Here is a 56507-nt window from a genome sequence, read left to right on the forward strand (position 1 = left end):
CCTTTGCTGTGGGGGGTGTTGTTAACTATAACAGATACCATACTGTTGCTTTTTTTAATGAACAAAGGCATGCGTAAACTGGAGGCGTTCATTGTATCAATGATATTCATTGTCGGCCTTTCGTTTTTAACCGAAATGTTTATTGTAAAGCCTGATGTGGTTGAGGTTGTTAAAGGCTTTACGCCGGGCAATCTTTCGGGCAGCGCGTTATACATCGCTATTGGTATTATTGGCGCAACCGTAATGCCGCATAACCTGTACCTGCACTCGGCATTGGTACAAACCCGTAAAATCAACCGCAGCGATGAGGGCATCAAATCATCCATCAAGTACAATTTTATTGATACGGTTATAGCGCTAAACCTGGCGTTTTTGGTAAATGCAGCGATATTGATACTGGCGGCAGGCGCCTTTTTCAGTAACGGGTATTTTGAGGTAGCCGAAATACAAGATGCCTACAAACTGCTTGAGAATATTTTTGGCAAAACAGCGCCCGTGCTGTTCGCGGTGGCGCTGATAGCATCGGGCCAAAGCTCAACCATAACAGGCACGCTCGCGGGGCAAATTATTATGGAAGGTCATATTAATCTGCGCATTGAGCCATGGATGCGCAGGCTGCTGACACGCCTGCTGGCCATACTGCCCGCGGTTTTTACCATTTTATATTTTGGCGAAAACGCCCTTGGCGATCTGCTGATATTAAGCCAGGTGGTGCTAAGCCTGCAATTGGGTTTTGCGGTAATCCCCCTGATACACTTTACGTCTGACAAGGCTAAAATGGGGAAATTTGCCATAGGGCCCGTAATAAAGATATTGGCCTGGATAAGCGCGATTATTATTGTTGGCCTGAATGTTAAGCTGGTAATAGAGCAAATATTAGGCTGGATAAATGACTATCCCAACGCGCGTATTGAGATATATACAATTGTGCTACCATTGGTAACCGGCGTGGGCCTGCTGCTATTATACGTAGTGTTGAAACCATTACTGTTTAACCGCCGCGAGCGCCCCAACCGCGTGCCCCATGGCGAGGCCACGGATATAGGCGGCATTGACCAGGTAGCCTACAAACATATTGGCATCACGCTCGACTTTTCAAAAAACGATCGCGACTCAATACGCCACGGCATTATGCAGGGTGGTAAAGTTGCGCGGTATACTCTTATACACGTGGTTGAAACGGCGGGGGCGCGCTATCATGGCACCGATGTGATGGATAGCGAAACGCAAAGCGATGTTAAAAACCTTGATAAATACGCCGCCGACCTGGTTAGTATGGGCTACCAGGTAACAGCTCGCATTGGCTATGGCTTGCCTGCCAATGCCATAGCTAAAATAGTGGCCCATGATAAAATTGATTTTTTGGTTATGGGCTCGCACGGGCATAAGGCGCTTAAGGATCTGATATTCGGCACCACTGTAAACAGCGTGCGGCATATGGTGAGTATACCGGTGCTGGTGGTTAAACCGCAATCAAAATAATTTGCATATTTGCAGCTCACCTATAATCCCACCAGCATGGCAACATGCCCGGCTTGCTGCGCTACGGGTAAAACAAAGGCAGCATGGTTGAGTTTATAGTGTTTTAGTACTAATGAGCCAGCAAGACATCTACATAAAAAATAAAAAAGCATATTTTGAATACCATATGCTTGAGGAGTATACCGCGGGCATTAAACTGCTGGGTACCGAAATTAAATCGATACGTGAAGGTAAGGCGAATATAAACGATGCGTTTTGCACATTTATAGACGGGCAATTATACGTGCGCAACCTGCATATAGCAGAGTACAGCATGGGATCATTTTACAACCATGAAGCCAAGCGCGACAGGGTATTGTTGCTCAATAAAAAAGAACTGAAAAAACTGCTGGTAAAAGGCGAAGAACGTGGGCTTACTATTATCCCGCTGGCCCTGTTTATCAGCGAGCGCGGCTTTGCCAAGCTAAAGATTGCGCTTGCACAGGGTAAAAAAACCTACGATAAACGCGAAACGCTGAAAGAGCGTGACGTAAAAGTGGAAATGGACCGGGCGATGAAACGCTAACCCCCAACTGCCAAGGCAGCCGTTAAACTCTTTTAATTGGCCTCACCCTACCCTCTCCAAAGGAGAGGGTTCTCTTTTGTTTTTCCAATCCTTTCCTTTAATCACCAGGCCTTATCACCTACCAAGGGCACAAACCTGAAAGTATCCAACACAACTTTCTCATAATCATGCTCGCCTACCTTTAGTACGGTAACCATTTTTTGCGTGTTTTCATCTCCCACGGGAATAACCAGTAAGCCGCCAATTTTCAGCTGTTGTAACAATACCTCGGGTACCGTTGGTGCGCCGGCAGTCACAATAATTTTATGGTATGGGCCGTGTTCCGCTACACCCTTTGAGCCATCGCCTAAAAAAAAACGGGCCTTGTAACCCATGTGCGGCAGCACCTTAATGGTACGCTCGTATAATTTTTGCTGACGCTCAATAGTATAAACTTTGGCGCCCAGTTCAAGCAATATACAGGTTTGGTAACCGCTTCCGGTACCTATCTCCAGCACTTTATCACCTTTTTTAATATGGAGCAGCTGTGTTTGGTAAGCAACGGTATAGGGTTGTGATATGGTTTGCCCCTCGCCTATCGGAAAAGCGATGTCGCGGTAGGCCTGTGTCCAGAAGGTTTCATCAAAAAAGAAATGGCGCGGCACTTTACTAATCGCCTCCAGCACATGCTCATCCTCAATTCCCTTTTTCCTTAACACTTCAACCAACTGTTTACGGGCACCTCTCTCGCGGTAATTATCAATAAACTTATAAGCCATTTGCTTACAAAGTTATTATAAAAATGCCTTCTCAGGGGTTCAAATTACCAACACCGGCTGTAAAATCAGTAACTACCTGGCAACAAATACACCGTAGAGGTACGTGCCAAGTACTGCACCCATTGCTACAATAAGCATACTTATATAGCCGTAACCAATATTTACAAAAATTGGCCCGGGGCAGGCGCCGGTTAGCGCCCAGCCCAAACCGAATATGAGCCCGCCGAAGAGGTAGTTTTTCCAGCTGCCGGTCTTGTCCGCAAAAACAATCGGCCTGCCGCTGCTATCATTAAGCCTTAGTTTTTTTATGGCAAAAACAATGATAATGCCTGACAGCACTGCAGTGCCTATGATGCCGTACATGTGAAAAGACTGAAAACGGAACATCTCCTGTATACGGTACCACGATACGGCTTCTGATTTAACCATCACAATGCCAAACAGCACACCGGCCAGTATGTATTTAATCGCTCTCATCCTGTCAAAATAAAAAAGGGAAAATAAGCCAGGTCATAACCAGTCCACCAATAAAAAAACCAACGACGGCTATTAACGATGGCAATTGTAATGCAGACAATCCCGAAATGGCGTGACCTGAAGTACAGCCCCCCGCATAGCGCGAGCCAAAACCAACCAACAAGCCGCCAACAAGTAACAGCAGGATATTTTTAAAATCAAGAGCCCCGGTGCCAAATAAACTCTCCGGATTTAACTGGCCATCAAACGGGATATTAAGCTTTTGCAGGTCATTTATAGTGGCCGGTGATAATGACAGCGGCTCATCATTTTTAAAAAAAACTGAACAGATAAAACCTCCTGCTATAGCACCGACCATAAATAACAGGTTCCAACGCTGCCGTTTCCAATTGTAATTAAAAAATGAAGTATGCTTGCCCGCACCGGCTATGGCGCAAATGGTGCGCAGGTTAGATGAAAACCCAAATGATTTGCCAAAATAAAGCAACAGGGCCATAACAAACGCTATGGCCAAGCCTGATGTATACCACGGCCAGGGTTGCTTAAATATCTCGGGCATGCGCTATTTTCTTTTCAATGCAGCTAAAGCCAGCATAGTAACAGTGGTTATTCTTCGTTATCGCCATCGTAACGGTGCTTGCGTATGAACGCCGCAATATCCTCCACCTGCTTGTGAGTAAGTTCGCCATAACCGTCGTATTCCCAGTCGTCTGTTTCCAGGTCAAACACTACCTGGCCCATGCCCACGTTACCTTCATGAATTTTGTAAATACCAGTTGAGTAGTAATCGCCGCTTGGCAGTAGTTCGTTAACCGGGGTTATGGTTAAATGACGTACAAAATCATCTATCAGTACGTTATAATTAAGTAGTCTGTGCATAACATCTTTTTACAGGTAGCCTGCAACTTTGAGGCCATTTGCCTAATTTGCTTGCTATCTGCCGCTAATATATTAAAACAGCTGCAATGTAAAAGCGTTACCTTTGTACAAATGAACTATTTTAACTTCTATAACATACCCGAATCCTTCCACCCTGATGAAGCTGCGCTAAAAAAGCAATTTTATGCGCTGAGCAAACAATATCACCCCGATTTTTACGCTACTGAGAGCGACGAAAAGCAGCAGGAAATACTGGAACTATCAACGCTTAACAATAAGGCTTATCAAACCCTTTCAGACCCCAATAAGCGGCTGGAGTACATTTTACGCGAGCATGAGTTATTGCAGGAAGGCGCAAAACCGCAGCTTCCGGCGGATTTTTTAATGGAGATGATGGATATTAATGAGCGTTTGATGGAAATAGAAAACACCGACCAACTGGCTGACATTACCGCCGAAACACTTGCTATTGAGGGTGATATAAACGAAGAACTTTCGCGGCTTACTACAGACTATGCCGACCTTGACGATATGGCAAAAGAAAGCCGCCTGAATGAAATACTGGACATTTATTACAGGCAAAAATATTTGTTGCGTATTAAAGAGAGTTTAAATACATTTGCAGCCCGGTTCTGAGCGATTAACAGTCGCCAAGACATCAAATAAATGCCCGGATGGCGGTCCCGATAACTATCGGGACGGTAGACGCTGGACTAACTAAATGCCCAGATGGCGGAATCGGTAGACGCGCTGGTCTCAAACACCTGTGGCTGCAAGGCCGTGCCGGTTCGACCCCGGCTCTGGGTACAAAGCCCGATACGAAAGTGTCGGGCTTTGTTGGTTAATGACGAAACTTAATCAAACTTGTTTATTTTAGATTATGGCATCGGTGTACATCCTGCATTCTAAAAAACTTAACAGATATTATACTGGAAGTTGCAAAGACCTGTCCTGCAGAATTGCACAACATCTAAATAAAGAATTTGAAAAAAGTTTTACAGCCAAGGCCGATGATTGGGAATTATACTTCTTTATCGACGACCTTTCGTATGAGCAATCACGATTAATCGAGGCGCATATAAAAAGGATGAAGAGTAAAAGTTATATCCACCATCTTAAAAAATATCCGGAAATGATTGAAAAACTGAAGGCCAGTTATTCGTAAATGGCGGCCCCGATAGCTATCGGGGCGGTAGACGCGCTGGTCTCAAACACCTGTGGCTGCAAGGCCGTGTCGGTTCGACCCCGGCTCTGGGTACAAAGCCCGATACGAAAGTGTCGGGCTTGTTGGTTAATGCCCTCTCCTCTTCTGCAAGCCGAGCAGCCTTCATGTTGCATGCAAACCTCGCGTTCGCAGATCCAGCTACATCTCGCTCATTACTTGCTTTGGGCGACTTGACCATTTGATCAGATTGTAAACGTAATTATTTACACAGTTTACATTTTTATTTACAATCTAAATTCTTCAGGCTGAAAGCTGCCAGGGTAATTTTGCTGAATCAAATTGAATAATTATGAAAAAGAACATTTATGCGCTGATATTACCACTGGTTGTGGTGAGCGGATTGGTATTTGCTAATCATGAAAATAAAAATGACGACCCTAAAAAGCCATCGCAAAAGTCGCTGACAGCTACCGAAAAGAGTGCCGGAAGGCGAAAGTGGGAAGCCAGCCCCGATGGCATAGCGTTCAATAAATGGAAAGCATCTCCCGAAGGGCAGAAAGTGTATGCCGGTGCTGCTAAAATAAAGAAGCATATTGCTGCTTTTACAAAGATGGAGGCTGTTGTAACGTCTACTTCTCTCCCGCCAGGATCAAGATTAGGTTTTGGGGTGATGGTCAGGATTAAAGATGACGATTATATCTTAACATTTGACGTGGAAAACCATCAACCGGACCACTTGCTTTTGAAATTTGACGCTGAGAACCATCTGCTTGACAACTTGCACAGCCTGAAAGTGAACGACGAATTAACTATAAAGAGCCGCAGCGTATCGTACGCGCCAAAGTATTCATATCCAATAGTATCAGCGGATTATGTGGAGCGGGACAATAAATTAATTTATAAGCGCATCCCTCGCAAAGGTGGTTGTTAATTGAACCGTGTAGATGTGTAATAATAGCTTGTTCCAGGTCCTTTTCTAATAAGAAGCCTCTCTGTGTAACCCTAAAAACTCAAGATAAATCGGATCTTTGATAATTTCTTTAGCATCAGACGGTTGTTTTTCGTTACGAGCTACAGCCAATACACTGTCTTTGTCATTACTCATCAACAATCTTTCCCACAAACTGCTATGGATTTGACGCTCCAATTGGCGTACCGTCCAATTATTTTTGACCGTTTCGGCTATATAAAAGTCACGTTTATCAGGGCTATCAAGCCTGATGATAACTTTATACTGGCTCCAACTCAATTGCGAATACACCGTATTCGCAATTGGAAACGTACGATAAAACTGACGAAATAGTTCTATTTGCCGTTTTGAAAACCCACTGCCATACTCCGGCTCTAATTGATCTGCAATAAATTTAGTAGATAATTGCCATAATCTGCCCGGTCTATTCCTTGCTGCTCTTCTTCAAATATGCGTTGTCCAATTCGCCAATACATCAAAGTCCGCTCATAATCAACCAGTCTGATCGCTTTTTCTTTAGCATTATGAATGATAGCTTGAATGCCAGAAATAATGGATTGGCTTACAAGCATGATAAAGGTTATAATTAAGCAACAAATTTACAGAATACAACTTGCATAAAAAGCACTTTTGTCCAACTTCATATTCTCAATCCCCGACCTCCAGCCTATACCCTTTCCCACGTACCACAACAATATTAATAGTCGAACTCATCTCCAGCTTTTTGCGGAGCTTGGAGATAAACATATCCAAACTGCGGCCTACAATTACACCTTCATCCTCCCATATTTCTTTTTGCAGGCGGCTGCGGGCAATGGTTTGATTAGGCGATAAGGCAAATATCCGCAGTAAACGGGTTTCGGTCCCGGTGAGATCTATTGTTTGGTTTTCTAACATTAACTGGCGTTGCCCTGCATCAAATAACACCGTGCCCAGGCTAAATTTATTAGTGGCACGGCTGTCGTTTACAACCGGTTGTGGTTTAACCGCCTTAAAAAGCATAAAGCCAACAAATGCTAAAAAGGGCAGGCCGCCCAAAATATATCCGGTTGTTGCCAAATCAACGCCTTTTGGCTTAAACTTAACGTTGACGATGTAGCACGCCTTAGGTTGTATCCTGCCCTTACAGGTTACAATATCATCTTTCCGGTTTCCGGCTATGGCGTAGCCATAAGCTACCGAGGCGTTGCTACAGTTTAACACGTTAACAACATAATCCTGCGTAAAGGCGTCCTTAGCCAACAAACGCCGCGTAATTTTTACCAACGACTCGGGTTTGAAAGCAAATTCATGCTCAAATCGCACCTGGTATTCATCGTCATCAATCTTTTCTACCGGTAGTGTTCGCGATGTACTGTCGCCCGCATGTAAGAGTAATTCGTGCCCTATCCTGCGAAGTAAAACCTCCCTCCTGGCCTTATCATACTCACCGGTATCCGTAATGCCGAAAGCCAGGCATATTACAGCAACAGGCAAAAGCAACAATACCAACAGGTATTTGCGTTTACCGCCTAATATATCTGTAACATACCGCATATGGCTGAATTTTATATACAAAGTTTACATTTTAAATTTACAATATAAGCTACTGAGGTTCAAATATTTTAAAGTGGTTGGCTATAACGGTGCACACGCTCACTTTAACTATAACGCCTATGGCTTGTTACCCCTGCTTTTTGGCACAAACTCCCCGCCTGCTATTTAACTTCACCAGTTATCTTTGATGATATCACTAAAAGCCAATAATATGAGGACGGTAACATTCGGCATAAACATTACACTGGACGGGTATTGCGACCATACGCTAATGAACCCTGCCGAAGAACTTATGGACTACTATACAGCGATGATGGACGATGTGGACCTGCTCTTTTTCGGCAGGGTAATGTACCAGCTGATGTTTCCATACTGGGCCGACGTAGCAAGAGAACAATCGGGCACGGACGGCGAAAACAGGTTTGCCGAAAGGATGGCGTCTATTGACAGGGTAGTTATATCAGGATCATTAAATACCGCTGATGAAAAAACCCGGATTGTACGTACTGATCCGGCAGGAGAATTGTTGCGGCTGAAACAGCTACCCGGTAAAAAAATAATGGTTGATACGGTAAGCATGTTGCCTGAATTAATAAAAGCCGGCCTTATAGACGAGTTAAAGCTGGTGGTGCATCCGGTTATTGCCGGGCAAGGCAGGCCGTTACTGCAAGCGGGCAGTATTAAAGACAAGCTTAACCTTAAATTGGTTGACACCATACGGTTTCCCTCCGGGTGTATGGCACTGCATTACGTAAAGTAGAAAAATACCCGGAAGTCGGTTATACAGTACTTACTCCACCCGGATGAGTTAGGGCGGAGTAAGTAAGTATCGGCATTAAAATAACATTTCTTCGGGCGGTTTTACACCTTTGAGGCGAAGGTACATAGTGGCCTGGCCGCGGTGATGCGTTTGGTGCTCAAAGGCTTTGGCCAACGCAAGCCCCTTGGTGGTTTTCATATTAAAAAATGTAATTTCATCTCTTAACTGGCTTTCAGGCAGTTCCTTTGCAACGTTAATGGCATAATCATAGCTATCCATAACGGCCTTGGTTACCGCTTCTTTTGTAGGGGCTACTGTTTTTTCGGCGTTCGCCTCAGCCGGGGCTGCCTTGCCTGCAGCAGCCGATGCAAACATGTAATTGCCACCGGCAGTATGCAGCATTTGCTGCGCAAATGTGCGCACATCCGGCGTGGCCTTAAAGCTGTAAGCGTCGGCAGGCATGGCGTCTAAGTAAGCTTTGGTGTAGGCTTTGGCTCGGGTCCAGTCGGCTACACATTGTTCTTTGGTTAGCTGCGCAAAAGCCGTTGTGCAGGCTATTGACAGTAAGGTGAATAACAGTGTTAACTTTTTCATGATGATTTGTTGGTTAGTGCTAGGTAAAAATAGTTAAAAACCGGATATCAATACACTCAACAATATCGCTTTTAGCAGTTACCTGCCAAAGCGATACATCAAATTGAAAACTAACCATCGGGCTGTGCCAATAGGCTTAAGCGTTAGTTTTTGATGATCTTGTATGATGACACCGTCTTACCCCGCGTAAGCGTTAATATATAAATACCATTGTCCTGCCCGGCCATATCTACACTGATTACGCCGCTGCCGGCAGCATATTCGCGCGTAAACACTGTACCGCCATTTAAACGTGTTATTGTTACTTCTGCACCACCGGCAATACCGGCTGTCTCCGGCAAACTGATGTTAACCTTATCGGCAAATGGGTTGGGATATACACTGACTACCTCACCATTAGCGGCAGTGCCCGGTGCCGTAGGAACGTGTTTGTTATTGCCTGCATTTTTGGGTGCTTGTATAATCACCGTTAAGCTCGCCGATTTTTTGATGTTTAATTGCTGATGCGTTTCAATCACCTGTATTACGGCCGTGTCCGGCTGGGCCCAAATTACCGTAAACTTGTTACCGTCTGCAGCTGTGTTGTTGTTCCCGGGCAGTGTCCAGTGATATTTATTACCGTTGTCCGGGGTGTAATACTCGCTTTTACTAAAGCTTTCAACAACCGCCGGGCCGGTAATTTGCGGCGCGGGTAAACTTTCAACCGTTACTTCAATGGTGCGGCTCTTTCCTAGTCCGCAGTTAGTGTATGGCGTTGCTTCAACGGTGTATTTACCCGCCTTTTTCCATGCCACGGTAACGCTGTTTGTGCCATATTGTACAAACGGATTTCCGCTAATGGTCCATTTGTAGTATGTGTTATATTCAACAGGCATATGGTAATCGGTTTTCTGGTTAACCTCAACATAAGTTTCGCCTTTTATGTAGCCTGCATTGGCGGGCGTTATTTTTGTACCGTCCTCATATATAACGCCGTTATTGTCTGTAAAGTAAACCTTGCCCGGGTTGATACTTACAGATAAAACTGATTCGGCCAGGAAAAAATCCTTCCAGGTATTGCCGCCATCAAATGTTTCATACATGCGGTCGGCCACCATGTAACCGTGCAATCTATCTAAAAATTTAAGGTCCCTAATGTTTTGCGAATAAAGCTGCGTTTCAACCAAATTCCAGGTACGCCCGCCATCCTTTGTCTTTAACAATTTACCATCGTTGCCACCTACCAGGCCGTTTAGTTCGTCAAAAAAATGTATCGCGTTTAAATAATAAGATGTACCCTTTGATTCCCAGGTAAGTCCCTTATCCTTTGTTTTATAAACCGTACCCGAGCCGGCAACGAAAAAGCCGGTTTTGTCATTTATAAATGAAAAGGCAAGCGTGTTTCCCATACCACCAATACCCCGGAGCTTTTCCCATGATTTACCACCATCAGCCGTGCGATACAGATAACTGTCGCTTTTAAAAAACCCTGTTTGTGCATCTATGAAATGTAATCCGGCAGGGTTATTGGCACCGGATAGCTTATGTAATGCCCAGTTTTGGCCACCATCCGCGGTAACGTGTACACCTTTATTACTACTCACTACGCCGTTGTCTTTATCGAAAAAGAAACTACCTGTAATGTTGAACGGGTTTGATTGATTGGGGATCAGCACCTGCTGCCAGGTGAGGCCACCATCAATTGTTTTGTAGCTGCTGGTACCAAACCGGTACCAATTGTTATCGTCAATAAAGTTTGATGACACGAAACCATTGCCGGAGTAATACTGTGAGCGGTGTAGCCATGGCCCGCTAACCCCCTTCTTTAAAAAAATATCCTGCGACATTGCCCTGTAAGCACTGATGCCACTTACTAAACAAAATTTATTTCTGGTTGCGTTTATAGCAAAACCGTTAGCCGGGCGCCCATCATTCTGCATGTTCCAGGTAAAACCACCATCCGTGGTTAAATACATACCCCCATTTTCTATTAGTATAACGCCATAATTTTTGTCAATAAAATATAAACGCTTTACACTGCTTTGCATCTCGCTTATTTTTCCCCACGTTGTGCCGCCATCTGTGGTTCGGTATATACCACGGTTAGTGGCTACAAAGCCAAGTGATTTACTTACAAATGTAATAGCAGATACGCTTACACCATAGCTATAGTCATCAAAGCCCGGCAAAACAATGTTCTGCCATGTTTTACCGCCATCTTTCGTTCGTAATAGCTTGCCATTGCTGCCACCTACAAAACCATCGTTCTCGTCAGAAAAGTAGGCGCAGTAGAGCGTAAAAGAACTATTTACATAAGCGCTGTAGAATTGCCAGTTAACACCGCCATCGGTTGTTTTATAAAACCCATAGTCGCCCAGCAGGTAGCCAATGGAAGCATTGTAAAAATACATCCTGGTAAAATTCTGGCCCGATGTTGGCTGCGGCACCTCAACCGGGAACCATGTTGCTGCGCCATCCTCAGTTTTCAACATTCTGCCTGCCGCGTACATGTAAGCTATCTTACTGTCAATGGCCTGTATTGCGGCGTAAGAGTTGTTCACGTTGGTTTTTTGCCACGTGTTGCCATCATCGTCAGAAAAAACAATGGTATTGTTGTCGCCAACTGCAACTAAACGCCGGCCAACATAGGCCACGTCAAGTAAAGCATTTGTAGCTCGACGATAAGGGTAGCTACAATCAGCCGGCGCAGTATTTTCCTGCGCATCTGTAACGGTGATCACAAATGACTTTTGCAGCGACGCGGCTGAGTTGCTCCCCTGTACACGTATGGTATAAACACTTTTATTTTCGAAATCAAAAATTGCATTGGTTTTAAGCTGACCGTTTTCAATTTTGAAACTATTGTTATCACTATCACCTGATCCGGCAATCATTTCAAACTTGTATTTGTCGGCCGCGCTGGTTGAGGGAAATGAGCCAACCACTGTTCCTACAGGCATGTTCTCATTAACGGCCTTGTTGCTCAGCTTAAACAACGGAATATCCTCGGTAAAATTGATGATTTTCAGCAAATCACCAGCCGGCAGATGCATTCCTTTTTGTGCTACACCGGCGGCGTTACCTACCAGGTTAACAGTTATATTAGCATTAGGGTTATTAATTGATTTTATATTAAATGTGCCTTTAGTTTGCCCTACCCTCCCTGTTAAGTAGGCCAGCCTGAGTGATGTTTGATTGCCCGGCGCTAACACCTGGTCTGGCTGCCCCCCCAGGTAAAATGGCGCCCCTGAAACCGATATCTCGTGCAGTTTTAGCTCGTTTTTGCCGCGATTTTTAATGGTTACCTGCATTAAAGCAACACTATCAGCCAATGAGTTAAAATTTACAACTGTGCCGGTGTTTGCCATGGTATAGCCTACTGTTAACTCAATAAGCGGCGAAGGTGTGTTTGCCCACAACTCGTAGTAGCGGTAATATTGATCTCTTTTTTGTGATGTTACGTAAACAATGCCGTTTGCTTCAAACATTTTATCAGGATTATCAGGCATATCAATATCAACGGCCGGATCAGAACTGCCGTCATAACTGTACAGCCTGGCCGGGTTGTAGTAGTAAGCCTGTGCGGCTATCATGTACATTTTATTACCAACTACTACAGGTTTTTGACCGGGACGCAAAAAGACATTACCAATTTTTGCCGTGCCGGTTTCAGTGCCATCAGTCCCCCAAAACTCATAATTACGGGCCGCCGAAAAATACATTTTATTGTTATACCAGGTAAAATTTTGGGAGTTAGAATTGCTCGTGTACCGGTCCCAGCTAAACGTTTTTACCTGTTGTGTACCGGCTGTTGTGCCATCACTTTTCCATATTGCATCCGTTCCGGTATAATTTCCGTCGTAAGATTGCATAGCAAAATAAAAGTTATCGCCGGCAGCAGTAAAATTGTTAATGTACAGCTGGCCATAGTTTGCCGCTTTATACTCTTTTAACAGTACCGCAGTTGTACTGCCAGGCGAAAGCGCATATATTTTTATATTTTGCTGCGACGTCCAGTCGCCCCCGTCACAACTCACAAACACCAGCTTGCCATTCCAACTTAATAAATTGGTTATGTAATAGTTGTTATCATTGGTGAGCTTAATGGTTTTGGTGCCGGCCGACGTACCATCAGTACGCTGTAGCACATGGTTTTCGTATAATATGTACAAGTAGTTACCTGCAACAATTAATTTATTTATAGCGCCATTGTTGGCTGGTGACACTTTTATTGTGCCCGCGCTGGTTCCATCTGTTTTCCAGATAGACGCGCTATTGCCGCCGCCTTCATATGCCGCGAAAATCAAATTCCCTTTATAAAGTGTAAAGTGCCGCGGCAAACCGCTGTTGCGCGAAAACGATTTTAGTTTTACTGTACCTGCAAAAGTGCCGTCACTTTTCCATATCACCGGCCCGGTTACGTCATCGTATCCCGGAAAGTAAACATGATCTTTAAATGTAAACATTTCTACGCCAGTGGATGAGCTGTTTATATTTAACGGTTTAACCAACGTAGTTCCCTGCGGTGTGCCATCGCTACGCCAAAGGCCTGCATTAAACTCATCGCGACTTAAAAACAGCAAATTATTACCAAGTTTTCCGGTAGAAAATGTTTCGGTGGTTAACAGGGTTTTTAATAACACCTGAGCCTGTAACACCTCCGTTTGCAACAAGCAAACCATGGCGCACAACAATATTGTTTTTTTTAACATGATAGGTTTAGATTGAGGAGCAGGTTACGTAGTTTCTGTGTACTGATTCATTGCGAAGCATAAAGTTATCCTGCTGAAATTTTTTTATAAAACTTTGCGCATAAGTATGTACTGACAGCAGCGTAATAAATGCTGCTAAAAAGAAGGTAGCTTTGTTAAGCATGATAAGGTTGAATAATAATTAAGTAATTAGTACTCAAATCTATAAAAACATCTCAACTTTTAAAGTAAGCGTTACTACAATAAATTGAACTTCACTGAAGATAACCTTAGCTGCGGGCCAATACATCATCAGGTTGAGATGAGCAACTCTTATTTATTAGCTGGAGCTAGCTTGCTTAAGATACTATTATCTACGTAAAAAGTTCCAAAAGGCACCATAGACGCTACCAGAAGCTTCCAGGTTATCTTTGTAAACTTCCAGTTTTGCGCAATAGCAACGCTTATGGTGTTAAACACGTACCATAAAAAAAGCACGCCATGTACAGGGCCTACAATTTTTACTACGGCGGGTGAGTCAAACCAATATTTCAGGGGCATCCCGGCAAACACCAGTATTATAAGAGAAGCGCCTTCAAGATATCCTAAAAGTCTTAACCGTCCAATCGGGTCTTTTATCATATTTATATTCATATCCAATATTATATCAGTTACCTGCCAATTTAATATAAACGCCCCAATGGCCGGGCTGCCAGCGGCGAAAATGGCCAGGGTATGGCAATTATAATCAGCAATAAGGCTATGCAAAACCAACGCAGCATAGTTCGGTACCTATCGCTGTCAGCGGCTTCCCGCTTTGCCTTTGCCGACCCGATGGTTATAATAATTACCGCAGTAAACATCATAGCCGCGTGGAAATACCTGAAAAAGTCCTGCTGATTAATTAACTCATTGCTAACCGGCCATTTATTTGCCATAACCAACGGGCTTTGAAAATATAGCAGCGTGCCAATCACCAGTTGAAGGTGAGCAATAGTGGCTGTCCAGTGCCTGAAGGCGTTTGCGACCCGTGTGAACGGACGGTTTTTAACCAGACCTATACACGCTATAAAAATAGACGTAGAAAGGCTAATTACAACAAGCCAGCGAAATAACGAGTGTGTCGAGAGTAGAAAATTATACATGCAAATGAATAGCAGGTACCCTACTGCGAATTGCTGCCATTAGTAAACTGCGGCTAAAACCCAGCCTGACGTAACGCAAGTGGCGAGCGGTACCCTCGCATAGTGCTTTAATAAGTTACAATTATCGTGTTACTGCCGTAATTTAGCAACATAATGGCGTCATAATACAATATTAGTCAACGGGCACAGCCGCGGGGCAATAGAGTGAAAAATTGCTAGCTAAGGTTTAGCGTAGCCTGCTCTGCCTTCCTTACAATATCAGTGATGATGTTATCCAACTCGTGTATTGATGAAACGATGTTTTTTAACAGGAAGGCGGTGTCGACCGGGTCGTTATCATGATTTTCGAGGATATCAATAAGGCCTAATACACGGGCTAACGGCGCCCTTACTATGTGCATTTGTATCCAGGCTATTTCACCGAGCCTCTTGTTCTGTTTCTCCAGCGCTTCAAGGTAAATCAATCGCTCGGTTATGTTATTGGCCAGTACCAGGTGGGCCGATTTACCTTTAAACGGGATAGTATTGCGTTTTATTTCTACTTGTATACGTTCACCGCTTTTCTTTTTGTGCGTAAATACGCCTACAAAAAAATCTTTTTGTAAGCGGCCTTTTTCATTGGCTTCGTACAATTCACCCAGTTTATCAGCGGGCCGTATGTCCTTTATCGTCATACTTAAAAATTCGTCTCTTGTGTAGCCATACTGTTGAATTGCAGCTATATTAACATCTAAAAATTGCAGCGTTTCTACATCATAAACCCACATAGGCTGCGGACTTAAGTGAAATAAGTCGCTATATCGGCTTTCTGACTGCTCTAGCTCCAAAGTTTTTCGTTCCCGTTCGTTCTCAGCCTTTTTCCTATCCGATACGTCAATGCCGATACACTGGATCTCGGCAGGCTGGCCTGCTGAATTTGTAAGGCAGATAAAATGCCAAAAGGTATACTTTATTGCCCCGTCCTTACCATACTTTTCCAACTCTGCCTCAAATACCTGGTTAGGATGAGCGATACATTTTTGGCTAACCTCAACAATGCGTTGCTGCTGGTGAGGCTGCACAAAAGCCATAGCGTTTGTACCAACAACATCAGTTCCGTTAGCAAACCCAAAATCTTCTTTGTACTTTTTATTGGCGTAACTGTAGTTGCCGTTAAAATCAATGCGTATCACATAATTTGTTTGCGACTCAACCAGGTTACGCAACCGTGTTTCGCTGGCTGCAAGTTCTTCCTGAATCCTTTTACTTTGCGTGATATCCATATAAGCGGCTATCACTTTGGACGGTTCGCCATGGTGATCCAGCTTTATACGGCCCCATGTGCGCAGATTCCTTACTTCACCATCCGGGCGTATAATCCGTTCTTCAGAAACAAAGTCTTCGTGCGTCTTAAAAAAATTGCCTATCCTGGCCATAACCATATCCTTATCTTCCGGGTGTAAAAAGTCATAGTAAAGATCGATTGTAGGCTTAACTGTTTTATCTATGCCAAATATGTTGTACAATTCATTTGACCACGTTAGCTCGCGGGTTTTAACGTCTAGCTGAACGCTGCCAAAATGTGCCAGTTCCTGACTCTGCCTCATCAAAAAGTTGGCTTCTTCCAGCAACTCCAAATCACTGCGGTTTTGCAGTATAAGCTGAATAAGGTATACCGCCCTATCAATTATTTTCAATTCATCGTTTGTAGGCCATTTTACTGATTTGTAGTACATGCCTAAGGTTGCTATTACCGTGCCGCCGGCGTTTACAATAGGCTGCGACCAGCAGGCGCGTAAGTTATTTTGTAAAGCAATTTGCTTATAATTGACCCATCGAGCGTCGTTTGCTATATCACTGGCTATTACCTTCTCATTTTTAAAAGCTGCCGTGCCGCATGACCCGGTATTGTCTGCCACCTCCAGGTTTTCTATCGCCGCTTGATAGTCTGGCGGCAATGAATTGGCAACCCAATTGTATAAATGCCCATTTTTTACTTGCATAATGGAACAAATCATCTCCGGAAAAATACTTTCAATACCTTGCAGGTAGGTTCTTAACACGGTGGTTGTTGGCTCTGTTGCCCTGGCGTTTAACTCTAGCACCTGTTTTTCTATATGCTCCAGTTCTGAAATTCTTTTTGATGCGGTTATATCCATCATCAATCCTCTGAGCCACTTCGGTGCGCCGTTTTCGCGGATCACCGACACCGATACCTTCATCCAAACCTCGGTACCGTCTTTTTTTACGACGCGATAATCGCCTGTATAATTTTCTCTTTCATGTATCTGTTTAAAGGCCTGAGACAGTATATCCGCCTTATCATCAGGATAAAGTAATTTATCAATAAAACCGGGCCGGCGGATGCACTCTGCAGGCGTGTAACCCAGCAAATCGGTAACATGACCGTTAATAAAAATAAGTTCCAGGGTTTGCGCGTCGCTTTCAAACACAATGCCATCAACTGTTTGAATAAGCGTTTCCAGTCGGTTACGCGAATCCTCTAATGCCTGCTGCGTTAATTTTTGTTTGGTAATATCATGGCCAATACCGTACATTCTTTTAAATACACCGTCAACCAATTCACCTTTACCGGTAAACCTTATCCATCGTTCATTGCCTTTTGGCGTAAGTACATTAAGTTCAACATCAAAATAATCTCCTTTTTCAACCGCTCTTTTGTACAGATCCTCAAAAATGTCCCTATCCCGCTGCCCTTTTAAAAGTGTTAGCCCAAAATCGCGCGTTATCTCGGTTCCGGGTTCCACCTCCATAATTTCATAATGAATATCGGGCCAATAAAACCGGTTATTACTATCCATTTCCCAGCTACCAATTCGTGCAACCTTTTGCGTCTCTCTTAAAAAACGCTCGTTGTCAATAAGTTTCGCATCCTTTTGCTTTTCCTTCTCGCGGGCTATAACAATGTCAGTAACGTTTTGCAGCGTACGGATAACAAAGTCTATCTGGCCTTCAGTATTTAAAATGGGCGTATTAGTCGCCTCGAAATACAGGGTTTCCACCCCACTGATTGCCGCAAGCGGTTTTAAAAATTTTTGTACCGGGGTTTTTACAGCTTGTTTTTTTAAGTATACTTCTTTTATTGATTGTTCAACGTCCGAAAGCCCCTGTGCCTCCAGGTGCATGCCAGGGTGCGGTTCTTTGATAAAAAAAGAAGTGTTAATTATTTCGTGTGAGGGGCGCCCCGTAAGGGCAATGTAACCAGCATTTGCCTGCAGCACACGTATATCGGGATAGTTACCCTGCAAAATAACAGTAGGAACAGGCGAAGCTTCAAATATGTGGTAAAAAAGGTCCCTAGTCTCCATCTTGCCATTTTAATTTCCAACAATACTCGTGTTAAAATGTTTATTTTGCACCGTAACCGGCAGCTTTTCGCTAACATTGGCATAGCCCATAGTTCTATGATAACACCGTGTATGGCGGAACTTTATTGGTAAGCATTTCGTGCCATTGCAGTATTTGGTGCAACACAATGCCATCGGCAAAACCACCCCGGCCTATGCCTAACACCGCCGCTGCCGATAAAAGCGGCACCGAAGTAGCCGGTAGCGTTCTGGTTTGGCCGAGCAGCCCTTCACGATGACGTTTTGCCGCCCGGTAAATAAGTACAGCAATGATAGCCGCCATTACGATGAAAGCCGAAAGCATGCTCGTAAATTAGGGTAAAAAGTGCTGTTGTAAATTCCGTTTTGGAGCGATTTATTACACGTAGTACATGCTAATGACGCATTTGATAACAGTATTGAAATTACAAAAGCGATCAATTTTTTCATGTTCGGCTGGCCTGTTAAACTTAAACATGATATATTCCATATCGTTTTAAAATACCGGGGATTTAATAGCTATGCCTTCGTCGGTAAGCCGTTGATTAATCAGTTGCGCAAACTCAACCGCATGTGCGCCGTCGCTATGCAAACAAATAGTTTCGGCTGTTAATGGCACAATCCTATGGTTAACAGATATAACAGACTTGTGCGTTATCATTTTTAATACCTGGTTGAGGCTTTGCCGGGCATCAGTTATTAAAGCGTTGCCTGCCGCACGCGGCGTCAATGAACCGTCGTCCTGGTATGTTCGGTCGGCAAACGCCTCTGATGCGGTGCGCAGGCCCAACCGTGCGGCAGCCGTTATCATGTGGCTGCCGGCCAGTGCATATAATACCAATTGCCCATTAAAGTCATATACAGCTTGTGCAACGGCCGCTGCAAGGGCCGCATCACGCGCGGCCATATTGTACAATGCCCCATGGGGTTTTACATGGTGCAACGCTCCGCCTGCCGCCTGCACAATGCCCTGCAGGGTTTTTATTTGTTGCTGCACAATGCCATAGGTTTCGGCGGGCGAGATAGCCATCTCACGCCGTCCAAAATTTTCCCGGTCAGGCAGGCTTGGGTGCGCGCCTATTGCTACTCCCCTGCTTAAGGCAAGGTTTACCGTTTGCCGCATCACCTCCGGACCACCGGCATGAAAACCGCATGCTATATTGGCCGATGAGATATAATTCATTAGTATGGCATCGTTTGGCAAGGGCTCAACACCCGGCGCCTCACCCATATCACAATTCAAGTCAATGGCTGTCATTAGTAAAACCTGCTTTTTACCGTTACGGCAAGTTTATATAATTGTTGTTCAAGTTCGATATATAATTTTTGCGCTTCGCGGGCGGTTATGTCCTTAAAATAAATGCTATCGTCGGGGTTTAACTGACTGCATAAATGCAAATCGACAGCTGCCACCTGGGCTATGCGCGGATAACCGCCTGTGGTTTGGCAATCCGTCATTAACAGCACCAGCCTGCCGTTGCCTGTTACCTGTATGGTACCCGGCGCAACGGCAGTTGATAGCATTTCGCCCGGTATTAACCGTTCAATAGTCGCGCCATCAAAATTACAGCCCATGCGGTTGCTGCTCACATTTAAGGTATATGGCGTAGTTAAGAAATCAATAACTGATCGACTGTCAAACCAATTGAACTCATGGGCGGGCACCACTCTCACCCGGCTTGTATCAGCAGGTTGCAGCAAGTGTGCAGCCACACTCCAGCCTGTAAATGATATGGTGCTGCCCTGCAGCGAATTTAATATAGACCGCGTTGTAAATGTAATTTCAGCACCGCTATCCAACACATCGCCTTTTTGCAGGGCTCGCCCCTGCAGGCCGCCAAAACCGGCGGTTATACAGGTGCTGCGGCTACCTAAAATCACCGGCACATTAAAACCGCCCGCTACGGCAAGATAGGTGCGGCACCCCTGCGGCCGACTAATACATTGCACTTGTGTGCCGGCAGACAGGTAAACCGGCCTGTTAGCCGGCAAGGTTGTATCACCTGCAACTAATGCCATACCACCGCCCGCGTAAGCGATAAGCATACTCGTTTCGGCAATAAACAGGGCGCCTGCATAGGTAAATTCAATAACCGCGTCATCCTCATTATTACCCAAAGCAATGTTGGCTAACCGGGCCGATAGCGTGTCCATAGCGCCTGATAAAGGCACGCCATGTGATAAGTACAGGCGACGCCCCGTGTCCTGCACGGTGCTTAACAAACCGGGTTTAATTATACGCAGCCGCATTGCCGGTTATAAGGTAGTTATTAAATTCATCTGCACTTATGGGTTTAAACACTACGGTGTCGCCGGCCTTTAACAAAGATGGTTGTTCACTTGCGGCGTCAAAAAGCTGCAACGGTGTTTGCCCGATAAGCTGCCAGCCCCCGGGTGTCGCCAGGGGGTAAACCCCGGTTTGGTTACCGCCGATGCCTACTGCGCCGGCGGGCACGGCCACGCGCGGCTGTTGCTTTCGCGGTGTGGCAAGCAAGCTGTTCATGCCGCCCAGGTAGGCAAACCCCGGTACAAAACCTATCATGTACACGGTATAAACAGCTTCATTGTGCAGCTGTATTACCTGCTGCTCTGATAAGCCGTTTACAGCAGCTACTTCACTTAAATCAGGGCCAAACTTGCCGCCATAACAAACAGGTATGTTTACGGTAGTACCGCATGTGCTCGGCTCAGCTACATTTACATCATCAAGAGATTTTAAATACGCCGTCAGCCTGTTAATGCAATCTGCGCCAGACAATTCAGGGCTTTGCATTACTTCTACCGGGTTATAAAATATACTCAGCGTGGCATAGGCCGGTACCGCCGCATAAAATCCGGGGAAAGGATTTGCTTCAATCAATGCATGGTAACGTTTAACCCGTTGCAGTGTACCGGTGTTTATGTCGTTACCAAATTGCATAGTAACCGCCTGCTCGCTTAAATAGTAAACAGTGTACGCGGCTTTGCCCTGCCCCCCGATGTGTATAAAATTATCTCCGCTCAATCTATATACCTTTTTAGGCTCCTTAAAGCTATCAAAATATTATCGTAATTGACGTAAATCCACCCTTACATTGTCTTATTTGCACCATACCCTCCCAACCTTTCACGCGTACCTTTGCTTTATACCTTCACCAATTATTTAAAAACCGTATATGAAAAAAATAACCCCGTTTCTGTGGTTTGATGATAAGGCCGAAGAAGCTATTAACTTCTATAGTTCTATATTCAAAAATGCTAAAATAACCAGCGTTATGCCCGGTGCCGGCGAAAAGATAACCGGCGCTACGTTTGAGCTTGAAGGCCAGGAATTTTTCGCACTAAATGGTGGACCGCAGTTTAAGTTTAACGAGGCGGTATCAATGTACGTAAATTGTGAAACACAGGAAGAGATAGACGACAAATGGGAGAAACTTACTTCAGGGGGCGGAGAGGAATCACAGTGCGGCTGGCTGAAGGACAAGTATGGCCTGTGGTGGCAGATAGTACCGCCGGTGCTGCCGCAGTTGCTAAGCGATACAGACCGCGCAAAGGCCGACCGGGTAATGCAGGCTATGCTGAAAATGAAAAAGATTGACATACGGGCTTTGCAAGACGCGGCTGCCGGTAAATAAACAGTGTATGGATAAAGCAAAAAAAGCACTTACTGTAGATGAATATCTCGCGGTGTTACCTGTTGATGTAAACAGGACTTTGAGCCGGCTGCGGCAAACCATACGGGCAGCCGCCCCGCAGGCGGAAGAAGTTATGAGCTACCAGATACCCACATACAAATATAAAGGCGCCCTGCTGCACTTTGCCGCCTTTAAAAATCATTGCGGGCTGTACGTAGTGAATAAAGATATACTCACCATGTTTGCGCAGGAGTTGGATGGCTATAATACATCAGGGACTACCATACATTTTACCCCTGCGAAACCTATTCCGTTGGGCCTGGTGAAAAAAATAGTAACCATGCGCCTGGAGCAAAATGACGCGCTGTAGCGTTATGTTGTTTATTGATAAAAAATAGCAGACTTTTACCATGCATCAACATCATGGCAGAGTCTCATCGGCAATACACCAGGACGCGTATAGCGCCTACACCCAGCGGGTACCTGCACCTGGGTAACATACTGTCGTTTGCATTAAGTGCAAGCCTTGCCGGCAAGTACGGCGCAAAAGTTCTGTTACGCATTGACGACCTTGACCGGCAACGGGCCGATATACGGTATATTGAAGACATCTTTGAAACGCTTAATTTTTTAGATATACCATGGCACGAAGGCCCGCGCGATGCTGCAGGGCACGAAGAGAAGTACTCGCAATTACACCGTATGCCCTATTACCGGCAGGCATTGCAGCAGTTGGCCCAAAATAACTGTGTATTTGCCTGCACATGTTCCCGCACGCAGTTAAAAAGTGCTGCATTATGCCTTTGTGCTGCAAAAAAACTGCCACTGGACACGGAAGGGGCGAGCTGGCGCCTGCAAACAGACAATGAATTGATACTCAATATTAAAACGCTTACCGGTAACGCTCCGTTGCACCTGCCTACCGCAATGCAAAACTTCGTGGTAAAAAAAAGAGACGGGTTCCCTGCCTACCAGCTTACATCAGTTGTTGACGATTTGCATTACAGTACCGACCTGGTTATACGTGGTGAAGACCTATGGGCATCAACCCTGGCGCAGCATTACCTTGCAGCAAAACTTGGCACTGCCGCCTTCAATCAAATCGCCTTTTACCATCATCCCTTACTTATGGGGCCGGGCGGAGTAAAGCTGTCTAAATCGGCGGGCGATACGTCTGTGCAATATTTACGGCGGCAGGGCAAAACAGCCGGCGAGATTTACAGCATGCTGTCCGGGATGCTAAATTTAGGCAGCGGGGTTACCAACTGGCAGCAGCTCGCAATAAGGTTTTATAATACTTATGAATGCGACCGATAAGGCATTATATCAACACCGTCAGAAAACACCGTGTGGCGGCTTACTGGTTAAGCGCTTATTTGGCGTAACTAAACTTTATCTATCCGTATCCATTTCATGCCTGCTGCTTCGGCAGACTGCACACCCGGGTCACCATCCTCAAATACCAGGCAATCCTGCGGTGCTACACCGAGTTTTTCAGCGGCGGCTAAAAAGGGATCGGGAAAAGGCTTGCCCCTTGGTGTTTCGTTAGCACACACCAGTACATCGGCCAGGTGGCGTATAACCAACAGGTTAAGCGTTTTTTCAACCGACGCGCGCTGCCCGCCGGATACCACACCAATTTTTACTTTACCTGCGTGTGCTTTTAAATGGTTTACAACAAAATCAATAGGGAGTGTTTTTTCTATATATTCATCAAAAAATAGCTGCTGGCGCTCCTGCGCAAAGGCAACCGGGTCAAAAGTGCTGTTATAGCGTTTGTTTATTTCTTCTACCACGTTTACTACCGGCCAGCCGGCCAGTTCATCAATCATGTCGCCATCTATCGTTAAGCCTGCCTTTGATGCTATATGCACATAAGTATCACGGTGCGCGCCCATGTTATCAGCCAGTGTACCGTCACAATCATATAAAAATGCTTTAAAATCTCCCTGCGACAAATTGGTTAAGGCTTCAAGCCTGTTATCTATCGCGTTTTCCGTTGTATTCATGGTGCAAAATTTGTAAAAAATATCTTGTTCAGTTTCAAATAAATGTAAACACTGGTTATTAATAACGTACCGCATCGTCACGCGTTAGCGCGTAAGCCTTGGTAAAGTCGGTTTTTTTTGTCTGCGATGCTACAAAGGCTATCCCGTTTAGTATATGTTTTACAAAAACGGGTTCGCTGTAGTCATGTTTTGAGTGGCCCAGGGTGGTTATCCATATGGTGCCGCCGTCAAACGTTTGGTACCATACGGCCGGATATAAACTACCAAACGGCGCCGCCGGCTTTTCATGCACACCTGGTTTAAGCGTGGTTAAATCATGTGCCATCACCACGTTAATGCCCGGGTAAAGTTCCTTACCAAAGTAACATTCATCCTCCCGGTCCCATACTTTAGGCAGGCCTTGTACCGACGGATGCTTAGGTGCAATTACCTTAACGCTAAACTTTTGATAAAAATCATGCATAGCAAATGTGCAGCCTATCATTTGTTTAAACCAGGTCCATTTACGCTCAGTACCTGTTACAGAATGTATGCCAACAAACCCACCCCCTGCTTCAATATAATGCCTGAAGGCCAGGCGCTGGGCGTCGGTATCAAATACATCATTGTTGGTGCTGGGAAATATCAGCATGGTGTACTGCTTCAGGTTTGCCTGGTTAAACACAGCAGGATCAGCAGATACATCCACTTTAAATCCTTGCTCTTTCCCCAGCTTCTGTATGCACGCTACCGCAGCGGGTATATTGTCATGCACGAAGCCCTGCCCGTTTTTGGTGTAAACTAATACCCTGGCACCTTTTAGCGTACCAAGCGCGTTGGCATCAGTTGCGATTAAAGCCAGCAAACACATAAAAGCCAGTTTAACCAGGTGTGTCTTTATAATCTTCATGCTACAGCAATGCAGTGTAAGTACTGCGCCTCAAATCTGCGGGTATTTTTTTAACTTGTCAATACAAGTACAATAATAGCCGCTTTATTATTTTAACGCAACCCGTACCATCCTGTGCAATATGCCACCAGGTCGTAATATCCCCCCTACTGTGTCGCTTATACACCGCACAACATATGGTTTACGCTATTAACTTTGTAATACATTCAATTTAAAAAAACATGAAAGCGACAGAAATATTTGTAAATCTTCCGGTTAAGAACCTTGACAGGGCAGTTGAGTTCTTTACTAAATTGGGCTTTACCTTTAATCCGCAGTTTACCGATGAGAAGGCCACATGTATGATCATCGGCGAAAATATCTATGCCATGCTGCTGGTTGAGCCTTTTTTTGAAACATTTTTAAAAGGGAAGAAGACGATAGCCGATGCTGCCACTACTACCGAAGTGCTTAATGCCATTTCGTTAGAAAGCCGCGAGGCGGTAGATAAAATAGTAGAAGACGCAGTTGCCGCGGGCGGCAGCGAGTTTACCGAAGCGCAGGACCACGGCTGGATGTATAGCCGAAATTTCCAGGACCTTGACGGGCACGTATGGGAATTTTTATATGCAGACATGGCTGTACTGGGCGACACCAACGCGGCAGAAGCGTCAAAAGCATAATAGATATAAAAAGGTACCGTGATCAGCGGTACCTTTTTTTATTAACTCGCAACAACCGTATTTTTACGCTTCAGTAAAAATGCGCTTACCAGCGCTACCAAAATACCTACCGGTAATATCTCCATATAGGTATACATCACCACAAAAACCGGGTTTTTATACCTTTCGGCCTGTATAGCCATATCAGCCCTGGTTTGGGCTAACTCTGCCGCCGTAGCGCCCGACGCCTGGGTATCTTTTATTACGTGCGCAACATACTTATCCATAAAATCGGGAATAAACAGGTAGTAGGTAAACAGCCAGGTAACTACGTACATGGTTGACGCCACAAGCGCAATATAAAGCCCCATGCTAAACGCCTTCCCAAAGGTTATCTGCCCGCCGTTGTATTTATCACGATAATTTTTAACACCAACATAAATAAACGAGAAAGCAACAAACATGGATAAAAATCCTACAACCATGCTGCCGGTAAAGTCGGGGTTGTTATAGCAAGCTATTACTGCCGTTAACATCACCACCGAAACAATAAGCCCGGCTATCAGCCCAAAAACGATCACATTTTTTTTCATTGTTTTAATTTTAGATCTACAGGTGCAAAATTGGGGACCAAAATTGTTTTGGCACTCATACTTTAGGGTGATTTTGATAAAAATTTACCCGGCTAAACTACAATACCCAGCCTGCGGGCCTTATCAACAGCCTGTGTACGACGTTGCACCTGCATTTTTTCAAATATTTTCGACGAGTGTGTTTTTATGGTATTTAACGATACAAACAACCGGCCTGCTATCTGCTGGTTACTATAACCTGCCGCCATAAGCTGCAGTACCTCTAGTTCGCGGTGGCTAAGGCCAAGCGCTGCAAGTGCCGCTTCATTCAGCACAAAATTAGCTGAGGCCGGTAAGTAAACAGCTTTTTCAACCACCACGGTTTTAGGTTGCACCAATTTAAGCGCAAGCCATACCCCCAGCGCAGTAAAAATAAGGGCAACAGCTGTAATGTATAATTCAAACAAGTAAGTAGTAAACAACAACTGCGTTTCAAGCAACTTTAACAGCAGCAGCAAGGAGGCAAACGCTGCACTGTAAAACAGGATATTTTTGTTTATTGTTAAAAAGCTTGTAGCCATGCAAGCAGTATAGGGTATCGACAATCAAAAATATGATTTTTTGACAGCTATCCTATTTATTGTCTTTATACTTCATCTTTAAAATAAACATGGTTATATCCATTATTACACCAAACGCGTTGGTAATTATAATAGGTGCATCTTTTAATATGATGCCGTAGTAAGCCCACAAACCGTTGCCCGCAAACAGCACCACAAACATCCATGGCGACACCCCCTCTACCTTTTTCTCTTTGAGCGACTTTACAACCTGCGGTATAAGCGATGTTGCTGTAAGCACCCCGGCCGCAATGCCAATTACCTGTTTATCTATCATAGTAAAGCAACAACCACATCGCAAGAATTATGTTTATCAATCAGTTTAAATAGCGCTATTTTAACTACACTTGTACAAATTATAATTAATGTTAAAATTTTTAGCGATAGCCATGATACTGGTTGGTGGCGTTTTGCTGCTTTTTACCGGTGATGTTGAAATAGTAAGCGAGCAGGTTGAATCGGCCGGCAACACGGTTACCATAAATACCGAAGAAACCATAGCCTGGGAGCCTTATGTGGGTGGGGCCTTGCTGTTAGGCGGCTTTATTATAATGGCTACCCGACGAGTTAAACGCGGATCATAGTAAGTGATTTCATGGTTGATGGTGGCTGGTACGGTGGCTGCAATACGTACAAAAACAATTTACCGTCTCAATCCTTAATATCAAAAAACCTATAATTATGAACAAGGTAACCGGAATTGTATTGATAGTAATAGGCGCTGCAATGCTGATATGGACAGGCTTTACCTATACCAAAAAAGAAAAAGTGGTTGACGCAGGACCAATTGAAATATCAGCAGACAAAGAGAAAAGCGTTAGCTGGCCACCCTACTTAGGCGGCGTACTTTTAATTGGCGGTATTGTTATAGTAGCAACGGCTAAAAAGTAAGCTTTTATTTCTCCAGCGTTTTGCGGTTTGCCCAGCGCTCGTCAATCATAGCACCTGACGAACTTGCACCGCTGTGGCGCCAGTGGCCGTCTTCTAAAGCGAAATTAAAGCTGAGGCTTTTGCCAACACTCTCGGGCGTTTTAGTAAAAAACTCAATGGTCTCGGTGTATTTGCCATCGGCCGTGGTGTACGTACCCCCGCCTGTGTTAAAAAACTTTTTCGAGTCAATATCATACGCTATCCACTGAAAGCGTGTGCCTGACAGTATTTTCATGGTCCGGCGTGATTTAAACAGGCCGGGGAACTCTGAGAATTTACCGTTTTCATTACGGCCGGCAAATATCCAGGCACCGGCCAGCGCGCCGGGCTTACCCGCATCTATACGGGTAAAATTGTCTTTACCTAATACCAGACTACTGCCTTCAGATTTAACGGCTTGCTTTTTTACCGTTCCCACTTCATCAGGGTTGGCCGAACTGAACTCAATGGTTTGTATCAGCGTGTCGCCCACTATTTTCCATGCACCGCCATATGTACTCATCATCTTTTTGCCGGGCAAATCATAATGGGTTACAGCAAATGCTGTTGGCGAAATAATAAGCACCGTATGATTTTCGGGCGTCCCGTATTCCCAGGCACCGGTGAGGTTTTTGCTATCACCCTGCGTAGATGTAAGCGATGAAAATAGTACTACTATCAACAAAGCCGATAATATGCCCCCCGCGGTCTTAATTTTAGTTTTCATAGATTTACGGTTTATTGGTGTGGCTGCGGCTGATCAAGCGCGCAGCCGTTAAAACAAAGATATAACCAATTACAAAACAATAATATTTAATGAACAAAAAAGTTACGGTTAGCATTTTAGGCTGCGGCTGGTATGGGTTGGCTCTTGCCAAATCGCTTATTGCACAAGGCATACAGGTAAAAGGTTCCACCACTTCCGCCGAAAAGCTGGGCACACTTAAGGAACATGGGATAACGCCGTTTATAGTGGATACAACCGCGGATGGTATAAACTTTGACCCGGCCTTTTTTAACTGCGACATATTATGGATTGCCATCCCCCCTAAGCGCAAGGCAGGTGAAGTTGACGATTACATCAAAAAAATACAGCAAATTGTTGAAGCGGCTAAAAGATACCGTGTGAAACAAGTTATACATATCAGCTCGACAGGCATCTACGGCGACCATAACCATGAAGTAGATGAACTGACCCCGCCGGAACCAACCAGCGTATCGGGTAAGGCACTGCTTGACGTTGAAGACCTACTGCGCGCGCAAACTGCGTTTGGTGCCACCATTGTACGTTTTGGCGGTCTGTTTGGCCCGGGCCGTAACCCGGGGCGGTTTTTTGCCGGCAAAAAAAATATACCCAATGGCCAGGCGCCGGTTAACATGATTCACCTTGACGACTGCATTGGCATCAGCCACGCCATTATGGCTAAACAGGCATTCGGGCATACGTTTAACGCCTGCTCGCCCTATCATCCGCCAAAAGCGGATTTTTACACTAAAGCCGCGTCATCGTCCGGAATGGAAAAACCTGAGTTTATTGACGAGCTAAACGAGTGGAAAATAGTGAACAGTGTTTACGTAAACGAGGTATTGGGGTATACATTTAACAGCAGCAATTATCCATAAAAAAAGCGGGCTTATAGCCCGCTCCTTTTACTAAACGCTAATCACTATATAAAAATCAACCTGCTTTTTGCACAGCTGCTCCCCTGCGCTCTTTCATCTTTTCTTTACGGGCAGCCTTCATTTCTTCATAAGCCTTTTTTTGGTCGGCGTTAAACACTGCGCTTAATTGCTCGTCAGTATTTTGCCTGATGCCCTTAAAGGCTGCGTGGTTTTTTGTCCTGTCGCCCTGAGCCTTATTTGCTTTTAAACTATCCATGCGTGTAGCCTGTGCCAATAAAATGGCACTTACTTTAGCTGACTGGTCCGCACTAAGGTTTAACTTCTTTTCCAGCTTTTTTGTAACCATAGCCGCCCTTTCTTCAGGCGCTTTATGCTTGCGGTGAGCTTTAAAGCCATCTTTTATTTTTCCTTTACGCTCGGTTTTAAGTGCCGCATAAGCTTTTTGCTGCTCCGCATTAAGCACTGTACTTAGTTGCCTGTCGGTATTTTCAAAAACACTTTTAAATGCGCCGCGGTTACCCTTCTTGTCACCCTGCGGTGCTGCGGCCTTTAAGCTGTCTATACTTGCGGCCTGTGCCAGCAAAATACTGTTCACCCTGGCCGACTGGTCTGCCGTAAGTTTAAGCTTTTCGTTAAGCCTGTTGGTCATCGCTTCTGCACGCTGCTGCGGCGTTTTATGCTGACGAGTTTGTGCGCTTGCTATCGTACCTATCCCGGCCACAAAAGCTATCATTAACATCACTTTTTTCATAATTATCAATTTTTGTAAGGTATGACGGCGCAGATACTGCATGGTTTAAGAAGCAATTGTTAAAGAATGTTAAATGGGGCGGAAAATGCGGCAGGGTCCTCTTCGAGAGCCCCTGCAGGGACGGAAATATGCCTTCACCGGACTTTGTCCTACTTATTGCACACCTTCTATCAGCATCATTTTACTGCCAAATTTTTGACAGTGTCGCAGGGTGTCGCAGGTGTCGTACTCCCCCTGCGACGCGACACCTTTATTCCAGACTACGAGTAATATTCACATTACCGGGACGGAAAGATTAACGAAAAACAAAAAAAGGCCCGCAATTCATAGCGAGCCTTGTTCCAATTGACCACTTAGGAGTCTTTAATTAGCATTATAGGTATAAATGCCGTGTCCCAGATACGTTGATGGGCTAACTGTTAATGACGATAAATAAGGGAATCCATAAAAAGGCAAAGGCTCATGTTCTAATGAGTTGCTACCTTGAGGTATCGTTACAGAAAATGGATAATTTTGAGGATCAGTTCCAAAACGAATTGACCCAGACAAATTAACACCACCTGTTGGCGCTGTAACCGGTACAAAGTCATTTTCATCTACTCCATAAACAAAATACACATTACCTTCATACTGACCTGCATTTGTAGGATGCGGAGTAAACAAATACGCTAAGGCATAGTGTGCACTAAAATTATTCTTTTTAAATGTTGTATAAACTCTTGGTGGGTTATTACTAAGGTAAGTTAAGGGATATTTGGCACTTAATTTAGCGATCAACAACATATTGATTCCGGATTCCTTATCAGCTGTAAAGGAACGTGAAATTGTTGAAGAACTTGTCAAAATAAACAGTAGTGCGCTTAGCACTGCAATGAAAGTTTTTTTCATGATAAAATAGGTTTTAGTAGAATTTGTCGTTAAAAAAGTAAATTGATCATAAATTTAACTTTAATTAATTAAAAAACACAAATTAATCAAAAGTAAATTATGTACCAACTTGAAAGTTATTGTAGGCTTTTAATACACAGATTAAAAAGATGATTATGTGGAACATAGAACCCATATACCGAGTGTTCAATAATATCATGTTTTAACCTGAACAAATTCCTCTATTTTTATGATGATTTAATTGACCGCGTGGCTGAACACTTAAACCAGTAAGGGTTTAAGTATCGGGATGAGATTCTTCGCTATTGCTCAGAATGACAGAAAATAAATCCGAAATCGAGCATCCGGTCCCGATAGCTATCGGGACGAAATTACATTACCGCTTCATCCAACAGATACAAAATCGACTCGTAATTTTCATTTACCGCGTGCGACATGGCCATTTCGCAGGTTTTTGTTGATGAATAGTAACCATCATACTTATGCTGGCAAACTTCCAAGGCCTCGGGCATGGTGGCAGCGTTTGTTAATTCAGGAAACAAAAAGCCCCGGTCGCCGGCCATACCGCAGCAACCCGCGTGTTTGGGCACGGTCACCTGTTCGGCGTAGTGGTTAGCCAGGTGTACAAATTTATCCTGGGTGTTCATTTTTTGCAGGGAACATACGGGGTGTACCACTACCGAGCCACGTTTGGTAATTGCTTGCTGGCGGGGCATTACCATATCATGCAGGTAATCCACGCAATCCAGTATATTCAGTTTATCAAACCGCTCACGGTTCACGTCAGTAAGGTTATGGCGCATGTTTTTAATGGAGTATGCGCATGAACTTACATCAATAACTATTTTATGTGTGCCCTGTTGGCTCGCCTCCCACATCCGCTCAATAAATACATTAGCCATATACTTATTGGCATCTACATATCCTTTTGACGAAAATATCTGGCTGCAGCAGCTGCCAAATACGTTTTGGGGCACATCTACCATTATGCCGGCTTTTTGTGATACACTCATAAAAGCCTCCATAAGGTTCTTTTTACCGCCAACGTTACTGCCCAGCATGCGCGATATGCAACTTGGGTAGTAAATAACCTTTTCGCCTGTTGTGGTACCCACCTTTGTATTCAGCACCTTCAGGCTTGGCGGCGGCAGTATCTGGTCCGTCCATAACGGCATATCGGGGATCAGCTTTTTCATGCCTTTGGTGATACCGGTCATGGTACGACGCCCAAACAGTTTATTCAATACAGAACCTGCTGCTAAGGCAAATCTCGCCCCCCACACCAGTACGCCAAAATTTTTTGCTATCAGCAAGGCTGTTTTATTGGCAAACGCCGAATGGCTCTCGCGGCGCAGCCGTTTTATCAGCTCGCCGGTATTGATATCAACCGGGCAGGCCGTGGCGCAAAGCCCGTCTACCGCGCAGGTATCCATCCCATCGTACTGGTACTGGTCAAGGAGTATCTTGTGGTTTACCTTATCGCCGCGTATCTCCATTTTCTTTAGCTCACGGCGTATTACTATACGGCGGCGTGGCGTGGTGGTAATGTTACGGCTGGGGCACTTATGCTCGCAGTACCCACATTCTATACATTTATCTACCTCATGCTCAACGGTTGGCAGCGGCTTAATATCCTTTATATGTACCTCTTTATCCTCGTTGATTATAACGCCCGGGTTAAGCAGGTTATTCGGATCAACAGCCTGCTTTATCTGCTTCATCAGGTTGTACACTTCGCCGCCCCATTCGGTTTCTACAAAGGGGGCCATGTTGCGGCCGGTACCGTGCTCGGCCTTTAAAGCGCCGTCGTACTTATGCACTACTACCTCCACTACCTCGCGCATAAAGCGGTCGTAACGGTCAACTTCATCGGGCGAGTTAAACTCCGGGGTTATTAAAAAATGGATATTGCCATCGCGCGCGTGGCCGAATATGATCGCGTTGTTATACTCATATTTTTTAAACAAACCTTGCAGGTCAAGTATCGCGTCGCCCAGTTTTGCTACCGGGAAGGCCACATCCTCCAGTATTACCGTTGAGCCGCTTACCCTTACCGCGCCCACCGAAGGGAACAAGCCTTTACGTACCTTCCAGAAGTACTCCTGCTCTTTGGCATTTGTAGTAAATATCGGCGCGTGCAGTAATGACAGTGCCGGTACTGCCTGCAAAAACCGGTTTACCTTTTCCTCAAGCTCAGCATATGTATTCTCCTGAAATTCAACCAGTAATGCCGCAGCGCCCTCCGGCAACTCACGTATAACAGCGGGCAGGTTGGGCATGTTTTCAATGGCGTGTAACGACGCCCTGTCCATTAGTTCAACGGCACGTGCGCCGGCATCATTCAACGGTACTATACACTGGCAGGCCGTATATATATCCGGAAAGTATAGTAACGATGCAGATTTAAAAGCATAATCGGGCACAGTGTGCATCACTGTTTCAGCTATAAAGGCCAGTGTACCTTCTGCGCCTACCAGCAAGTGTGCCAGTATATCCAGCGGATGTTCAAAATCAATCAGCGCGTTTACCGAATAACCTACGGTATTTTTAATCTCGTATTTTTTGCGGATACGGTCGCGCAGTTCGCTATCAGCTAAAAGCCTTTGGCGTATACCGGCTATCAGCGTGTAAATACCATTACACTCATCTTCAAAGCGGCTGTAGTCGGCTGGATTTTCAGTGGTAAAGGTATTACCATCAGGTAAGATGAACTTAATGTGTTTTACAGTATGATAAGAGTTGAGCTTTACCCCGCAGCACATTCCGCTTGAATTATTGGAGACAATACCCCCCATCATGGCAGAATTAATACTCGCCGGGTCGGGACCGATTTTACGCTGGTACTTTTTTAAGTATGTGTTTACCATCCCCCCGGTGATACCGGGCTGTACACGTACCAGTGCGCCATCCTCCTCTATCTTTAACCCGTCCCAGTACTGGCTTAAATCAACCAGCAGCCCATCGGTTATAGACTGCCCCGAAAGGCTGGTTCCGCCTGTGCGGAAAACCATAGGGATTTGGTTTGCAGTGGAGAAATGAAACAGGGAAACGATCTCTTTTTCATCCACCGGCTGTACCACCGCCTTAGGCGTTAAGCTATAAAAACCCGCGTCTGCCGCGTATGACAGCAAGTCTATCAGCCGCGTTTTTATCCGCCCGGCGGGCAATATTTCTTCTAACTGCTTTTGTATGTTCATCTTACTTAATAAAACCGTTATTGCGAAGAGCTACAATTTATCAATCCCTGCCGGACATTCACGCTTGTGCCGCCTAAAGAGATTGCCACGCTATCGCTCGCCATAACAGGCCTGGCCATTGCTCACACAACGCTATTGTTTTTCGCCCCAGGCGACCAGCGTTTGTTTTGAACTGCCCAGCCCTTCAATACCCAACTCTACCACATCTCCTGCTTTAAGGTAAACAGGCTCGGGCTTTACGCCTAAGCCAACTCCCGGAGGCGTGCCTGTTGATACCACGTCGCCCGGCAGCAGCGTCATAAACTGACTGATGTAGCTGAGCAGGAAAGGTATTTTAAATATCAGCGTGGCCGAAGTTCCGTCCTGGTAAGTTTTACCGTTTACCGTTAGCCACATTTTTAAGTTATTTACATCGGCTATCTCGTCCTGTGTGGCAATAAACGGTCCTATCGGCGCAAAGGTATCGCAGCTTTTGCCTTTTACCCACTGGCCGCCCCGTTCCAACTGGTACTCGCGTTCGCTGTAATCATTGTGCAGCACGTAACCGGCAATATGGTCAAGCGCATCCTCTTCTTTTACATAGCTGGCTTTTTTGCCAACAACAAAGGCTAGCTCCACCTCCCAATCTGTTTTAACACTGTCGCGGGGTATGGTAACATTATCATTAGGACCGTTGATTGACGATGTCGCTTTAAAAAATATAATCGGCTCTTTAGGTATAGGTGCGCCTGATTCTTTTGCGTGATCGGCAAAATTCAGCCCTATACAAACAATTTTTGAGGGCCGTGTAAGCGGTGCCCCCAGGCGTACATCATCACCAATTTCTGGTAGTTGGCTGCCGTTTGCCGCGATGTAATCAGATAATCTCTGTAAGCCATCGCCGCCAAAAAATGCCTCATCATAATCCCCTTCAAAATCCGGGAGGCTGTATCTTTTTTCATTAATTATTACGCCCGGTTTTTCTTTACCGGCTTCGCCGTATCTTATTAGTTTCATGCTGTATTTATGTATTTAACTTAGTAAATCCGCCATCAATGGAATAATCGCACCCTGTAACAAAACCGGCCTCGTCTGAGCATAGATATAGCCCTAAATATGCTATTTCTTCGGGTTTGGCCATACGGCCTATAGGCTGCGTTGCCGATAGTTTATCAAACATCTCTTTCTCTTTCCCCGGATAATTTTTGGCCAGAAAGCCATCTACAAAAGGTGTGTGCACCCTTGCCGGCGATATAGAGTTGCAGCGTATTCCATCCTTCAAATAATCTTTGGCTATAGATACCGTAATACCGTTTACCGCCGCCTTGGTAAGGCTGTAGCCAAACCTGTCGGCCAGCCCTACAATGGATGCAATCGATGCCATATTTAAAACCACGCCACCTTGTTTCTTGAGGTGAGGGATAGCCGCCAGTAAAATGTGATACATACCTTTAACATTTACGTTGAACAGCCTGTCCAATGTTTCGGGCGACGTATTTTCCAGGTTGCCTACATGGGCTATACCAGCGTTATTAACAACGATGTTAATTGTACCCGCTTCAGTTGCTATGGCTCCGATAACGGTATCAACCTCTTCTTTTGAAGAAATGTCACATCGCTTGAAAGTTGCTTCGCCGCCCGCAGCCTTTATCGCGCTTACCGTATCTTCAGCATTTTTTTCGTCAACATCTACAATGTAAACACGGGCGCCCTGTTGGGCAAAAACGGTTGACATAGCTTTACCTATGCCGCTGCCGCCACCGGTTATCACTGCGACTTTATCAGTTAGTTTAAACATATTGGTATTGTTTTTTATAGTTTGATCTGTTATTACTTACACCCTTAACACCCAACCCGGTAATTATAAATACGTTGCCGCTTTCGGGATATTGGGCTAACTGTTCCGCATCCAGGTTTTCGCGTGCAGATGTTACTGCCAACTCATCCAAATTGTCGCCGCCAAAGCAGCAGTTAGTAACGTGTGGCGCGGGCAACGTTATTTTATCAAGCAGTTCACCCGTATCAGGATTCCATCGGCTTACGCCATGACCGCCATATAACGCAATCCAGAGCATACCTTCCGCGTCTATGGTCATGCCGTCTGGATAACCCATATCCGGGGGTACACTAATTACAACCTTTTCATAATGAATTTCGCCGGTTTGCCTGTTAAAAATGTATGATTTTACCGACCGCGACATTGTTTCGATATGGTACATTCGCGCCTGGTCAAGCGACCATACCAGGCCGTTTGGTATGGTTAGGTCATTTATAACCTTGGTTACACCAAGGTTTGTATCTATCCGATATAAATTTCCGGCGTAAGCTTCGGCATGCATATCCATCGTGCCCACCCATATCCTGCCCTCACTATCGCAGGCACCATCATTACAGCGGTTGCCGGGCTCGCTATTCTCAATGCTTACTAACTTTGCTGTACTGCCGTCCGCAGGGTTAAAAAGCACAATTCCGCCCTTTACAGCAAGCAGCAAGGTATCGTCTTGCTGCTCAACTATCATCGACACAGGGGTACCCAGGTTCCAGGTTTTCAAACCTCCCGCCGTATTAAACTCATGTAATATACCTTCCTGTATATCTACCCAAAAATAGCTGCGGCGCCGGCTATGCCATAACACACCCTCGCCCAGTGTACATTGCGACGGATATAAGGTTGCTATATTCATTTTACTAATATGGTGATACGCTAACGGCAGACCATCCGCCATCAACAATTAAATTTTGGCCGGTAATATGGCACGACTCCGGTGAAACCAGGAACAATACGGCATTGGCTACATCCTGTACATTGCCTGCCCTGCCCATCGGTGTAATACGTGCCCAGGTACTTTTATAGTCTTCATCCTCCAGTGTACGCTCTGTAAGCGTGGCGCCGGGCGCTACCGTGTTTACTGTTATTTTGTGCTGCGATAGTTCGATAACGAGGTTTTTAGCCAGCAACTCTAAGCCGGCTTTAGTCATACCGTAAGCGGCAAGATCCTTATGCGCCTGGTGCCCGGTTACTGATGACATGAACAAAATACTGCCGCCGCTTTTCTGCTTCACCATTTCGCGCGCTGCCCGTTGCGCCAGGAAGAAACTGCCCTGCAAATTTACGCTCATCACCTGTTGAAAAGGCTCCTGCTCGTACGCCAAAAAGTCGCCGAACAAAGTTATGCCTGCACTCGCGATAGCAATGGTAACTTTACCAAAACGATTAACAGCTTCGTCAACCAGGCTTTGTATCAGATCGATACTGCCCGCGTCGCCGGCCACAGGCACCGTGGTACCCCCGCCCAAGGCGTTAATGCGGTCTGATGCTTCTTTTAATAAGTCGGGGTTACGGTCATTCATCACCACGTTAGCGCCATGTTGGGCAAGTTGCTTTGCCACCTCATAACCTATGCCCTTTCCTGCTCCTGTTACTATCGCTACCTGTCCTTCAAATTTTTTAGTTGACATATTTTATCTATTTCTATTGGTTTGCCTCAACCTGCCCTCTCCAAAGGAAAGGGTTCTTCTTTTTAATTCTTCTTTCAGGAGGCTTCAGTGAAGCCCTCCTTACACCTTAGCTCCAAACAACCCTATCCACAAGTCCTCTTCCTTGGAGAGGATTTAGGTGAGGCGCTTAATGCGAATCCCTCACTACACTGCTCCCCGACCCGCCCCTTAAAAAGTCGAGATCCGCGCCTAAATGCGCCTGTTCAACGTGCTGCTGGTACAGGTGCGTATAACCCCGGGTAGCCATTTCGGGCAATACCAGGTTACTTTTTCGCCGGGCTATTTCCTCATCGCTTACCTCAAGGTGCAGTGTTCCGGCCGGCACGTTCAGGCTTATTGTATCCCCATCCTGCACTATGGCCAGTGTACCGCCTATTGCCGCTTCGGGGGATACGTGCAGCACTACTGTGCCAAAGCCTGTACCGCTCATGCGGCCGTCGGATATACGTACCATATCGGTAACTCCCTGCTCAAGCAGCTTTTTGGGTATAGCCATATTGCCTACTTCGGGCATGCCCGGGTATCCTTTCGGCCCAACATTTTTAAGTACCAGTATGCTGCTCTCATCCACGTTAAGTGCCGGATCGTCAATTTTATGGCGGTAGTCTTCAATGTTTTCAAAAACCACTGCTTTACCGGTGTGTACCAACAACCCAGGTGTAGCGGCCGATGGCTTTAACACGGCACCGTTCTCGCAAAGATTGCCGCGTACCACGGTAATGCCTGCCTGTGTATTAAACGGCTTATCCATGGTACCAATTACCTCAGGGTTGTAACAATCGCAATCACAGTAATTGGCTGACATTGGCTTACCGCTAACCGTTATCGTATCGCGATGCAAAAACTGGTCGAGTTCCTTCATCAGCACCGGCAAGCCGCCGGCATAATAAAAGTCTTCCATAAAATACTGGCCGGAAGGCTGCAGGTTGGCCAACAGCGGTATTTTTCTGCCGGATGTATTAAAGTCATCCATATTTAACTCAACGCCTATCCTGGCGGCAATGGCCAGCAGGTGAATGATAAAATTTGTTGAGCCGCCAATGGCCGCATTTACGGTTATGGCGTTTTCAAAAGCCTGCCGTGTAAGCACGTCTGACATTTTGAGGTCTTCCTTAACCATATCAACAATGCGCATGCCCGACATGTGGGCAAGCACCTTGCGGCGCGAGTCGGCCGCCGGGATAGCAGCATTGCCTGCCAGCGATAAACCTAACGACTCCACCATGCAAGCCATGGTAGAAGCCGTACCCATTACCGCGCAATGGCCACGACTGCGTGCCATACAGGCTTCGGCAACCAAAAAATCCTCATCAGGCATAGTGCCCATGCGGTTGGCCTCTGAAAAACGCCAAACGTCTGATGTGCCTATCTCTTTACCTTTATATTTTCCGGTAAGCATAGGCCCTCCGGATACTACGATGGAAGGTATATCCACACTTGCCGCGCCCATTACCAGCGCCGGTGTAGTTTTATCGCAGCCGCAAAGCAGCACCACGCCGTCGATAGGGTTAGCGCGTATGGATTCTTCAACATCCATACTCACCAGGTTACGAAACAACATAGCCGTAGGCTTAATGAGGGTTTCGCCCAATGACATTACGGGAAATTCAACCGGGTAACCGCCCGCCTCATAAATACCGTTTTTCACAGATTCGGCCAGTTCCCTAAAATGGGCGTTACAGGGTGTAAGTTCAGACCATGTGTTACATATGCCAATTACGGGCTTGCCTTGCAACTGGTGTCCCGGAATTCCCTGGTTTTTCATCCAGGCGCGATATATAAAGCCGTCTTTCCCTTTTTTGCCGAACCATCCCTGGCTCCTGAGCGAATCTTTCTCCATAGATCATAATTTAGTTAATCAAACTTAGACGATAATTTACAGCTTATAAAGCACGTAATTTGCAATTTATGATACACTATTTACATTTATTGACTACATTGACCATATCAAACCAATTAAGTATCAAACATCAATGAAGGTTACTTATCAGCAACTGGCAACTCCTGCAAATTCAAGCTTGGTTATAAAGCGCTGGAACCAACCTAAGTTTACTGCACCTTTCCACTTTCATAACGCCTACGAGCTTATCTGGATTATGCAGAGTTACGGTAAATTGTATGCCGGTAACAAGATCATGAATTTTAGCCAGGGCGATATATTTTTTTTTGGTCCGGGACTGGCGCACTTTTTTTACAACGAACCCGGCAACCCTGAAGAAAGCGCGCACGCTATGGTAGTGCAGTTTGCTGAAGACTTTATGGGCAAGGAGTTTTTTGAGAAGCCGGAATTTCGCAAAATAAAGAAGCTGATGCTTGAGGCTCATGCAGGCATAAAGCTTAATACACCTAATGCAGAATTGCAAAACATGTTTTTAAAGTTTGCTGATGGTGCCGATACTAAAAACTTTATTACACTGATGGAACTGCTGGATGCATGGTCCTTGCAGCCTAAAAATAATATGATATCTATCCTTTCGGACACCAATAAAGCCATTTTTCATGAAAGCGACACCTCTAAAACCGAACTTGTTTTTAAATACGTGCTGGATAATTTTAAGGGCAATGTTAATAGCAAAGAAGCCGCATCGCTGGCCTGCCTTAATGATGCCGCGTTTTGCCGTTACTTTAAAAGGCGTACCCGAAAAACCTTTTCGCAATTTGTAAATGAAGTACGTGTAACCCACGCCACGGGCTTGCTGCTTGAGGATAAGTTGAATATTACAGAGGTTTGCTATGCCTGCGGATATAATAACCTATCTTATTTTAACAGGCAATTTAAGGCGATTATGAAGGTTACCCCGCTGGAGTACCGCAAGGCATTCAATCACCCGGCGTCCTGAAGAGGTTGGTAAAAATCTAGCGGATTATTAACTTATTAAAGATGATAGTAAACAACTCACGTATCTTATATTCATTGCCTAATGCCCGCGTGACGCAGGCGTTGTTGGGTGGGAAAATTGAAATAGTTTGGGAGAAGCTTAAGTTATTTTTTTTAAACTGTACGGATGCAGACATTGATCACCCTCAAACTATTACTTTAACGTTAATATCCGCGGATAAATACAACTATGAACAGATTAATTTCACAAACAGTTTACTTCAGGATGCTACACAACTGTTTGGTCAGGGTTCAACATCACCTGTGGGTTATCATTACCCGAGCGGCATCCCTATCCAACAAACTAAAACAGAGTGGGAATTAACCTCTAACGATCTTGATAAAGTGCTAAATTATATGATAATGGGACAACCGTGGCCGAAACATGAATTTGAACCTGCTCAATTGTTTTTAGCATATGACTTTAGACTCAGACAAGTTTCTGCAACAAAAGAATTGCCCAATCAACTATTTACTTCCCAAGTCTGTATTTGGCTTTCAAGAACTAAAAGCATCTCTCCAACATTGTGGTTTCCATTCGAAGAAGCAAACAATGATTTTTAGACATACGTTGCTAGCATTGAGCGTTTTCTGCCATTTAAACTAGAAAAAAAGCAATTCAGATTAGTTCGAAGTAATAAAAAAGGGATTGCAAATATCTTTTCTAAGATTTTTAAATAATGCTTTGTTGGTTTTGTCACCAACATCCGTGCGCCCGGCCAAAATATTTTGTATAAAATACCCAGGTTGTTGGTGACAACATCAACAACCTTTCCCTCGTTCGGTTACGGTTTGGCTACTGTTTTAGCGTGTTCGTACTTAAAAAACGAAGAATAACCGTGTACTGTTTTCTTCGCTGTTGTTGTTGTCAAAAATAAAAAGACCTTAAAGAATAAAATTCGATTCTGATCGCTATCAGGCCAGACATCGTAATTTGCAATTCGAAAATTATTTTTATCTATAGTGTAACGTTTACACCATGCGCTCCGTCTATGGCTGTATAATAAGTTTAAACGACTTAACCATCACACTAAATGAAACGTAACCTATTACTTTGCACGGCGCTGCTGGCTTTATCAGCACAAGCGGCAAATGCGCAATTTTTAAACAGGCTGAAAAAACGGGCTGAAGAAGCGGTAACCAGGAAAGCCGAAAAAGCTATTGACAAGACTGTCGAAGATCCTTATAGCCTTAAAAAAGAAAAGGCAGCCGAACAGCCGCAGCAAACCCAGCCACAGCAAACCACCGAAGCGCCGAAAGCGCCCGCAGCAACAAAAACCGAAACCGCACCTGCACCTTTGCAAGCGTACGCGAAATATGATTTTATACCGGGACAAAATCTTATTTACAGCGACAATTTTGCGGGTGAAGCCATGGGTGAACTGCCTGCCGGCTGGAACTCCAATGGTAACGGCGCGGTAACCAAACTTAACAACTTTAGCGGCAACTGGCTGCGCATGGATCAAAACGCGGTATACCTGCCGGGAAAAGACCTTGCTACCGGCGATAACTTCACCGTAGAGTTTGATATGATACTTGATTTAACATCAAAGGGATACGGTTTTCCGGATATTTTTATCGGCATGATAGCTACCGGTAAAGTACCTGCAGGCGACAACTCCATTTTAACCGAGCAGTATGGCATTAAAAGCTTCCACCTTGACATCAGCCCCGGCAGCAGCGGCAGTACCAATCTTCGCTTTGCTGCCGAAAAGGGCCGTACAGTATATTTCCGCAGCCCGGTAAAATCATATAAGGTGCTTGAGGCATACTACGGCAAACCCGCCCACATAGCCATACAGGCACAAAAGGAACGCCTGAGGCTATGGATAAACGGTGATAAGATTATTGACGCGCCAAAGGCACTGCCCGTTGGCGATGTATTTAACCAGCTGTTTTTTAAAATAAGCAGCAGCAATTACACCAACGAACAATTGGGCATATATGTGGGCAACATCAGCGTTGCCCAAGGCGCGCCCGACCTGCGTAATAAACTGGTGAATGAGGGGCGCTTTAGTACCTCGGGTATTTTGTTTGATGTAAATACCGCCACCATTAAACCGGAGTCTGCCGGGGTGTTGCAGGAAATTGCCAACGTGCTTAAAGAAAACCCTGCCATTAATGTGCGCATTGTTGGCCACACTGATGCCGACGGTACTGCCGCGGCAAACCAAAAACTAAGTATTAACCGCGCCGAGAGCGTTAAAAGCGCATTAGCCGAAACCTATGGCATATCTGTAACCAGGATGCAGGTAGCCGGCAAAGGCGCCACCCAACCAGTAGCCCCCAATAAAACCGAAACCGGAAAGGCTCAAAACCGCCGCGTAGAGTTTATCAAGTTATAAGTAACTACAAATCACCACATAAACAACACAATGAAACCTTTAAATATTATAGGTGCGGCCATGCTATTGCTGGTTGCGAACACTTCAAACGCGCAATTTTTAAATAAATTAAAGAAGAAAGCTGAAGCAGCGGTAACCAAAGCCGTTACCGGCGGCGGCTTATCTGCCGAAAGTTCAACAGAAAAACCTGAAGATAATGCATCCGATGGCACACCGGGCAATTCCACATCGCCCGCTGCGCCCGCTGCCCAAAGCACGGCCGCAAAATATGGCACCGTTTTATTTACGATGGAAAAAGGCGAATACCTCGTTTACGGCGAGTTAAGCCTTGCGGTAAAAGCAGACGGCGCGCATGTTAAGGCGGTTACCCGGAAAGACCGGCAGTTTTATTTTTATGATAACGGCCAGCGGCAGGGCCCGTTTACTACCCCGCCCGTGAATTTGCTTGACGAAGGGTGGAAACGGGATTACGAATACCAGAAAACAAACGCTGACGAGTATATGAGTAACGGTATGTCATACCTGTCAGCGGGCAACCTCGTTGTTGATGGTAAAAAATACGGCCCGGCACTGGTTGTTAATGCCATGTACCACAATACCAAAATCAAAAAGTTCTATGCGCTGGTAACCCGTACCGAAAATGATAAAATGGGCTTTTATTTGGTAAGCAACCAGGGTGCGCGCAAGCTTCCCTCTATAGGGATGGGCCTTATCGTTTCGGCCGATGGCGAAAGCGGCGGTGTTATAATACCGGCTACCCAATTTAACGCCAAGTCTGAAGAAGACGCTTACAAGTTTGTGGTGGCGGATGACACTTACATAGTACTGGCCAATGGTAAAACCAACGGACCGTTTAAGTATGTGGATGGTACCCGTAACAGTCTTGATGAAAGCGGCAATTACATACAAATTGGTAAGTCGGGCCCTAAAGAAGGGGTGTACGTGAACGGCAACCTGCTAATACCCTTTGCCGAAGGCTCATACGGGCAGGGTGCTTCCTTTGTAAACAGCAACGGTACAAGCGCTGCCTGGTTTGAGCGTGGTAACCTGCAATTTACCGATGGTACTTTTATACGCGGAAAAGCAGTACAACCGGTGCTGTCAAAAGAAAACGGCGTATCATACATCAACTGGATAACCATAGAAAAAGGCAATGTTTATCACTGTAAAAAAGAGCTTTAGCATCCTTAGCCTGCTATTAATCGGGCAGCAATCGCTTGCTAATGATTATAAGCAGCTTTTTGGCAACCGGTATACGCGCGCCGAAAAAACGGCCGCTGAGGTACGTCCGGTTATACAAAAGTATGCTAAAGCCTTTGGCGAGGACAGCGATTTGATGGAAGCCATTATTTTTCCGGAACTGATACGGTATAACGCTTTATACGATGCCATTGAAACCGGCTCATTAATAGGTTTATATGCCCGGTTTGGCTATGAATATGCCGACTTTTCAATCGGTTTGTTTCAGATGAAACCCACCTTTGCGCTTTCGATAGAAACCGAAGTGATGAAGCATAAACAAAGCCGGTGGGTAAAACTATTAGGATTTGATAAAATATCATTGGCAGACGAACCCAGGAGCCGGCTGGCCAGGGTTGACAGGCTTGAAAACGTTGAATGGCAGGTTAAGTACCTGGTTGCCATGCTAAAATGCCTGAAGCTTAAAAACAGCAGGCTTACGCTAACGGCAGAAGACCGGGTATTGTTCACCGCTTCGGCCTATAACTGCGGCTGGGATAAAAGCGCAACCGTTATTAAATCATACATCAGCAAAAAACACTACCAGCCGGGGTACTGGGAAGGTGAAAAATATGCTTTTGCTGATGTGGCGCTGTACCGCTATGCGGACAAATTAAAGAATCAAGAGTTAAGAATTAGGGGTTAGACTTCAGGAATACACAATAAATCAGAAAGGCTTGGATTTGATTCCAAGCCTTTCTCTATAAATAATAAAAAGTCTTAATTCCTGACTCTTAACTCTTGATGCTATCCTATAACCCTATCAATGAATAAGGTATCCTGATACTTTTTGGCCTGTAATCGTTAGGATCTTTTGATCCGTCGGGGTTTGAACAATCAGGCAGGCAAACGCCGCCTTTGCCATCATTTTTACTGTAAAAGTTAAGACAGTAGTTTACCAGCAATTCGCGATCGCCGTTATCAAAGTGTGAGTGAATAGTTGGGTTGTAAAAAACAGGTTTGTGGCCTTGCTTTTTGTCGGGCAACGTATAAACCTTCTTTTTGTTAATAAAAGGCCCTGTAGGGCTGGTGCTGGTGGATAGATACACATCACGCGGTTCGGCATCGCAGGTAAAGCCATAGTCCATAGCAATAAGTACGTATTTCCCGTTAACATACCCTACGGTGTTATTATTTATAGGCCCGCTGCCTACACGTGCTGCCCCGGCTGTTGTTGGTTTGTCAACCCAGGCTGTACCGTTCCAAAACGTCCATGATGCCGGGTTGCTTGTGGCAAATTTAGCCACGTAAACGCCGGCGCCCACAAAGCCGCCCGCACCGTATACATACACAAAACCGTCGCCGGGCTTAACCATACCTATTGAATAAACAATAGCAGTTTGCCCCGTCATGCCGGGTATGCTCAGGTTTACAGGCTTGGGTATGCTTAATGGCGATGTACCCGGGCTCATTTCAGTCAGGTACTGGTTAACAGTATTCAGGTTACTGCGCGGAACCTCGATGTTATGAACATAAACTTTATTGCCAACCTGTATGGCAGCACCGGGCCATAGCAGGTTTTTATTGTCGGCAGTACGGAAAGTTTCTACACCGAAAGGCGACATGATATTTTTAGTTAACGCCGGATCCCAGCTTTTGCTGGCGGGCTGTAACAGTGCCGAGTTACGGTAAGGGAATATGGTACGGCAGTTAAAATTACCGGTTGAATTGATCTGGTTGTAAAAGGTATCATTTGTAAGCCATAGCACCTGCCCGGTTGATAGTAGTACAGATGAACCGCCATCAAACGCCGACGAGCCGGACGTACGCTGTAAGAAACGCGTAGCCTCATCATCACGGTAACTGTCTGCCGGAATTATGGCAAGTTTCCATCCCTGCTTGGCAGCATCCTCATAAGCGGCAAGGCCTACGGGAGCGTTTTTAACATGTGCGCCCGGATAGCTTAACACCAGCCCGTTAGCTTTGCTGATAATTTTATAAGTGCCGCCGCTCAATGGCTCAACCCGCCAAAGCTGGTTATCAGCACCAGTTTTTTGATTTTGAAATACTTGTTCCCTGTCACCGGACGCCTCAAGCATTTTGCCGCTGCCAAGGTTCATTACCGTGTAATTGCCGCCGCCCATGTTGCGAACTTTCCATTTTTGGTTATTACGCCCCACGCCGGTTCCGCCGAAAGGCCCCAGGTTGGCCTTAGCGCCATTGTTAAGACCATAATCATTTATCTGCAGCACCATGGCAGCTTCTTTGTTAGTAATGCTAAATGTGGCAAACTGTCCTGCGGCGTCAATGGCATCAATTGATTTTTGAGAGGACAGGTCAGGAGTTTCTGACTCAGGCTTAATTTTTGATTTGTCGGTACAGCTTTGCAACGACAACAATACCATTCCGGGTATTAAAACAGGTAATAGGATTTTTAACTTCATAAAGGTTTTTTAAAAAAGCTTTTAGCAAACCAATTAAGCCTGTACAGGTTTAATTAATTACGCATGGCTTATATTTGGAAATAGCGCTAAAGGTATTGAATTTTGCCCATAAACCCTACAAAAATGCAACTCGAACAAAGAATACAAGAATCAGAAACGCGCATATTCAAGGCCGTATTCCCCAACACAACCAACCATTACGACACACTTTTTGGCGGTATGGCTATGCATTTAATGGATGAGGTGGCATTTATTGCAGCCACACGTTTCAGTCGTAAAAGATGTGTTACAGTTTCGTCGGACCGGATTGATTTCAACAAACCCATCCCTGCAGGAACTATTGTTGAATTAATTGCCAAAGTAGTACATGTGGGTAATACCAGCTTAAAAGTACTGGTAGAGATATTTGTAGAAGAAATGTATTCCGAAGGCCGTGAAAAAGCCATTACAGGAACATTTACATTTGTAGCGGTTGACGAGCATAAAAACCCCATAAAGGTTTTGTAATACCCCTGCCCTTTTAACCATCAATGCTTAAACCAAGAAGTGGCAGTGGTTATCGCGCAATTCTTTTTATATCCTTCACTTCGAGCACCGTTTTATGGTAACCGTGCTGTGTTACATTAATCATAGCCTGGCCTACCTGCGCCAGTGTGGATACTATATTTGGCACAAATAGCTTAAAAACAGGTACTAGCAGCCAACCCACGTACTTATACAAAGGCAGCGTATTTTTTAGTCCGGGTGTTGGCTTCATAAACCCGGGGCGAAAATTGTATGTGGCTTTAAAAGGCAGCTTCACCAGGTCGTTTTCAGTTTTTCCTTTCACCCTCGCCCACATCAGTTTGCCCTTTTCGGTGCCGTCGGTACCTCCGCCTGATACATAACAGAAGGTCATATCCGGGTTTACATCGGCCAGGGTTTTGGCAAATCCAAGGGTAAGGTTATATGTAAGTTTAGTGTAATCAGCTTCGCTTTTTCCAACGGATGTTACGCCGGCACAAAAATAACAGGCATTATAACCTGTTACCTCATCAGCTATTCCTGATATATCTTCAAGGTCGGCATGAATAATTTCCTTTAGTTTAGGATGACTGATGCCGGAAGGCCGCCGGTTTATTATAAGCACTTGCTCTACCTGCGAGTGCTGCAGGCACTCGTGCACTACGCCCTCGCCTACCATACCTGTGGCTCCTGTTACTATGGCTTTAATCTTCATGCTGTATGCTGTTATAATACTTTTTATCAACGCGTATTATTTATATGTGTTTGGCATTTTTACAGGCACCTGCTATATTTACCACATGCTGACCGTAAGCGAATTATTTATTTACCCCATTAAATCTTTAGGGGGCATATCTGTAAACCAGGCCACTGTAACCGACCGTGGCTTTATGCACGACCGCCGGTGGATGCTGGTAGATGACAACAATGTGTTTATTTCGCAGCGTGATTATGCACAAATGGCATTGCTGCAAGTAGACATTGATGCCGGCGGGTTACGGGTTACACACAAACTAAACAAGCAAAGTATAGTAATACCGTTTACGCCACAAACGCCTGAAAGTTGCGACGCCGTTGTTTGGAATGACACTTGCCAGGCTGTATATGTAAGCAATGATGCAGATAAATGGTTTAGCGATACGCTGAACGTGAGGTGCAGGCTGGTTTACATGCCTGATGAGAGCCACCGTACGGTGAACCCTAAATATTCGGCAGGCGGCGAACTTACTTCTTTTGCCGATGCTTATCCTTTCCTGCTCATCGGCCAGGCTTCGCTGGATGACCTGAACAGCAGGCTAACAGAAAAATTACCCATGAACCGCTTCAGGCCAAATATTGTGTTTACGGGCGGAGATGCATATGTAGAAGACGTGCTAAAAAAGTTTACCATAAACGGCATTACATTTAAAGGCGTTAAACTATGCGAGCGCTGCGTGGTAACCGCCACCAGCCAGGAGACGGCACTGCGCAGTAAAGAGCCATTGAAAACACTGGCCAAATACCGGTTGCGAAACAAAAACGTTATGTTCGGACAGGACCTGGTGCATAAAGGAACAGGACTTATTAAAGTGGGCGATGTGTTTAGCAACATCAGCCTGCATGAAAATAACGACAGGTTTATAGTATAAGTATTTAAAAGAAAAAAAAGCTTTCGCTCGGCCAGGGTTGGGTGAGGCAACCAATAAAAACTACTAACTACATATTCTTTATATATCTTTGCATATTGTATCTTTAAACGATGCTGTCAAAAAAAACCAAGTACGCCATAAAAGCTTTAGTTATCCTGGGTAAAAACACGGATAAACCGCCAATGCAAATATCACGTATTGCCAGCGAAGAACGGATACCCAAAAAATTTTTGGAGCAGATACTGCTTGACCTGCGTAACGCGGGTTACCTGTACAGCAAAAAAGGCGCAGGCGGCGGCTATAGTTTAAATAAAGATCCTAAGGATATTTACCTGGTAAGCATAATGCGTATTACCGATGGCCCTATTGCCATGGTACCCTGTGCCAGTATGAACTTTTACCATAAGTGCGACGAGTGCCACCAGGAAACAACCTGCGGCATACGCGACGTATTTGTGGATGTGCGCGATGCTACGCTTAAAATACTTTCAGAAACCAGCATTGCAGATATTATTGCACGTGAAACTAACCTGATAAATGCCGCGCCTCAGTTCCCGGTACAGCTTAATTTGCCGTAAACCTGACTACACTGCTAATGTCGCTTGTTATCGGTATTGTTTTCCCGCTGACAATTCAGGCGCAAACAATAGATAAATCATTAGAATTACCTGTAAAAGACTCAATAATTACCTTTGAAAAGGTTGTAAACGTCGATAGTACTATCACAAAAGATCAGTTATTTAATGCTGCTATGGCATGGGCTTCAGCAGAGACTACCAAGGTAATTAAACTATCAAATCCTGTAACTAACCAGGTTGGTGGTTGGGGAACTGCAAGAATATATACCGGCACTTTTAGTAACACTATTGTTGATGTGCTGTATTTATTTGTAATAAAAGCACAAAATGGCCGATACCAGATCACGCTTAGCGATTTTACCAGAACGGTTAGTGATGGAAGAGAATTCAGCCTTGAGTTAAAGAATTATTACCGTGTAGACAAGGCTTACATTGGTTTGCGGAACGGCTCACCCCAATACGACTCCAAAAAAGAAAAAACGTTCTTTCGTTATCTTAACCAGCATGCCGTAAAAACTTTAGTATCCTTTGAAAATTTCATTGAGAAATATTTACGCAAATAATTTATGCCTTTTTATGCTTCATATTAATAAATTCTCACTGGCAACATTACACATCCAAATTGCTATTGCTAACGCTCTCCCGGAGCTGGCAAGTGTATAAGCTTCATCTTAACGTAATTTTCAAATAATCCCTACAAAAACCATATAGATTATCTATATTTGTCACTGTGAAAGTTAACTGCTACTCATATTTTACAACTATCTGTTGCTGCGCAGTTAGCGGCGAATTTGGGCTGTGAGTATATTAGCAAAACTATATTCGCCTCTTCCAGCCACAGCAGAAGGGGCTTTTTTTATAATAAATAATCACCATCACTATGCAAAGCTTCAGAACAGAACTGGAGAATCCCGTTGTTGAAAAAGATATTATCGACCTTGAACGCAAGATACGCTTGTTCAGGGAAGGTAAAATACACGATGAAAAGTTCAGGAGTTTACGCCTGGCACGGGGCATTTACGGTCAGCGCCAGCCGGGTGTGCAAATGATACGTATTAAATTACCTTTTGGTAAAGTAACATTTAAGCAAATACTGCGCATATCAGATATATCTGATGAGTATGCAAGCAGCAACCTGCACCTGACTACCCGCCAGGATATACAGATACATTATGTTAGTTTAGACCGCACGCCCGAGCTTTGGGCCAAGCTGCAGGAAGACGACGTAACCATACGCGAAGCCTGTGGCAACACGGTACGTAACGTAACCGCCTCGCCTACCGCGGGTATTGATCCAAAGGAACCTTTTGACGTTTCGCCGTACGCGCATGCTACTTTTGAGTATTTTTTGCGTAACCCTATTTGCCAGGATATGGGCCGTAAGTTTAAAATATCTTTTTCATCAAGCGACGAGGATACAGCTTACAGCTACGCGCATGATGTGGGCCTGATTCCAAAACTAAACGCCAATGGCGAACGCGGTTTTAAAGTGATGCTGGGTGGCGGCTTAGGCGCGCAGCCTATTTTAGCAAGTATTGTAGAGGATTTTTTACCCGAGGACCAACTGATCCCTTACATTGAATCGGTTATACGGGTGTTTGACCGTTATGGCGAGCGTACCAACCGCAACAAGGCCCGTTTAAAATACTTAATACAAAAGTTTGGCCTTGATGAAGTTTTACGTTTAGTTAAAGAAGAGCGCACGGCCAACAAAGTAAAAACATATAAAATTAATACCGACGCAATAGCCCAACCGGTTTTGCCCGAAACGGTAACATATCCGGCAGTTGAACTGAGTAACCCGCTGCGTTACGAGCAATGGCTGGCCACCAACGTTTTTGAGCAAAAGCAAAAAGGATTTTACGGCGTGTACGTTAAAGTGACTGTTGGCGACATCAGCACTGCTGATGCCCGTAAAATGGTTGATGTATTACGTCCGTTGGTTGCCGACGAGATACGTATTACGCAAAATCAGGGTTTGCTGCTTAAATATGTTAAAAAAGAAGCCCTGCCTGCGTTATACGAGGGTTTAAACTCATTAAACATGGCTGCCCCCGGTTTTGACAGCGTGGCCGATGTTACTACCTGCCCCGGTACTGATACCTGTAACCTGGGTATATCAAACAGCATGACCATGGCCCGGGTGCTGGAGAACCTGATATTTAACGAATACGAAGATTTTATATATAACCGCGAAATAAAAATAAAAATCAGCGGCTGCATGAACTCGTGCGGACAGCATGGCTTGGCGCATATTGGCCTGCATGGCAGTTCGCTTAAAGCGGGTACGCGGGTATTGCCTTCTGTACAGGTAATGCTGGGCGGCGGTACAGTTGGCGACGGTGTAGGCCGCGCTGCCGAGCGTGTTGTTAAAGTACCTGCAAAAAGGGCGACGTTGGTGATAAGAGCGCTTTTGGATGATTACAAGGCAAACTCCATCCCCGACGAACTTTTCCATAATTATTATGACCGCCAGGGCAAAGATTACTTTTATAAATTATTGAAGCCTTTGGCCGACCTTACCACCCTTACCGAAGAGGAGTTTATTGATTGGGGACACGAGGAAACATTTGCTACCGCGATAGGTGTTGGCGAGTGCGCCGGTGTGGTGATTGACCTGGTGGCTACCCTGCTGTATGAGTCGGACGAAAAGATGGGCTGGGCTAACGCTTCATATGAGAACAAAGCCTGGGCCGATGCCATTTACCACGCGTACAGCGTATTTGTAAGTTCGGCAAAAGCCCTGTTGCTTGATAAAGGCGTTAACAGCAGCACACAGGCAGGCATAATTAAAGAGTTTGATGCCCAGTATGTGGCTACCGGCGAGTTTGCCATTGAGGGCGGTGGCACTTTTACCGATCTGATATTACAAATAAATAAAAACGAACCGTCGGAAGAATTTGCGACAATATACCTGGCACAGGCCGCAGCATTTTTAAATGCCAGCAAAGAGAAGAGAGAGGAACTGGTAAAATCATGATAGATTCATCTGCAAATACAACCAAAACGGCACGCATTACCCTTGTAGGCGCGGGCCCCGGCGATGCGGAACTCATCACCATAAAAGGCATAAAGGCATTAAAAACTGCCGACGTGGTTTTGTACGATGCCTTAGTGAACGAAGAATTGCTTGAGTTAGCCCCTGCCGGTGCCGTAATGGTATACGTAGGTAAACGCTCGGGCGACCAAACCCACTCGCAGGCTAACATTAACCAACTGATGGTTGATTACGCCCGAAATTATGGCCACGTAGTGCGGCTTAAAGGCGGCGACCCATTTGTGTTTGGCCGCGGGTTTGAAGAACTGGAGTTTGCTGCGGCGCACAACATACCGGCCCAAATAGTTCCGGGCATATCAAGTTCTATCGGCGTACCCGGCTTGCAGCATATCCCGGTTACACACCGTGGCTTAAGCGAAAGCTTTTGGGTGGTTACCGGCACTACTGCCAGCGGTAAAATATCAACCGACCTGGTAGAAGCGGCTAGAAGCAAGGCTACTGTAGTAGTGTTAATGGGCATACATAAACTGGCCGAGATTACTGAAATATTTAAAGCCGAAGGTAAAGGCAACTTACCGGCAGCGGTAATACAAAGCGGCACAACAACTAATGAAAAGGCAGCAATAGGCGTAGTTAACACCATAGTTGAGGCAGCTGCGCAAAATCAAATAACATCTCCTGCTCTTATCATTTTTGGCGAAGTGGTATCATTGCACCCTGATTTTAAACAGATCAAAGCACTGTATGACGCCCTTGCCTGAAGATAACAGCTTAACACCTGTACAGGATAAAAGAAATCATGGGAACCAGCTTTTCCCGGTTTTTGTTAAACTGAACAATTTGCATCTGGTACTTATTGGCGCCGGCAAAGTTGGTTTAGAAAAACTTACCGCCGTACTTGCTAACAGCCCGTTTGTAAAAGTTACTGTTATTGCCAGGGAGATTATACCAGAAATGCACACGCTTGCCGCAGAACATGCAGGTGTAACCATTGTTAACAAAGCGTTTGCTGAGCATGACCTTGATGAGGCCGATATTGTTATTGCCGCTACTAATGATAACGACCTGAACGTGTATATACGACAGGCCGCGCATGACCGTAAGTTGCTGGTAAACATTGCCGATAAACCGGATCTGTGCGATTTCTACCTGGGTTCAATTGTACAAAAAGGCGACCTTAAGATAGCGATATCCACCAACGGTAAATCGCCAACAATTGCCAAGCGTATCAAAGAATATTTAAACACAGAGATACCCGACGAGATTGACGACACGTTGCAGCATATAAACGCGTTAAGGGAAACACTGAACGGGAATTTTGCCGATAAGGTAAAACAACTTAACGAAGCGACAGCTATATTGGTAGAACCGGCAACTGTCGCGCGATCTAACAGGGTTTACCTAAGTTGGGGATTGTGGCTGGCCTCTATCCTTCTGATAGTTATCAGCGTGTTATCGCTATGGTATAAGGAGCCCGAATTTCAAACCTACGTACAAAACATTGATCCTATATTTTATTATTTTTTAGGCGCAGGTTTTGTGTTTAGCATGATTGACGGCGCCATAGGGATGTCATACGGCGTTACGTCGCAAACGTTTTCATTATCAATGGGCATCCCTCCTGCTTCAGCCAGTATGGGCGTGCACTTATCAGAGGTTTTAAGTAACGGCATTGCCGGCTGGATGCATTACCGCATGGGTAACGTAAACTGGAAGCTGTTTAAGCTGCTGGTTGTTCCAGGCATAATCGGAGCGGTAACAGGGGCTTATTTACTTTCGTCGCTTGAACATTACAGTCAATATACCAAGCCTTTTGTATCTTTGTATACGCTGATACTGGGTATTGTTATCCTGTTAAAAGCTATTAAAGCCAGGGCAAAAAAGGCCGGGCAAAAAATTAAAAAAATAACGATGCTGGGTTTAGGCGGCGGGTTTATTGATGCTGTTGGCGGCGGCGGCTGGGGGTCTATCGTGCTATCGTCATTAATAGCTGGTGGGCGTCACCCGCGTTTTTCATTGGGCACAGTAAAGCTATCACGTTTTTTTGTGGCGCTGATGAGCTCGCTTACATTTATTACAATGCTTGATAGCGCGCGCTGGGATGCAGTAGCCGGACTGATTATAGGCAGCGCCCTTGCTTCGCCGATAGCCGCCAAAATATCTAACAGGATATCAGCAAAAGTAATTATGGTGGCCGTAGGTATTATTGTTATTATAGTAAGTTTTAAAAACATTTACGGCTTTATTGATAAATTGCTATAAGATGAGTGAGTTAGCAAACTACATACAACACCAGGTAAACGGGCTGGAGCCTGTAGAGGCTTTACGTACGCTTGCTGCCGAGTTTCCGGGCGAGGTGGTTTTTTCAACCAGCTTTGGGTGGGAAGACCAGGTAATTACGCACATGATATTTACCAACAACCTGCCTATTAAAGTATTTACGCTTGAAACCGGCAGGCTTTTTCCAGAAACCTATTACGTGTGGAACCGCACCATGGAAATGTACGGGCACCCTATACACGCTTACTACCCTAATCATGAAATGCTTGAGGCCATGGTAAACGCTAAGGGGCCAAGCAGTTTTTACGAATCGGTTGAAAACCGTAAAGAGTGCTGCGCTATACGCAAAATAGAGCCCTTAAAACGGGCATTACAAGGCAATAAAGTATGGATTACCGGCATACGCGCCGAACAATCGGCCAACCGGCAGCACATGGACAATGTTGAATGGGATGAAGGCAACCAACTGGTTAAATATCACCCGATATACAGCTGGACATTAGACGACGTAAAAGAATATATAAGAGAACATAACTTACCCTATAATACATTGCATGACAAGGGGTTCCCGAGCATTGGCTGTTTACCGTGTACACGCGCCGTGCAGGAAGGCGAAGATTTCCGCGCCGGAAGATGGTGGTGGGAAGATCAGTCGAAAAAAGAATGCGGTTTACATGCAACATAATAATTTTTAAACACACGAATGAGTAGTAACAACCACCTGGACTATTTAGATGAGCTTGAAGCAGAAGCAATACACATTCTGCGCGAAGTGGCGGGGCAATTTGAAAAGCCCGCGCTGCTGTTTTCGGGCGGCAAGGATTCAATAACGCTGGTGCGGCTTGCCGAAAAGGCATTCCGGCCCGGCAAATTCCCCTTCCCTTTGGTACATATTGATACCGGCCACAATTTTGTGGAAACCATTGAGTACCGCGACAAAATGATTGATCGTATTGGCGAAAAGCTGATAGTAGGCCACGTGCAGGATTCAATTGACGAAGGTAAAGTGGTTGAGCAAACCGGTAAAAATGCCAGCCGCAACGCTTTACAAACCGTTACCCTGCTTGATACCATTGCCAAACATAAGTTTGATGCCTGCATTGGCGGCGCCCGCCGCGATGAAGAAAAAGCCCGCGCCAAAGAACGTATCTTTTCGGTACGTGACGAATTTGGCCAGTGGGACCCTAAACGCCAGCGCCCGGAGTTGTGGAACTTATATAACGGTAAAATACACAAAGGCGAAAATGTAAGGGTGTTCCCGATAAGTAACTGGACGGAGCTTGATGTATGGAACTACATACGCCGCGAAAACATTGAACTGCCAACTATTTATTTTGCACATAAGCGCGATACTATTGTGCGTAACGGCCAGTTAATGGCAGCTTCTCCATTCCTTAACATGGATGACGAGGATGTTATTACAAACCGCACCGTACGTTTCCGCACCGTTGGCGACATGACCTGTACTGCCGCTGTACAATCAGAAGCGTTTGAGATAGATGATATTATTAACGAAATAAGCGAATCAAAAATAAGCGAACGCGGCGCCCGTATGGATGACAAGGTAAGCGAAGCTGCCATGGAAGACCGTAAGAAAGGGGGCTATTTTTAATATGGACATACTTAAATTTATTACTGCCGGTAGTGTTGACGATGGCAAAAGCACCCTTATAGGACGTTTATTATATGATAGCGGCGCCATTTTAGCCGACCAGCTGGAAGCCCTGCACTCATCAAACCGCAAAAATGATGATGGCAGCATTGACCTGGCTATTTTAACCGATGGGCTTAAAGCCGAGCGTGAGCAGGGCATAACTATTGACGTAGCTTACAAATACTTTAATACCGATAAACGCAAGTTTATTATAGCCGATGCGCCCGGGCATATACAGTACACCCGTAATATGGTTACCGGCGCTTCAAACTCAAACCTGGCCATCATCCTGATAGATGCGCGCAAAGGCGTTATCGAGCAAACGGTAAGGCATACATTCCTGGTATCATTGTTAGGTTTACCGCAGATAGTGGTTGCCATTAACAAGATGGACATGGTTGGCTACAGCGAAGAAATTTACAACAACATTGTAGCTGATTACCAGGCGCTGGCCCAAAAGCTGGACCTTAAAAACGCTGTGAAATTTATCCCGATAAGCGCT

Annotated in this window: 58 protein-coding genes, 2 tRNA genes and 1 pseudogene (2 of these 61 only partly in view); 30 read left to right on the plus strand and 31 right to left on the minus strand. The window is 45.1% G+C overall.

Annotated features, from left to right (window positions below):
- Positions 1-1482, plus strand: partial view of an Nramp family divalent metal transporter gene (locus tag DJ568_RS05480; protein ID WP_114004228.1) — the 3' portion only. The gene continues 405 nt to the left of window position 1, outside the view; 1482 of the gene's 1887 nt are visible here — the last part of the coding sequence; the start codon falls outside the window, past its left edge; it ends in the stop codon at positions 1480-1482.
- Between the two features lie 112 nt (positions 1483-1594).
- Positions 1595-2047: an SsrA-binding protein SmpB gene (smpB, locus tag DJ568_RS05485; RefSeq protein WP_114004229.1), complete on the plus strand. Its 453-nt coding sequence runs from the start codon at positions 1595-1597 to the stop codon at positions 2045-2047.
- A gap of 101 nt (positions 2048-2148) precedes the next feature.
- Here the strand turns inward: smpB and DJ568_RS05490 are convergent, their stop codons facing one another.
- The 4 genes from DJ568_RS05490 to DJ568_RS05505 all read right to left on the minus strand — a co-directional run bounded on the left by DJ568_RS05490 (position 2149) and on the right by DJ568_RS05505 (position 4161).
- Positions 2149-2805 (minus strand): protein-L-isoaspartate(D-aspartate) O-methyltransferase, encoded by a 657-nt coding sequence (locus tag DJ568_RS05490; protein WP_114004230.1) that lies wholly within the window; start codon positions 2803-2805, stop codon positions 2149-2151.
- 72 nt (positions 2806-2877) lie between these two features.
- The gene (locus DJ568_RS05495) at positions 2878-3282 is read right to left on the minus strand and encodes a DUF6691 family protein (protein ID WP_114004231.1); all 405 of its coding nucleotides are present in this window, start codon (positions 3280-3282) and stop codon (positions 2878-2880) included.
- Between the two features lie 4 nt (positions 3283-3286).
- Entirely contained in the window at positions 3287-3841 is a 555-nt protein-coding gene (locus DJ568_RS05500) for a YeeE/YedE family protein (protein ID WP_114004232.1), read from the minus strand.
- A gap of 47 nt (positions 3842-3888) precedes the next feature.
- Positions 3889-4161: a hypothetical protein gene (locus tag DJ568_RS05505; protein WP_114004233.1), complete on the minus strand. Its 273-nt coding sequence runs from the start codon at positions 4159-4161 to the stop codon at positions 3889-3891.
- Positions 4162-4272: 111 nt separating this feature from the next.
- On the opposite strand from DJ568_RS05505, the gene hscB reads away from it, so the two are divergent.
- From hscB to DJ568_RS05530, 5 genes are all read left to right on the plus strand, one after another.
- Entirely contained in the window at positions 4273-4797 is a 525-nt protein-coding gene (gene hscB / locus DJ568_RS05510; protein ID WP_114004314.1) for a Fe-S protein assembly co-chaperone HscB, read from the plus strand.
- Positions 4798-4884: 87 nt separating this feature from the next.
- Positions 4885-4968: transfer RNA gene (locus DJ568_RS05515), tRNA-Leu, on the plus strand.
- A 73-nt stretch (positions 4969-5041) separates the two neighbouring features.
- Positions 5042-5326 carry a GIY-YIG nuclease family protein gene (locus DJ568_RS05520; RefSeq protein WP_114004234.1) on the plus strand — a complete coding sequence of 95 codons (285 nt, stop codon included), beginning with the start codon at positions 5042-5044 and terminating at the stop codon, positions 5324-5326.
- 6 nt (positions 5327-5332) lie between these two features.
- Positions 5333-5419 (plus strand) — tRNA-Leu (locus tag DJ568_RS05525).
- 256 nt (positions 5420-5675) lie between these two features.
- Positions 5676-6257: a hypothetical protein gene (locus DJ568_RS05530; protein WP_114004235.1), complete on the plus strand. Its 582-nt coding sequence runs from the start codon at positions 5676-5678 to the stop codon at positions 6255-6257.
- A 45-nt stretch (positions 6258-6302) separates the two neighbouring features.
- Here DJ568_RS05530 and DJ568_RS17365 read toward each other — a convergent pair.
- Positions 6303-6868, minus strand: a pseudogene (locus DJ568_RS17365) (DUF1016 N-terminal domain-containing protein).
- A 76-nt stretch (positions 6869-6944) separates the two neighbouring features.
- Positions 6945-7832, minus strand: coding sequence for a winged helix-turn-helix domain-containing protein (locus DJ568_RS05540; protein WP_114004236.1), 888 nt, complete (start codon positions 7830-7832; stop codon positions 6945-6947).
- Between the two features lie 211 nt (positions 7833-8043).
- Here DJ568_RS05540 and DJ568_RS05550 point away from each other — a divergent pair, with 211 nt between their 5' ends.
- Positions 8044-8592, plus strand: coding sequence for a dihydrofolate reductase family protein (locus DJ568_RS05550; RefSeq protein WP_114004315.1), 549 nt, complete (start codon positions 8044-8046; stop codon positions 8590-8592).
- Positions 8593-8667: 75 nt separating this feature from the next.
- Here DJ568_RS05550 and DJ568_RS05555 read toward each other — a convergent pair whose 3' ends face one another.
- The 9 genes from DJ568_RS05555 to pxpB form a co-directional block, all read right to left on the minus strand.
- Complete coding sequence (locus tag DJ568_RS05555) at positions 8668-9186, minus strand: DinB family protein (protein WP_114004238.1); 519 nt, start codon at positions 9184-9186, stop codon at positions 8668-8670.
- 143 nt (positions 9187-9329) lie between these two features.
- Positions 9330-13877: a YCF48-related protein gene (locus DJ568_RS05560; RefSeq protein ID WP_114004239.1), complete on the minus strand. Its 4548-nt coding sequence runs from the start codon at positions 13875-13877 to the stop codon at positions 9330-9332.
- Positions 13878-14189: 312 nt separating this feature from the next.
- Complete coding sequence (locus tag DJ568_RS05565; RefSeq protein ID WP_114004240.1) at positions 14190-14510, minus strand: DUF3817 domain-containing protein; 321 nt, start codon at positions 14508-14510, stop codon at positions 14190-14192.
- 29 nt (positions 14511-14539) lie between these two features.
- Complete coding sequence (locus tag DJ568_RS05570) at positions 14540-15001, minus strand: hypothetical protein (protein WP_114004241.1); 462 nt, start codon at positions 14999-15001, stop codon at positions 14540-14542.
- Between the two features lie 215 nt (positions 15002-15216).
- Entirely contained in the window at positions 15217-18309 is a 3093-nt protein-coding gene (locus tag DJ568_RS05575; protein ID WP_114004242.1) for a PAS domain S-box protein, read from the minus strand.
- A 94-nt stretch (positions 18310-18403) separates the two neighbouring features.
- Entirely contained in the window at positions 18404-18652 is a 249-nt protein-coding gene (locus tag DJ568_RS05580; RefSeq protein ID WP_199560872.1) for a DUF2243 domain-containing protein, read from the minus strand.
- Between the two features lie 171 nt (positions 18653-18823).
- Positions 18824-19585 carry a 5-oxoprolinase subunit PxpA gene (locus tag DJ568_RS05585; RefSeq protein ID WP_114004243.1) on the minus strand — a complete coding sequence of 254 codons (762 nt, stop codon included), beginning with the start codon at positions 19583-19585 and terminating at the stop codon, positions 18824-18826.
- Positions 19585-20577: a 5-oxoprolinase subunit C family protein gene (locus DJ568_RS05590; protein ID WP_114004244.1), complete on the minus strand. Its 993-nt coding sequence runs from the start codon at positions 20575-20577 to the stop codon at positions 19585-19587. The genes DJ568_RS05585 and DJ568_RS05590 overlap by 1 nt, the downstream gene beginning before the upstream one ends.
- Positions 20558-21331 carry a 5-oxoprolinase subunit PxpB gene (gene pxpB, locus DJ568_RS05595; RefSeq protein ID WP_233496631.1) on the minus strand — a complete coding sequence of 258 codons (774 nt, stop codon included), beginning with the start codon at positions 21329-21331 and terminating at the stop codon, positions 20558-20560. Before pxpB ends, DJ568_RS05590 begins: the two co-directional genes overlap by 20 nt.
- Before the next feature lie 151 nt (positions 21332-21482).
- On the opposite strand from pxpB, the gene DJ568_RS05600 reads away from it, so the two are divergent.
- From DJ568_RS05600 to DJ568_RS05610, 3 genes are read left to right on the plus strand one after another with little or no spacing between them, the layout of a single operon-like run.
- The gene (locus tag DJ568_RS05600; protein WP_114004245.1) at positions 21483-21941 is read left to right on the plus strand and encodes a VOC family protein; all 459 of its coding nucleotides are present in this window, start codon (positions 21483-21485) and stop codon (positions 21939-21941) included.
- A 7-nt stretch (positions 21942-21948) separates the two neighbouring features.
- Entirely contained in the window at positions 21949-22311 is a 363-nt protein-coding gene (locus tag DJ568_RS05605) for an iron chaperone (protein WP_114004246.1), read from the plus strand.
- A gap of 53 nt (positions 22312-22364) precedes the next feature.
- Positions 22365-23258 (plus strand): glutamate--tRNA ligase family protein, encoded by an 894-nt coding sequence (locus tag DJ568_RS05610; RefSeq protein WP_114004247.1) that lies wholly within the window; start codon positions 22365-22367, stop codon positions 23256-23258.
- Between the two features lie 68 nt (positions 23259-23326).
- Here DJ568_RS05610 and DJ568_RS05615 read toward each other — a convergent pair whose 3' ends face one another.
- On the minus strand, positions 23327-23950 hold the full coding sequence (locus DJ568_RS05615; protein ID WP_114004318.1) for an HAD family hydrolase: 624 nt from the start codon (positions 23948-23950) through the stop codon (positions 23327-23329).
- A 58-nt stretch (positions 23951-24008) separates the two neighbouring features.
- Positions 24009-24839: a ThuA domain-containing protein gene (locus DJ568_RS05620; protein ID WP_114004248.1), complete on the minus strand. Its 831-nt coding sequence runs from the start codon at positions 24837-24839 to the stop codon at positions 24009-24011.
- A 221-nt stretch (positions 24840-25060) separates the two neighbouring features.
- On the opposite strand from DJ568_RS05620, the gene DJ568_RS05625 reads away from it, so the two are divergent.
- Positions 25061-25501, plus strand: a complete 441-nt coding sequence (locus DJ568_RS05625; protein WP_114004249.1) for a VOC family protein — start codon at positions 25061-25063, stop codon at positions 25499-25501.
- Positions 25502-25542: 41 nt separating this feature from the next.
- On the opposite strand, the gene DJ568_RS05630 is transcribed toward DJ568_RS05625, so the two are convergent.
- The 3 genes from DJ568_RS05630 to DJ568_RS05640 all read right to left on the minus strand — a co-directional run bounded on the left by DJ568_RS05630 (position 25543) and on the right by DJ568_RS05640 (position 26949).
- Positions 25543-26073 (minus strand): DUF4199 domain-containing protein, encoded by a 531-nt coding sequence (locus tag DJ568_RS05630; RefSeq protein WP_114004250.1) that lies wholly within the window; start codon positions 26071-26073, stop codon positions 25543-25545.
- Positions 26074-26165: 92 nt separating this feature from the next.
- Entirely contained in the window at positions 26166-26633 is a 468-nt protein-coding gene (locus tag DJ568_RS17525; protein WP_114004251.1) for a response regulator transcription factor, read from the minus strand.
- 52 nt (positions 26634-26685) lie between these two features.
- The gene (locus DJ568_RS05640) at positions 26686-26949 is read right to left on the minus strand and encodes a SemiSWEET family sugar transporter (protein ID WP_114004252.1); all 264 of its coding nucleotides are present in this window, start codon (positions 26947-26949) and stop codon (positions 26686-26688) included.
- 88 nt (positions 26950-27037) lie between these two features.
- Between DJ568_RS05640 and DJ568_RS05645 the strand changes: the two genes are divergently transcribed.
- Both DJ568_RS05645 and DJ568_RS05650 read left to right on the plus strand, forming a co-directional pair.
- On the plus strand, positions 27038-27256 hold the full coding sequence (locus DJ568_RS05645; protein WP_114004253.1) for a hypothetical protein: 219 nt from the start codon (positions 27038-27040) through the stop codon (positions 27254-27256).
- 97 nt (positions 27257-27353) lie between these two features.
- Entirely contained in the window at positions 27354-27563 is a 210-nt protein-coding gene (locus DJ568_RS05650; RefSeq protein WP_114004254.1) for a hypothetical protein, read from the plus strand.
- Positions 27564-27567: 4 nt separating this feature from the next.
- On the opposite strand, the gene DJ568_RS05655 is transcribed toward DJ568_RS05650, so the two are convergent.
- Positions 27568-28308, minus strand: a complete 741-nt coding sequence (locus DJ568_RS05655) for a membrane or secreted protein (protein ID WP_114004255.1) — start codon at positions 28306-28308, stop codon at positions 27568-27570.
- An 89-nt stretch (positions 28309-28397) separates the two neighbouring features.
- Between DJ568_RS05655 and DJ568_RS05660 the strand changes: the two genes are divergently transcribed.
- Positions 28398-29204, plus strand: a complete 807-nt coding sequence (locus DJ568_RS05660) for an SDR family oxidoreductase (RefSeq protein WP_114004256.1) — start codon at positions 28398-28400, stop codon at positions 29202-29204.
- A 55-nt stretch (positions 29205-29259) separates the two neighbouring features.
- Here the strand turns inward: DJ568_RS05660 and DJ568_RS05665 are convergent, their stop codons facing one another.
- From DJ568_RS05665 to DJ568_RS05700, 8 genes are all read right to left on the minus strand, one after another.
- Positions 29260-29955 carry a hypothetical protein gene (locus DJ568_RS05665; protein WP_147238715.1) on the minus strand — a complete coding sequence of 232 codons (696 nt, stop codon included), beginning with the start codon at positions 29953-29955 and terminating at the stop codon, positions 29260-29262.
- 363 nt (positions 29956-30318) lie between these two features.
- Entirely contained in the window at positions 30319-30843 is a 525-nt protein-coding gene (locus tag DJ568_RS05670; RefSeq protein ID WP_114004258.1) for a hypothetical protein, read from the minus strand.
- Positions 30844-31214: 371 nt separating this feature from the next.
- On the minus strand, positions 31215-34040 hold the full coding sequence (locus DJ568_RS05675) for an FAD-binding and (Fe-S)-binding domain-containing protein (RefSeq protein ID WP_114004259.1): 2826 nt from the start codon (positions 34038-34040) through the stop codon (positions 31215-31217).
- Between the two features lie 132 nt (positions 34041-34172).
- Complete coding sequence (locus tag DJ568_RS05680; RefSeq protein WP_114004260.1) at positions 34173-35036, minus strand: fumarylacetoacetate hydrolase family protein; 864 nt, start codon at positions 35034-35036, stop codon at positions 34173-34175.
- A 7-nt stretch (positions 35037-35043) separates the two neighbouring features.
- The gene (locus DJ568_RS05685) at positions 35044-35817 is read right to left on the minus strand and encodes an SDR family NAD(P)-dependent oxidoreductase (RefSeq protein WP_114004261.1); all 774 of its coding nucleotides are present in this window, start codon (positions 35815-35817) and stop codon (positions 35044-35046) included.
- The gene (locus DJ568_RS05690) at positions 35810-36703 is read right to left on the minus strand and encodes an SMP-30/gluconolactonase/LRE family protein (RefSeq protein ID WP_158534880.1); all 894 of its coding nucleotides are present in this window, start codon (positions 36701-36703) and stop codon (positions 35810-35812) included. Before DJ568_RS05690 ends, DJ568_RS05685 begins: the two co-directional genes overlap by 8 nt.
- A gap of 4 nt (positions 36704-36707) precedes the next feature.
- Positions 36708-37478 (minus strand): SDR family NAD(P)-dependent oxidoreductase, encoded by a 771-nt coding sequence (locus tag DJ568_RS05695; protein ID WP_114004263.1) that lies wholly within the window; start codon positions 37476-37478, stop codon positions 36708-36710.
- 166 nt (positions 37479-37644) lie between these two features.
- Positions 37645-39357, minus strand: coding sequence for an IlvD/Edd family dehydratase (locus DJ568_RS05700; RefSeq protein ID WP_114004264.1), 1713 nt, complete (start codon positions 39355-39357; stop codon positions 37645-37647).
- A gap of 133 nt (positions 39358-39490) precedes the next feature.
- Between DJ568_RS05700 and DJ568_RS05705 the strand changes: the two genes are divergently transcribed.
- From DJ568_RS05705 to DJ568_RS05725, 5 genes are all read left to right on the plus strand, one after another.
- Positions 39491-40357, plus strand: a complete 867-nt coding sequence (locus tag DJ568_RS05705; RefSeq protein WP_114004265.1) for an AraC family transcriptional regulator — start codon at positions 39491-39493, stop codon at positions 40355-40357.
- 41 nt (positions 40358-40398) lie between these two features.
- Complete coding sequence (locus DJ568_RS05710) at positions 40399-40959, plus strand: hypothetical protein (protein ID WP_114004266.1); 561 nt, start codon at positions 40399-40401, stop codon at positions 40957-40959.
- Between the two features lie 470 nt (positions 40960-41429).
- Positions 41430-42740 (plus strand): OmpA family protein, encoded by a 1311-nt coding sequence (locus DJ568_RS05715; protein ID WP_114004267.1) that lies wholly within the window; start codon positions 41430-41432, stop codon positions 42738-42740.
- A 30-nt stretch (positions 42741-42770) separates the two neighbouring features.
- Positions 42771-43922 (plus strand): hypothetical protein, encoded by a 1152-nt coding sequence (locus tag DJ568_RS05720; RefSeq protein WP_114004268.1) that lies wholly within the window; start codon positions 42771-42773, stop codon positions 43920-43922.
- Positions 43894-44625, plus strand: coding sequence for a hypothetical protein (locus tag DJ568_RS05725; RefSeq protein ID WP_114004269.1), 732 nt, complete (start codon positions 43894-43896; stop codon positions 44623-44625). The genes DJ568_RS05720 and DJ568_RS05725 overlap by 29 nt, the downstream gene beginning before the upstream one ends.
- A gap of 106 nt (positions 44626-44731) precedes the next feature.
- On the opposite strand, the gene DJ568_RS05730 is transcribed toward DJ568_RS05725, so the two are convergent.
- Entirely contained in the window at positions 44732-46363 is a 1632-nt protein-coding gene (locus DJ568_RS05730; protein WP_114004270.1) for an RICIN domain-containing protein, read from the minus strand.
- 123 nt (positions 46364-46486) lie between these two features.
- Here DJ568_RS05730 and DJ568_RS05735 point away from each other — a divergent pair, with 123 nt between their 5' ends.
- Positions 46487-46870 (plus strand): acyl-CoA thioesterase, encoded by a 384-nt coding sequence (locus DJ568_RS05735; protein ID WP_114004271.1) that lies wholly within the window; start codon positions 46487-46489, stop codon positions 46868-46870.
- 49 nt (positions 46871-46919) lie between these two features.
- On the opposite strand, the gene DJ568_RS05740 is transcribed toward DJ568_RS05735, so the two are convergent.
- Positions 46920-47582, minus strand: coding sequence for an NAD-dependent epimerase/dehydratase family protein (locus DJ568_RS05740; RefSeq protein ID WP_114004272.1), 663 nt, complete (start codon positions 47580-47582; stop codon positions 46920-46922).
- Here DJ568_RS05740 and DJ568_RS05745 point away from each other — a divergent pair.
- The 9 genes from DJ568_RS05745 to DJ568_RS05785 all read left to right on the plus strand — a co-directional run.
- Entirely contained in the window at positions 47566-48495 is a 930-nt protein-coding gene (locus DJ568_RS05745; protein ID WP_233496632.1) for an MOSC domain-containing protein, read from the plus strand. The genes DJ568_RS05740 and DJ568_RS05745 overlap by 17 nt on opposite strands.
- 110 nt (positions 48496-48605) lie before the next feature.
- Complete coding sequence (locus DJ568_RS05750; RefSeq protein ID WP_114004273.1) at positions 48606-49073, plus strand: RrF2 family transcriptional regulator; 468 nt, start codon at positions 48606-48608, stop codon at positions 49071-49073.
- A gap of 17 nt (positions 49074-49090) precedes the next feature.
- Positions 49091-49636 carry a DUF4468 domain-containing protein gene (locus DJ568_RS05755; RefSeq protein ID WP_114004274.1) on the plus strand — a complete coding sequence of 182 codons (546 nt, stop codon included), beginning with the start codon at positions 49091-49093 and terminating at the stop codon, positions 49634-49636.
- A gap of 317 nt (positions 49637-49953) precedes the next feature.
- On the plus strand, positions 49954-52053 hold the full coding sequence (locus DJ568_RS05760) for a HEPN domain-containing protein (RefSeq protein WP_114004275.1): 2100 nt from the start codon (positions 49954-49956) through the stop codon (positions 52051-52053).
- A complete protein-coding gene (gene cobA, locus DJ568_RS05765) occupies positions 52050-52832 on the plus strand; it encodes a uroporphyrinogen-III C-methyltransferase (protein WP_114004276.1) in 783 nt (260 codons plus the stop codon). The genes DJ568_RS05760 and cobA overlap by 4 nt, the downstream gene beginning before the upstream one ends.
- The gene (locus DJ568_RS05770) at positions 52816-54333 is read left to right on the plus strand and encodes a TSUP family transporter (RefSeq protein WP_114004277.1); all 1518 of its coding nucleotides are present in this window, start codon (positions 52816-52818) and stop codon (positions 54331-54333) included. Before cobA ends, DJ568_RS05770 begins: the two co-directional genes overlap by 17 nt.
- A gap of 1 nt (position 54334) precedes the next feature.
- Entirely contained in the window at positions 54335-55036 is a 702-nt protein-coding gene (locus DJ568_RS05775) for a phosphoadenylyl-sulfate reductase (protein ID WP_114004278.1), read from the plus strand.
- An 18-nt stretch (positions 55037-55054) separates the two neighbouring features.
- Entirely contained in the window at positions 55055-55963 is a 909-nt protein-coding gene (gene cysD, locus DJ568_RS05780) for a sulfate adenylyltransferase subunit CysD (RefSeq protein WP_114004279.1), read from the plus strand.
- A gap of 1 nt (position 55964) precedes the next feature.
- Positions 55965-56507: the beginning of a sulfate adenylyltransferase subunit 1 gene (locus DJ568_RS05785; RefSeq protein WP_114004280.1), read on the plus strand. Its footprint extends 711 nt past the window's final position; 543 of the gene's 1254 nt are visible here — the first part of the coding sequence; the start codon lies at positions 55965-55967; its stop codon lies off the right edge, out of view.

Origin of the sequence: Mucilaginibacter hurinus, assembly GCF_003324525.1 — a bacterium.
GTDB classification, from domain to species: Bacteria; Bacteroidota; Bacteroidia; order Sphingobacteriales; family Sphingobacteriaceae; genus Mucilaginibacter; species Mucilaginibacter hurinus.

What these genes read in the sequence shown, in the direction of transcription:
- DJ568_RS05630 (WP_114004250.1), bottom strand. Translation starts at nt 26,073, where the DNA reads ATGAAAAAAAATGTGATCGTTTTTGGGCTGATAGCCGGGCTTATTGTT.
- DJ568_RS05500 (WP_114004232.1), bottom strand. Translation starts at nt 3,841, where the DNA reads ATGCCCGAGATATTTAAGCAACCCTGGCCGTGGTATACATCAGGCTTG.
- DJ568_RS05775 (WP_114004278.1), top strand. Translation starts at nt 54,335, where the DNA reads ATGAGTGAGTTAGCAAACTACATACAACACCAGGTAAACGGGCTGGAG.
- DJ568_RS05695 (WP_114004263.1), bottom strand. Translation starts at nt 37,478, where the DNA reads ATGTCAACTAAAAAATTTGAAGGACAGGTAGCGATAGTAACAGGAGCA.
- DJ568_RS05605 (WP_114004246.1), top strand. Translation starts at nt 21,949, where the DNA reads ATGGATAAAGCAAAAAAAGCACTTACTGTAGATGAATATCTCGCGGTG.
- DJ568_RS05540 (WP_114004236.1), bottom strand. Translation starts at nt 7,832, where the DNA reads ATGCGGTATGTTACAGATATATTAGGCGGTAAACGCAAATACCTGTTG.
- DJ568_RS05770 (WP_114004277.1), top strand. Translation starts at nt 52,816, where the DNA reads ATGACGCCCTTGCCTGAAGATAACAGCTTAACACCTGTACAGGATAAA.
- DJ568_RS05720 (WP_114004268.1), top strand. Translation starts at nt 42,771, where the DNA reads ATGAAACCTTTAAATATTATAGGTGCGGCCATGCTATTGCTGGTTGCG.
- DJ568_RS05725 (WP_114004269.1), top strand. Translation starts at nt 43,894, where the DNA reads ATGTTTATCACTGTAAAAAAGAGCTTTAGCATCCTTAGCCTGCTATTA.
- hscB (WP_114004314.1), top strand. Translation starts at nt 4,273, where the DNA reads ATGAACTATTTTAACTTCTATAACATACCCGAATCCTTCCACCCTGAT.
- DJ568_RS05615 (WP_114004318.1), bottom strand. Translation starts at nt 23,950, where the DNA reads ATGAATACAACGGAAAACGCGATAGATAACAGGCTTGAAGCCTTAACC.
- DJ568_RS05640 (WP_114004252.1), bottom strand. Translation starts at nt 26,949, where the DNA reads ATGATAGATAAACAGGTAATTGGCATTGCGGCCGGGGTGCTTACAGCA.
- DJ568_RS05705 (WP_114004265.1), top strand. Translation starts at nt 39,491, where the DNA reads ATGAAGGTTACTTATCAGCAACTGGCAACTCCTGCAAATTCAAGCTTG.
- DJ568_RS05645 (WP_114004253.1), top strand. Translation starts at nt 27,038, where the DNA reads ATGTTAAAATTTTTAGCGATAGCCATGATACTGGTTGGTGGCGTTTTG.
- DJ568_RS05585 (WP_114004243.1), bottom strand. Translation starts at nt 19,585, where the DNA reads ATGACAGCCATTGACTTGAATTGTGATATGGGTGAGGCGCCGGGTGTT.
- DJ568_RS05710 (WP_114004266.1), top strand. Translation starts at nt 40,399, where the DNA reads ATGATAGTAAACAACTCACGTATCTTATATTCATTGCCTAATGCCCGC.
- DJ568_RS05700 (WP_114004264.1), bottom strand. Translation starts at nt 39,357, where the DNA reads ATGGAGAAAGATTCGCTCAGGAGCCAGGGATGGTTCGGCAAAAAAGGG.
- DJ568_RS05495 (WP_114004231.1), bottom strand. Translation starts at nt 3,282, where the DNA reads ATGAGAGCGATTAAATACATACTGGCCGGTGTGCTGTTTGGCATTGTG.
- DJ568_RS05555 (WP_114004238.1), bottom strand. Translation starts at nt 9,186, where the DNA reads ATGAAAAAGTTAACACTGTTATTCACCTTACTGTCAATAGCCTGCACA.
- DJ568_RS05660 (WP_114004256.1), top strand. Translation starts at nt 28,398, where the DNA reads ATGAACAAAAAAGTTACGGTTAGCATTTTAGGCTGCGGCTGGTATGGG.
- DJ568_RS05600 (WP_114004245.1), top strand. Translation starts at nt 21,483, where the DNA reads ATGAAAAAAATAACCCCGTTTCTGTGGTTTGATGATAAGGCCGAAGAA.
- DJ568_RS05685 (WP_114004261.1), bottom strand. Translation starts at nt 35,817, where the DNA reads ATGTTTAAACTAACTGATAAAGTCGCAGTGATAACCGGTGGCGGCAGC.
- DJ568_RS05680 (WP_114004260.1), bottom strand. Translation starts at nt 35,036, where the DNA reads ATGAAACTAATAAGATACGGCGAAGCCGGTAAAGAAAAACCGGGCGTA.
- DJ568_RS05665 (WP_147238715.1), bottom strand. Translation starts at nt 29,955, where the DNA reads ATGAAAAAAGTGATGTTAATGATAGCTTTTGTGGCCGGGATAGGTACG.
- DJ568_RS05625 (WP_114004249.1), top strand. Translation starts at nt 25,061, where the DNA reads ATGAAAGCGACAGAAATATTTGTAAATCTTCCGGTTAAGAACCTTGAC.
- DJ568_RS05670 (WP_114004258.1), bottom strand. Translation starts at nt 30,843, where the DNA reads ATGAAAAAAACTTTCATTGCAGTGCTAAGCGCACTACTGTTTATTTTG.
- DJ568_RS05745 (WP_233496632.1), top strand. Translation starts at nt 47,566, where the DNA reads ATGGCTTTAATCTTCATGCTGTATGCTGTTATAATACTTTTTATCAAC.
- DJ568_RS05560 (WP_114004239.1), bottom strand. Translation starts at nt 13,877, where the DNA reads ATGTTAAAAAAAACAATATTGTTGTGCGCCATGGTTTGCTTGTTGCAA.
- DJ568_RS05520 (WP_114004234.1), top strand. Translation starts at nt 5,042, where the DNA reads ATGGCATCGGTGTACATCCTGCATTCTAAAAAACTTAACAGATATTAT.
- cysD (WP_114004279.1), top strand. Translation starts at nt 55,055, where the DNA reads ATGAGTAGTAACAACCACCTGGACTATTTAGATGAGCTTGAAGCAGAA.
- DJ568_RS05755 (WP_114004274.1), top strand. Translation starts at nt 49,091, where the DNA reads ATGTCGCTTGTTATCGGTATTGTTTTCCCGCTGACAATTCAGGCGCAA.
- DJ568_RS05740 (WP_114004272.1), bottom strand. Translation starts at nt 47,582, where the DNA reads ATGAAGATTAAAGCCATAGTAACAGGAGCCACAGGTATGGTAGGCGAG.
- DJ568_RS05575 (WP_114004242.1), bottom strand. Translation starts at nt 18,309, where the DNA reads ATGGAGACTAGGGACCTTTTTTACCACATATTTGAAGCTTCGCCTGTT.
- DJ568_RS05620 (WP_114004248.1), bottom strand. Translation starts at nt 24,839, where the DNA reads ATGAAGATTATAAAGACACACCTGGTTAAACTGGCTTTTATGTGTTTG.
- DJ568_RS05530 (WP_114004235.1), top strand. Translation starts at nt 5,676, where the DNA reads ATGAAAAAGAACATTTATGCGCTGATATTACCACTGGTTGTGGTGAGC.
- DJ568_RS05650 (WP_114004254.1), top strand. Translation starts at nt 27,354, where the DNA reads ATGAACAAGGTAACCGGAATTGTATTGATAGTAATAGGCGCTGCAATG.
- DJ568_RS05690 (WP_158534880.1), bottom strand. Translation starts at nt 36,703, where the DNA reads ATGAATATAGCAACCTTATATCCGTCGCAATGTACACTGGGCGAGGGT.
- DJ568_RS05750 (WP_114004273.1), top strand. Translation starts at nt 48,606, where the DNA reads ATGCTGTCAAAAAAAACCAAGTACGCCATAAAAGCTTTAGTTATCCTG.
- DJ568_RS17525 (WP_114004251.1), bottom strand. Translation starts at nt 26,633, where the DNA reads ATGGCTACAAGCTTTTTAACAATAAACAAAAATATCCTGTTTTACAGT.
- DJ568_RS05735 (WP_114004271.1), top strand. Translation starts at nt 46,487, where the DNA reads ATGCAACTCGAACAAAGAATACAAGAATCAGAAACGCGCATATTCAAG.
- DJ568_RS05490 (WP_114004230.1), bottom strand. Translation starts at nt 2,805, where the DNA reads ATGGCTTATAAGTTTATTGATAATTACCGCGAGAGAGGTGCCCGTAAA.
- DJ568_RS05550 (WP_114004315.1), top strand. Translation starts at nt 8,044, where the DNA reads ATGAGGACGGTAACATTCGGCATAAACATTACACTGGACGGGTATTGC.
- DJ568_RS05610 (WP_114004247.1), top strand. Translation starts at nt 22,365, where the DNA reads ATGGCAGAGTCTCATCGGCAATACACCAGGACGCGTATAGCGCCTACA.
- DJ568_RS05675 (WP_114004259.1), bottom strand. Translation starts at nt 34,040, where the DNA reads ATGAACATACAAAAGCAGTTAGAAGAAATATTGCCCGCCGGGCGGATA.
- smpB (WP_114004229.1), top strand. Translation starts at nt 1,595, where the DNA reads ATGAGCCAGCAAGACATCTACATAAAAAATAAAAAAGCATATTTTGAA.
- DJ568_RS05505 (WP_114004233.1), bottom strand. Translation starts at nt 4,161, where the DNA reads ATGCACAGACTACTTAATTATAACGTACTGATAGATGATTTTGTACGT.
- DJ568_RS05730 (WP_114004270.1), bottom strand. Translation starts at nt 46,363, where the DNA reads ATGAAGTTAAAAATCCTATTACCTGTTTTAATACCCGGAATGGTATTG.
- DJ568_RS05590 (WP_114004244.1), bottom strand. Translation starts at nt 20,577, where the DNA reads ATGCGGCTGCGTATAATTAAACCCGGTTTGTTAAGCACCGTGCAGGAC.
- DJ568_RS05655 (WP_114004255.1), bottom strand. Translation starts at nt 28,308, where the DNA reads ATGAAAACTAAAATTAAGACCGCGGGGGGCATATTATCGGCTTTGTTG.
- DJ568_RS05565 (WP_114004240.1), bottom strand. Translation starts at nt 14,510, where the DNA reads ATGAATATAAATATGATAAAAGACCCGATTGGACGGTTAAGACTTTTA.
- DJ568_RS05580 (WP_199560872.1), bottom strand. Translation starts at nt 18,652, where the DNA reads ATGCTTTCGGCTTTCATCGTAATGGCGGCTATCATTGCTGTACTTATT.
- cobA (WP_114004276.1), top strand. Translation starts at nt 52,050, where the DNA reads ATGATAGATTCATCTGCAAATACAACCAAAACGGCACGCATTACCCTT.
- DJ568_RS05715 (WP_114004267.1), top strand. Translation starts at nt 41,430, where the DNA reads ATGAAACGTAACCTATTACTTTGCACGGCGCTGCTGGCTTTATCAGCA.
- DJ568_RS05570 (WP_114004241.1), bottom strand. Translation starts at nt 15,001, where the DNA reads ATGTATAATTTTCTACTCTCGACACACTCGTTATTTCGCTGGCTTGTT.
- DJ568_RS05760 (WP_114004275.1), top strand. Translation starts at nt 49,954, where the DNA reads ATGCAAAGCTTCAGAACAGAACTGGAGAATCCCGTTGTTGAAAAAGAT.